Here is a 57671-nt window from a genome sequence, read left to right on the forward strand (position 1 = left end):
TCTTCAAAACCTAATTCTGGATTTTCATGAAAATCTCTTCTTAAAGCTACTAATAAATCTTTTATTTCTTGAGCTTCCTCCATTAAATTTATATTCATTTTTAACACCTACTTTTTGTTTATAAAATATATATATTATATATTTTATTTATTTTATATATTTTTGATTATATATTACTATTTTTTTTTATTCAATTATATTTTATACTCATTTACGAGTATATTATTTAAGACTATCCTATATAATTGCTTATAATACTGAGTTTTTAAACTTAATTAATTTTTTTAAGTGATAAAGTTATAGTTCTATTTCTACATTTTAAATAGAATAATTACATCAATACAAACTTTTTTATTAGGAGGATTTATTAAATGAATACTTTTCTTAAACTTTGGAAGAAATACTCTTTCTTACTTTTAATATTATTTGTTATTTTAGGCCTTTTTGATTTGAGATTCGCTATAGTAGCTGCCATCTGTATGATTGCACCCGTAGTTGTTTCTGTATTTAGAGGTAGATTTTGGTGTGGTAACTTGTGTCCTAGAGGTAACTTTTATGATAATATAATTTTAAAAATTAGTGGTAAAAGAAAACCGCCTAAATTTTTTAAATCATATTTATTTAGATTCTTAACCCTAACTTTAATGATGACTGTATTTATTTCTGGATTATATAAAAATTGGGGAAACCTTTATGGAATTGGAATGGTATTTTATAGACTAATTGTTGTAACAACAGTAATAGGAATTTTACTTTCTTTAATATATAATCATAGAACTTGGTGTAGCTTCTGTCCTATGGGAACTTTAGGCTCACTAGTATCAAATTTTAATAAAAGAAAAAGAGTATTACAAGTATCAAACTCATGTGTTTTATGTAAACTATGTGAAAAAAATGCCCCTTAGGCCTAGTTCCTTATGATTATAAAGGCGATTTATTAAGTCATCCTGATTGTATTCAATGTGGCCAATGTGTTACCGCTTGTCCTAAAAAAGCTATAGGATATGATACTCTTAAAATATAATATATTATTAATTTTTAAAATATTTAATAATTAATATAATATCAAAAATACCAAATAAATATTATTTATATTTCAAACACTATTTCTTAAAATCAATTAAATTATAAGGTGTATCAAGTTCTATTATGAATTTTTGATACACCTTATTTTTATTATGATGTATTTCAAAATAATATTAATTCTTTAACGCTTCTCTGTTTTAAATAAATATATAAAAATAACTTTCAGCAATGGTTTAAACTTCGCAAATTATTTTTTCTACCAAATTATTCTCAATTAATGTTCTTAAAGAAAACTTTTTGCTTCCTCCTTGAACAAATTTTACTTCAACAGTATCATTATCTATTTTAAATATTTCTCCTATTCCAAAATAATTATGTCTTACTACGTCTCCCTCTTTTAATCCATAATCTCTTATACTAGATTCATCCTCTAAATTTATATTACTTAAAAATATAGAAGGGTCCTTAAATTTCCCCCTTACATTCTTTGGTGCATAAATATATAAATTACTTATAGCTCTAGTTATTCCTACATAAAAAAGTCTTCTCTCCTCTTCTAAATTTTCCATGCTGTTTTTATGTGGTATTGTCTCATCAACAACATTAACAATATGAACATTTTTAAATTGCATGCCTTTAACTCCATGCATTGTACTTAATATTACTGAATCTATATTCCCTTTTGAATTTATGTTTTCCAAGTTCTCTTCAACACTTTCTATATGTGCTAAGAAATTTATTATGGATTTAAACTCTGTAGCAGAACTTTTAAATTCATCTACAATATCCAATAATTCCTCTTGATTTTGCTTAAATTTAGAAGAGTATTCCCTAATATACTGACTATATTCTAAATCACTCAATATAAAATCAATAGCACTATTTAAAGAAAGTTTATTTAGATACGCTATATCATTTTTTAATTCTTCAAACTTTCTCATTTGAAAAGGATGTACTCCCTCTCCACTCATTAATATATCAAATACATTTTCTTGTTTTTTAGAATTAAAAACTCCATATATAGCACTTTTAGATACATATCTAAATGGCTTATTTATTATTTTATTAAAATCCTCTTTATTAAATGGATCTATTGCTAATCTTAAATAAGCTATTAAATCTTTACATATAAAATGATTAAAAAAATTATATTCTTTGTCTAAAAGCTTAAAAGGAATCTTTTTTCTAATAAAAGCATCAATAAAACTTCTACTTTCCATGTTTGTTCTATAAAGAATAGCATTATCAGAATATTTATTTCCTAGTCTTTTAGCCTCCTCTATCTTTCCAATAATCATATTAGCCTCTTCAGATTCATTAAAAGGTTTTTTAAGCTCTATATTACCTTCATTTTCATTAAAAGCTATTATTTCTTTTTGGTACCTTTCTTTATTATGCTTTATAATATCCTTAGATACCTCAACAATATTTTTAAGGCTTCTATAATTGTATTTTAAATAAACTTTTTCACTTCCTTCAAAATCCTGTCCAAAATTTATCATACATTTTGGAGTTGCTCCTCTAAAGGAATATATACTTTGATCTTCATCTCCCACACAAAAGACCTCATTATTTATAAGTCTTAAAAATTCTAACTGAACTTCATCACAATCTTGAAACTCATCAACCAATATATATTTTATTAAATTTCTATAATATCCTAATATATGAGGATTATTTTTCAAAAGAGCTACAGCCTTGATTTGCAAATCATCAAAATCTAAGAGTCCCCTTTCATTTTTAAAGGTTTCATATGCTTCATAACATTTATCAAAAATATCCTGCGTCATTGATATTTCTAAATCTTTAGATGAAACTTTTTTTCTAGATATATTATTTAATACCTCTTTTATTTTTTCATCACTTACTTCTTCTATATAAGTTGATAAAACCTTTTTTATAACCTTATAAGCATCCTTTGCTTCTATAATCCTTATATCTTCCTTGTTTCTAAGCAATATCTTGTAAAAAAGTCCATGAAATGTCCCAAAGAAAGGAATAACACCTTCCCTATGCATCTCTTTAAATCTACTTTTCATATTTTCTGCTGCTGCCTTAGTAAAGGTTATTACCACAACATGTATTCCTCTAATTTTCTTTTCCTCTAAAAGATACTTTATTCTATTTAATATTACAGTTGTTTTTCCTGCTCCTGGAGGTGCTATAACAAGAATACTTTTACTATTTGCCTTTACAGCCTCCTTTTGATATTTATCTAAATTTGACATGATAATTCTCCTAAATTTAATAAAATTTATTTTAATTATTGACTAAATTAATATTAGTAAAACATAATATTTAGTAACATATATATTGTAATAATTCTAACTACTGGTTACAATAGTTATTGACAACTTATGAAAAGGAGATAAATTTTATATGGATTATAAGTTTGATGTAAAAAACCCTAGAAATCTTACAATGCTAGTTGATTTCTATGAACTTACTATGGCAAATGGCTATTTTAAAAATGGTATAGAAAATAAAATTGCCTATTTTGATATGTATTTTAGAAGGGTACCAGATGGCGGTGGCTATTGTATAATGGCTGGTGTTGAACAATTAATAGAATACTTATCAAATCTACACTTTTCAGAAGATGATATAGCATACTTAAAATCAAAGGAAATATTTTGTGATAAATTCTTAGAATTTTTAATAAATTTTGAATTTACTTGTGATGTTTGGGCAATTCCAGAGGGTAATCCTGTTTTTCCAAATGAACCTTTAGTCATAGTTAAAGGTCCTGTAATACAGGCACAATTTGTTGAAACTATGATACTTCTTACTATAAATCACCAAACACTTATAGCTACTAAAGCTAATAGAATATGTAGAGCCGCTGGCGATAAAACTGTTATGGAGTTCGGTTCTAGAAGAGCCCAAGGATATGACGGAGCAATCTATGGTGCAAGAGCTGCTGCTATAGGTGGTTGTGACTCTACAGCATGTACAATAGCTGACCAAATGTTTGATATACCAGCTATAGGAACTATGGCTCACAGTTGGATTCAACTTTTTGGAGATGAATATGAAGCATTTAAAGCATGGGCAGTTGCGTACCCAGATAATTGTACTCTTTTAATAGATACATATAATGTTTTAAAATCTGGTGTTCCTAATGCTATTAAAGTTTTTGATGAGGTATTAAAACCTTTAGGAAAAAGACCAAAGGGAATAAGAATAGATAGTGGTGATATCACTTATCTTTCTAAAAAATGTAGAAAAATGCTTGATGATGCTGGATATCCAGATTGTAAAATAATAGTTTCAAACTCTTTAGATGAATTTATAATAAGAGATGTATTAAGCCAAGGAGCTTCAATAGATGCTTTTGGAGTTGGCGAAAGACTTATAACAGCTAGATCAGAGCCTGTTTTTGGCGGTGTTTATAAATTAGTCGCAGTTGAAGATGAGGAAGGAAACATAATTCCTAGAATAAAAATAAGTGAAAATGAAGAAAAAATAACGAACCCAGGGTTTAAGAGATTAATAAGAATATTTGATAATACAACTCACACAGCTTTAGCTGATTTGATATTATTAAATGATGAAAAAATAGATACTGATAAACCATTAGAAATTTTTAATCCTATTCACGTATGGAAAAGAAAAACCTTAACTAACTATTATGTTAAGGACTTACTTGTTAAGATATTTGAAAATGGAGAGGTATGCTATAAAAATCCATCTGTCATGGAAATTAGAGATTATGCTCAAAAAGAATGTGAAAAGCTTTGGCCAGAAATTTTAAGATTTGAAAACCCTCATACTTATTATGTAGATTTATCAAATGGCCTTTGGAATCTAAAGCATAATTTACTTCATAGATATTCTAATATATATAAATAATTAAAGATTTGTAGGGTTCTTTACTTTTCTTTCTTATTATAAAAATAAGAGACGCTTCATACCCAAGAAGCGTCTCTTATTAATTTACCTGAGTTAAAACTAAATCTGATTCCTTATCTTCTTCCCCAAGTAAAAAGTTTTTATCTAAATAAAGAGAAAATACACATTCTTCTCCTGTAATCTTCTCATTCATTGGACATTCTTTATAACAACTAAATTTCTCCCTCTCACTCGACCAAAATGGACAATATGCCATATTATACTCTCAATCCCCTCTTAATTTAATTATAACATAGTCTTTAAGCCTGCATTTTTTATAACAGTAATGTTTGTAAGTTCATTTTGGAATGCTTTAAGTAAAGCTTTTTCTAAAACTTTTTCATGATCAAAATTAGCTACATCATTACATACAGCAAAAACTTTATTAGTTTCACCCATAACATTTCTATAAGTTAATGTAACATTTGGTTTTTCATATAATACATCAACTATTCTTATTCCCCATGATAAAGAAGCATAGTCTCCATCTTTCTTTAAGAAACTTAAATCCTTTAGTTTTTTCTCTTCTTGATTAGGATCTGAAACAATAATTAATTCGTCTCCAACTTTATATTTTGACATAATTAACCTCCTAAGTAATTAATTTATATAGTAAAGTTTACCACTCATTTAACTTTAAGTAAAGTAATTATCTTTCATATACCTATATATTATTTACTAATTTGAATACTATTATTTATTATATTTCAGGATACTTTTTTCAAATTTTACTTTAATACTTTTAACTTAAATTAATAAATAAACTATTAAAAAACGTTACATTTTTATAACATATTAATATATAATTGTAATTACTTTACTTGCAATTATATTTTTATACAAGTAAAATAGTTAATAGCGGTTAAAAATATTTAAATTAAAATTTATTTAACTTTCAAAATAATTTTTTAAAGGTATTTAAAGCTTCAAACTTTAATACCTTTTTTAATTGTTTAAAAATAAAAAAAAAGAACAGTAAAAATAACTGTTCTTAAAGGAAAATGAAATGAACATGGAAAAACTTTGTTAATTAATTAACAACCTTTAAATAAATTTTATCATAAAAAGGCTATTTTTACAAGTTTTTTTTATGAATTTTTGTGAAATAATATTTAACATAGTTTAATGTTATTTAATATTAAAAGATAATCTTTGACATATAATAATTATTATTATATAATATATTTAATTATCATAGATGATAGGGATGGTGGAAATGGACAATATAACTTCTGTTTTTAAAGAAAAAAAATTAAAATTAACTCCTCAAAGGATTGCTGTTTATAAATACTTAAAAGGTACTAAGGAACATCCATCTGCTGAGACAATTTATAAGGCTTTACAGGAAGATTATCCTACAATGTCACTAGCTACAGTTTACAAGGCATTAAAAACTCTTGTAGAAGTTGAATTAGTACAAGAAATTAATGTTGGTGAAGGAAACTTTAGATATGATGGCACTGCTAAAGATCATTGTCATGTTCAATGCCTAGCTTGTGGTAGAGTTGATGATCTTGAAAATTTAGATTATAATCATCTAAATGAAGAAGCCCAAAAACATTCAAGCTATAAAATACTTTCAAACAAGATGTATTTTTATGGAATATGTGAAGAATGTCAAGATAAACACGAATAAAAAAAAGAGTGGATTTTCACCACTCTTTTTTTATTTTATTAATTATGGATTTTTTAACTAACTATGTTCATAAAGTTAAGTTTAATTAAAAAATATATAATTTTATTAATCACTATAATTATTTTGCTAATTCATATAAAGCTTTTGCATATATTTTACTTATTAAAATTAAGTCATCTATTTTAATATATTCATTTGGTTTATGAATAACATCTGGTTCTCCTGGGAATATTGGTCCAAATGCTACTGTATTAGGCATTTCTTTAGCATATGTACCTCCACCAATAGATATTAATTCTCCTTCTTTTCCTGTTTCTTCTTTATATACTTTTTGTAAAGTCTTTATTAAAGAATGGTCTGCTGAGAAATATAATGGTTCTTGGTGTTCAAAGTTTTCTATTTCTATGCCTTTTCCACTTATTCTTTCATTAAATGGTTTCATCATATCTTCTAAAGTCTTAGTAACAGGATATCTTAAGTTTAAAGTAACTCTTCCTTCTTTATCATTTAAATCAATTACTCCAACATTAAAGCTTAATTTTCCTGAAGCTTCATCTTCTAAGAATATACCAAATTTTTCTCCATATACATCTTCACCAATATTATCATTTAAGAATTTAATAAAGTCTTTAATATCTTTTTGTGTTAAATCTAATTCTGATAATATTTTAACTGTTTGCATAATAGCATTTATACCTTTTTCTGGTGTACTACCATGAGCTGAAACTCCAAATACTTTTAATTCAATTTCATCATTGCTATGTGATAATTCAAACTTAATATTATTTTCCTTAGCAACTTTTTCTATTAATTCGCAAACTTTATCTACTTCTTTAGTTTTTAATTTTATTTCACAAAGACTAGCAACTACATTTGATGCTATTCCACCCTTTATACTTTCAACACATACATTACCAGGAACTTTCTCGTCTCCAAAAGCTTTAACAATGTCAAAAATAGTGATACCCTTTTCTCCATTTATTATTGGAAATTCTGCATCTGGAGTAAATCCTGCTACTGGAGCTTTTTCACGTTCTAAATAGTATTCTATATCTTTACTTCCAGTTTCTTCATTAGTACCAAAGATTATTCTTATTCTCTTTGATATAGGTAACCCTGAATCTTTTATAGCCTTTAAACCATATAATGATGCAATTATTGGTCCTTTATCATCAGTTGTTCCTCTTCCATAAATTTTTCCATCATGTATTTCTGCTCCATAAGGTGGATAAATCCAATCACCGCCTTCAGGTACAACATCTAAATGACCTAAAGCAGCTACATATTCTTCTCCATCACCATACTCAGCATATCCTACATGTCCATCTAGATTAACAACTTTAAAACCTAATTTTTTTGAAATATTTAAAGCATGTTCTAAAGACTTTGAAACTCCCTCTCCAAAAGGCATACCTTCTCTTGGTTTTCCTTCAACACTTTTGATTTTAATAATACTTTGCACTGATTCAATTAAATCTTCTTTCATTTCATCAATTTTGCTATTTATTAAATTCATTTTTGACACTTCCTCTCATCAATTTGTGTTAACAAAATATTAATATTTATTATTAATATGATACCACATTCTAAGAAATTTTTCTAATTTATTTTATACAAAAAAATAACAAATCATTTTAATTTTAAAATGACTTGTTATTACTCTTTTTAAGCAGTTACTTCTTCACTATTTTTTACTGATTCAAACTTAGTAATTATTAAATTTAAAACAACTCCTACTAAAGCCGCTAAACTTAATCCTGATATACTTACAGCTTCACTTATGTTTATTCCTATAGGACTTTCCATAAATAAACCTGATAGACCAACGAACATTATTATTGCCATTAGTATAATATTAGTTTTATTTAGCTTGACTTTTTCATTCTTTATTGTTTTAACCCCTACTAAGGCAATCATAGAGAATAACATTAAACTTATTCCTCCCATTACTGATTGAGGAATTGTTCTTATAACTGCTCCAAACTTTGCTATAAAGCTTAGTATTATGGCAAAAACAGCTGTTAATCTTAAAATTGATGGATTATAATTTTTAGTTATTGCTAACACTCCTGTATTTTCTCCATAAGTAGTATTAGCAGGCCCTCCTAATAAAGATGCTACTAAAGTTGCTAGTCCATCTCCTAATATTGTTCTATTTAAGCCTGGATCTTCTATAAAGTTTTTACCAACAACCTGTCCATTAGTAGTTATATCACCTATGTGCTCCATTGATACAGCTAATATTACTGGTAAAGTTATCATTATTGCTCCAAAATCAAATTTTGGAAGTGTAAAGTTTGGTACTGCAACCATAGTACTTTGTTGAATTAAACTTGTATCAACTTGTCCTAATACTAAGCTTAAAGTATATCCAACGGCTACTGCTGTTATTATTGCTAATTGTGAGAAAAATCCCTTTCCAAACTTACTTATTAATAATGCTAATCCTAATGTAGTAATTGCTATTATAACTGAAATCATCGCCCCAGATTCCCCGGCTATTAAAGATTTAACTCCAGCCATCTCTAAAGCGTTAGGTATAAGGTTTAAACCTATAACCATAATCATAGGTCCTACCACTCTTGCAGGTAAAAATCTTCTTATTCTCTCTACACCTATTTTCTTTATCATAAAAGAAATTAATACATATGCTAGCCCTGCAAAGAATATTCCTCCTTGAGCATATCTCAAATCACCATACTTCGCAGCAACTGCTGTGATTACTGGTATAAATGCAAAAGATGATCCTAAAAATACTGGAACTTTTCCTTTAGTACATAAATGGAATATTAAAGTACCTACTCCTGCTGTGAATAAAGCTACTGAAGGGTCAAGCCCTGTTACCATAGGTACTAATATTGTAGCTCCAAACATAGCAACTAAATGCTGTAGTCCTAAAATACCATTTTTTAAATAGGATAAAACTCCTTCTGTCTTAATACTGCTTTTTTCTTTACTCATTACTTGTTGTGCCATAAATTTTAAGCCTCCTTACTCTTATTAAGGAGAAAGCTCTGTTTCTCCTCTTTCCAGCCTCACAGGACTGATTTAAAAAGGTAAAAATAAAACTTCTTGCCAGTTAGAGACAAGAAGTTAATTCTTTAAACTAATAAAATTTATATTTATAATCTAAATAACCAATTCTTCTAAGCCTCTCTGGACTGAATTAAAGAATAATTTTATTTTCTTAGATTATATTTTAATTAATATATATTTTCAATAAACAAAAAGGTTTTTAACATTTTATTGATTAATTATTCATCAATTTAACAATCACTTAATTTTTCCCACATTTCTGGATGCACTTTTTTAAGGTTTATTATTCTAAAAGTGGTACTATCAACAAAAGTTTGAAGTGTTTTCCCTGTAGCAATAAGCTTATTATCTTCTTCTCTTTTAACAGTATATTTTAATCCTACCTTAATGGGTGTTATTTCGTCATATTCTGTTTCTATAACAAGATTATCCCCGTACTTTGCAGCATCTATATATTTACACTGTGTTTCAACTAAAGGCATCATAACCCCCATATCCTCCATATCTTTGTATCTTATTCCAAACTGCTCTATGAAATCCTCTCTTGCTGATTCAAAATATATATAATAGTTGGCATGATGTACAACCTTCATTGCATCTGTTTCTGCATATCTTACCTTAATTCTACTTATACTTTTCATATAAAATTACTCCTTAACAAAATTTATTTTACATATTGTAATTTTATATTATTTTACTTTGATTTACAAACATTTTGATATTTCAAAAATAAAATTAGTTAAAATATAAAAAAAATACTCTGCTTTAAATAAAAATCACTGTTTATCTAAAGCAGAGCCTAAAATTAAAATAAAAAGTTTATCGTCATATTTCCTTTTGAATTTTCTCCTATTTCACATTCAACCCCAAAGACATCCTTTATATTTTTAGGAGTTAAAACCTTTCTTGTTTCTCCTCCACAAACAATTTTCCCCTTATTCATAATATATACTTTATTACAATAAGCTGAAACTAAATTCATATCATGTAATGCGGCTAAAACTGTTATATTTAGTTCTTTGACAATATTCATTATTTCTATTTGATATTTAATATCCAAGTGGTTTGTAGGCTCATCCAATAAAAGAATCTCTGTCTTTTGTGCTAGTGCTCTAGCTAATAAAACCCTTTGTTTTTCACCACCTGATAAACTTAAAAAATCTCTATCTTTATATTCAAGCATATTAACTTTCTCTAGAGAATTTTTTACTATTTCGTAATCTTCCTTATTGTCTAGCTGAAAAGTCTTCTTATAAGGATTTCTTCCCATAATAACAATATCTTTAACCTTAAAGCTAAAATTATATTGATTAAATTGACTTACTACAGCTAACTCTCTTGCCATTGACTTTATACTTATTTTATTTATATCCTTATCATTTATATATATTTCTCCACTTTTTTTATCTAGTAGCTTATAAATAGTTTTTAATAGGGTTGACTTACCACTTCCATTTGGTCCTATAAGTCCAATAAAATCACCTTTTTTAACATTAAATGAAATTCCCTTTATGATTTCATTTTTCCCTATTGAAACCTTTAAATCCTCTAACCTTATCATAATCCTTGCTCCTTTTCTCCATTACCTTTTATCATTAGCCATAATAAAAATGGAGCACCTATTACAGAAGTAATTATTCCTATAGGAAGTTCCATGTTAGAAACTGCACATCTAGCAATAACATCTGCCCATATAAGAAATATAGCACCTAATAAAGCACTAAAAGGCAGTAAGACTTTATGATCTGTACCAAATATAAGCCTTACAATATGAGGAATCATAATACCTACAAAACCTATGGTTCCACATACTGAAACAATTACTCCAGTTACTAAAGAAGATAATATCATATATATCTTTCTATGCTTTTCCACATTTAACCCTAAAGTTATAGATGTTTCATCACCTAATACTATTAAGTTTAAATTTCTATATTGGGTAAAGAAATATATTAAAGGAATTATTGATACCATTATAGGAAGAACTATATTACTCCATTCTGCCCCTGCAAGACTTCCCATCATCCAGAAGTTAACTGTTCTTATTCCCTCATTGTCCTTTGATAAAAATATTATAAGACTTGTTAATGAGGAGCATATAGAACCTATAACCATACCGGCTAATATCATCTTAAAAGGCGTTATACGTCCTCCTATTTTGGCTAAGAAGTAAACAAATATAGATGCCACTAAAGCTCCTAAAAAAGCTCCTAGGCCGACACCAAAGCTTGATAACACTCCTGTAAATCCTATAAGTATTGAAAATGTAGCTCCTAAAGAAGCTCCTGAGGATAATCCTAATATATATGGATCTCCTAAAGGATTTTGTATAGTTGCCTGCATAATTACCCCAACAACTGCTAATGACATTCCTGTAAAAGCTCCTAAAAGCACTCTAGGCATTCTAACTTCCCATATTATATCGAAAACTGTACTATTTAATAATTCTCCTAAATTTCCTATTTTAATTCCTAATACTTTATATAAAAACACTCTATATACATCATAAGGAGGAATATCTACAGCACCAAAGGATATTCCTAATATTATAGATAATATAAAAAGTACAACTAATAAAATAGCAATTATAACTTTTTTATTCATTCTCCCATTTAATTTAAACAACTGCATTTAACACTCCTCTATTGAAGTTTGATAACTTTTTAATTCTATTTTAAATCTATGCCTAATAATTACTAAGCTCTAAGACTCCACTTTCTTAAAGCGAGAATCTTAGAGCTTCTAAAATTTTTAAATCTTAATAAAAATTAACCATTATTTTACTAGGTCTGGATATAACCCTTTTGCTATTCTTTCAATTCCATCTACAGTTCTTACTCCTCCTGCATATGTCTCTGAAAGTGGAGTATATATTATTCTATTTTCTTTTATTGCTGTAACATTTTTTAATGCTTTATTATCTAATAAAGAACTCGCCTCTTGATTATCTTTATTTTGCATTAAGTAATGTATAAGAACAATAGCATCTGGATTCATTTCTATTATGTTTTCAACTCCAATACTACCAGAATCCTTAGCTATATTAACTCCACCAGACTTAGAAACCATATCTGAAACTAAAGTCTTTGGTCCATAAACTCTAAATTTATTTTCTCCTTCACCTTCTAGTATTAAAACCTTCATTGGTTCTTTAACAGATTTTGTTTTCTCAGAAATAACATTTATTCTTGTTTTCATATCATCAACATACTTAGTTGATTTTTCTTCTACATTAAATATTTTACCTATGTCATTTATATCATAGTAAACATCCTCTAAAGTCTGCTCTTTTGAAATACCAGAGTTTCTTTGAATGAAAGTTTTCACACCCTTTTCATTCCATGACTCTACAGTACCTAGATTTTTTTCTGAAAATACACTTTTCCATCCCATTATTAAATCTGGATTTAAAGCTAAAACAGCCTCTTTACTTGGATATGTATCAGAAATTACATTTATATTTTTATACTTTTCCTCTAATCTTGGAAGTATGGGACTATCCATAAATGATGTTCCTACTAAATATTCTTGTAAATCTAAATCAAGCATTATCTCTGTAGTTGTTTGATTTGTACTAATAACTTTTTTAGGTTTGCTTTCAAAAGTCTCATCAAATTCCTTACCATTTTGATTATATGTACTTATTATAACTGGATATCCCTCTTCATTAGTATTTTTTGAAGCTATATTTTCCTTTGAATTTCCAGTACATCCTGCTAAAGCTAAAGAAAATACTAACCCTATAGTAGCTAAACTTAAAATTCTCTTTTTTTTCATTTTATCCCCCTGTTATTTTAAAACCTTTTTAATATGTTCTACCGTTTCATCTATATCAGAAAAATATTTACCATAATCAACCTTAGGCTTCTCAACTATTATTAGTTTAATATTTGAATCTAAAGCTGCCTTAGCCTTTTCTAAAGCTCCACCTCTCTCGCCACTATCTTTAGTTAAAAGAGCTTTAGCTTTATATTCATCTATAAAAGCTTTATTAAGTTCATATCCAATAGGACCTTTTATGGCAATTATATCTTCTATCTTAACTCCTAAATCTATAAGATCATTCATAACCTTTTTTGAAGGTAATACCCTGTGAATAATTCTATTCTTAAGGGATGATTCTAATATTTGCTTTATTCCATTACTTCCTGTAGTATTTAAAATTGGACCATCAATACTAGAATCTAATTCTTTTAACTTGTCCAATCCGCTTATTCTAATAATATTAGGATCATCTAAATCTTTTAATACGCCATTTCTTTCATATCTTATGTATTCTATATTTAAAGTTTTACATACCTTTATTGTGTTTTCACTTACATTTTTTGCATAGGGATGAGAAGCATCTACAATCCCTTTTAAGTTGAACTCTTTAGCAAAATTAATAAGTCCCTCTTCATCTAAGGGTTTAGTATTCATAAAGGCTACTTTAAATTCTTTTAAAAGTTCTCCTCCATATTCAGTTGCTGTAGATATAACTATCTTATCCTCTAGCCCCTTAAGCTTTTGTAAAAACTCTCTTCCTTCAGAAGTACCTAATATAAGTGCAATCACTTTCTCACCCCATTAGCCTTATTTTTTTATTTTATATCCTCTTGGAGTTATAAAATATCCATCTTTAATGTAACTTTTTGAGTTTCCTATGATTACAATTGAAAACATATCAACTACTTCATCATTAAAATCTTTTAAAGTAAATATTTCTTTACTTTCTCCTTCTCTTAAAGCATTTCTAACAACTGCTATAGGTGTTGTTTCTTCTCTAAATTCCTTAATTATATCAACACACTCTTTTAAATAGTGAGGTCTTCCCTTACTCTTTGGATTATAAAGAGAAATTACGAAATCTCCTTCTGCAGCTAAACGTACTCTCTTTTTTATCTCTTCATAAGGAGTCATTAAATCACTTAAACTTATATTGCAATTATCATGCATTAAAGGAGCTCCTAAAACTGATCCTGCAGCACTTGATGCTGTAATACCAGGTATTATTTCAACATTCTCATCTTTTCTCATTTCTAATATAAGTCCAGCCATGCCATAAATTCCTGAATCTCCAGTACTTATTAAAGCGACCTTTTTATCCCTACTAAGCTCTAATGCTTCTCTACATCTTTCCTCTTCTCCACGCATACCAGTTTTGAAGATTTCCTTATCTTTAATTAAATCCTTAACCATTTCTATATATTTAGTGTAACCAACTATTATTTCACATTCTTCAATAGCTTTAACAGCTCTTAAAGTCATTTCATCTAATCCACCTGGCCCAATTCCAATTACATATAATTTTCCCATTCTTATTCCTCCTTATGCTTTAGCTTAAGCTCTCCAATAGTTAATGTCATTCCATTTTTCTTTAGTTTATTTACTATAATATTTCCATTCATTAAAACAACTGCCGGCTCTGATACAGCTCTAACTCCAACAGATTTTTCTACAAAATCACTACCTTCAAATTCATCTTGAACATGTCTAATCTCTTCTCTAGAAAATGTTTCAAAAGGACAATTTAAAAATTCACTTAAATCTAAAATAGCCTTTTCTTCTTTTTTTAAATCTATTGATCCTATTTTTAAAACGGCTCTCTTATCAATATTTAAATTTTTTAGTGAAGAAAGCACAAAATCTATTAACTCTTCAGATGGAACACCTTTTCTACATCCTACTCCAAGTAATATATTTTTTCTTATCAACCTTAAAACTCCCTTAAGATTTTCATCCTCATTTTTTTCTTTGTTAGTTATCCAAAGTGTATTATCTTTTAATGAATATGTACTTTCATAGCCTAAAGGTAATTTAATTAAATCATTATCATCCATAAAATAAACTTTTTTATTATTTACTAATCTAGAAGCAATCTCTTTTGCCTTCTTTAAATCTTCTATAATAAGATTATTACTTTTAGCTACCATATCTGGCGCAACTTTATTTTGATTATCTGTGGCCGTAGTTATAACTGGAATATTATTTAATATTTTACTTATCTCTAAAGTTAATTCATTTGCACCACCAATATGCCCTCCAGCTAAACTTATGGTAAACCTATTATTTACATCAACCATAACAATTCCAGGATCCTTATCCTTTTTTACTATAAAAGGAGTTATAGCTCTCACTGCAATCCCTGTTGAACTTATAAAAATAATATTTTTACAAGTTTCAAACATTTCCTTAGTTGCTTCTTTTAAAGAAAAATCTTCACATTTGCTTTTGCAAACCATTTTGAAATTAATATTATTTTCTTCAAAAAACTTTATAAGCTTATCTCCTATAAAGTCACCTTTTTCAGTAACACTTATTATTCCAATCATATTTAATCAATTCCTTTTCTGAACATATGAGTAAAGTGTTTATCATAAAGAAGACTTTTCTCATAATCACAGTCAATGAAATCTCCAACTAATATTTGAGCACATTTATTTATACCAGCTTCTTTTACTTTTTCTGATATATTATCTAATGTTCCAATAATCACTTCTTGATCATCCCATGTTGCTCTTGAAATTACAGCTATTGGAACATCCTCTCTTCCATATCCTCTTTTTAATTTTTCAACTACCTTGTCAATCATTGATATAGAAAGAAATAATGCCATAGAAGCTCCTATTGAAGCTAATTTTTCTAAATCTTCTTTTTCTGGCACTGGAGTTCTTCCTTCAACCCTAGTTAATATAACAGTTTGAGTTACTGATGGAAGTGTAAATTCCTTTTTTATAGCAGAAGCTGCAGCTGTAAATGAACTTACACCTGGTACAACCTCATATTCTATATTAAACTTGTCTAATTCATCCATTTGTTCCTTAATAGCTCCGTATATTGATGGATCACCAGTGTGAAGTCTTACTATGACCTTATCTTCACCATCATTTTCTTTTATAACCTCAACTACCTCTTCTAAAGTCATTGAAGCTGAGTTATATATTTTAACTCCCTCTTTGCAAACATCTAAATGTTCTTTGCTTACTAAAGATCCTGCATATATTACAACATCTGCTTTTTCTAAAAGATTTCTTCCTCTAACAGTTATTAAGTCAACAGCTCCTGGTCCTGCCCCTATAAAATAAAGCATTCTTATTCCTCCTTTTATTTACTTGCTAATATTAAAGACATATAATCTCTATGATTTACAATTTCTTCTCTAGTTCTTAAGATTTTTTCTCCTTCTCTACCTGCTCTACTAACTAGCACATAGTCAAATCCTTTTTCTTCTAAAACATCTATAACTTCTTCTTCTTTTTTGTAAACTTTCATTATTACAACAAACTTCTCATCTTTTATATCCTTTACTCTAGCTGCTGGAAGAACAAGTAAAGGTTCATTACCTACAACTAATGTTCTGTCAACTATACTAGCTGCAGCACAGAAAGATGTTATTCCCGGAATAGTTTTTACATGGAAACCATTATCCTCTACATAATTTAATAAATGTATATATGTACTATAAACATAAGGATCACCTATAGTTAAGAAACTTACGTTTTTTCCTTCTTTAAGTTTTTCTAAAATAAAGTCATAAGCCTCTTTAACTTTTAAATCTCTATTCTTCTTTCCCATTGGAAAATGTTTAATAGCTATTTCTGTTCCTTCTTTTATATATTCTTCAGCAGCAGTTAATGCTATACTATCTCCACCTTCCTCTGCACTTGGTGCTACTATAACATCACTATTTTCAATTGCCTTTACCGCTTTTACTGTTAATAATTCACTATCTCCAGGTCCTACACCTATTCCATATAATATTGCCATTAAATTTCCTCCTTAAACGCTTTAACAATAAAAATTGGATTATTGCTAATCATCATGTATGTATTTTCTCTATTTTTACTTATGTTTACTAAAGAAATCTCTGTTTTATATTCTAATTTTTTTAAGATTTCTATAGCATTATATGCATTATTTAAAGTTATGAAGTTTAAAACTAAAACTCCCTGTTCTTTAAGAATTTCATTTGATATATTTATAATTTTTTCAAGTCCCCCACCAGAGCCTCCTATAAATATAGAATCAAATTTTGAAATTTTTTCTTTCTTAATTTGGTTTGAAAGTGATTCCATATGTTCTATAGCATCACCCTCTAATAAAGTAACATTATTACAGTTAAACTTTTTTAAATTCTCTTTAGTTACCCTTATAGCCTCTTCATCTCTTTCTATAGAAAATACTTTTCCATTTTCTATAAATTTAGAGGCCTGAATAGTAATACTACCAGTTCCACTTCCTATATCTAAAAAATTAGAATTTGTATTTAACTCTAATTTACTAATAGTAAGGATTCTAATATCCTCTTTTGTCATAGGACATTTTCCTCTTATAAACTCTGAATCTTTTATAAACTTCATATATCCTCCAAAGGAAAATTTATCTTTCAATTATTATTACAGATAAATCTCCATAATCCTTTTCGCAAATTTCTCTTGGATTTCCAATTGTTATATTTTCATTTTCATAAGAAAGATTTTCTCCAACATATATCGTACATTCTATAGAATTTTCTATTAACATTTTACTTAGTTCATTTGGAGTATTCTTTTTATCAGTTAACCATATAGAAAGTTTGTTTTTTTTGACAACTTCTATAAAATTTTCTTCTCTTCCATGCATACTTCCTACAAATGCATTATTCCAAGATTTATTTACTTTGCATGTTAAATACTGAAAAGAACTTATTCCTGGAATAATAGAAATCTCTCCATAATAATTTTTTTCTATGTAATTTGTAATACCATAAAAGGTAGGGTCTCCTGATGCAACAATTGAAATATCATTCTCTTCATTTTCATTTAAAAAAGCTATTAATTCACTTAAAGTTTTGACCTTTTTAAACTTTTCATCTCTTAAATTATTTAAAAACTTTAAGCTTGAAATTGCTCTTTCAAAACCTACTATATAATCACTTTTTTCTAGTTCCTTAATAACCTTAGGAATTATATAGTCTTTATGGCCTGGTCCTAACCCTAGTATCTTAACCAATAGCCTTCATTCCCTTCTAATTTAAGTTTAATCAAACAAGTTTGAATTTTTAGATTCATATAATAATTTCATTTCCTTTGATCCATAATACATAAGAATATTAAAATTTGCCTCACCGTAAGAGTAAATATCTAATCTCTTTAATACTTTTTCTCCAATTCTCTCATATAACATTGGGAAATCATCTCCAAGAAGTCTTACAGCACCTTCACTTGTCTTTTCTTCTAAAACCTTTTTAACTAGTTCTAAGTCATATCCCATTAAAGTTAACTCTAAAGCTATAACTTCTAATCTTACGTCTGAAACTCTACTATGTGTATTAAAACAGCCAAATGCAATTTTACTTAGTTTTCCTATATGACCTATTATGGTTAAATCCTTTATTCCTTGAGCTAAGGCACACTCTATGGAAAATCCTACATAGTTAGATATGATAACTATATTATCCTTTTTATATCCTCTTTCCCTTAGAAACCTTTCTCCCATATTACCAAAGACAAATACAAGTTCATTATTAGACACTGCTTTTTGCCTTATTTCAATTCTAATAGATTCCTTTAAAGCATCTTCAGACATTGGATACACAATTCCTGTTGTGCCTAGTATTGATATTCCATCAACTATACCCAATCTAGGGTTAAAGGTTTTCTTAGCAATCTCCCTTCCTCTTGGAACGAAAATTGTTATTTTTACTCCTTTATTTTCAGGTAATACACTTAATACTTCCTTCTTAATCATTTCCCTAGGTACTGGATTTATAGCTGGCTGTCCTTTTTCTACAAAGAGCCCATCCTTAGTAACTCTTCCAACACCTTCTCCTCCACAAAGCTCAAATCCTTCTGAAATTTCCTCTGCCTTTGCAAATATAGCTATTCCTGAGGTAGCATCTATGTCATCTCCACCATCTTTTATTATGGAACATGAAACGGAGTTTTTTTCTACTTGTATATCTTGTATTTCTAAACTAAGCTTTATGTTTTTAGGAGTATCTATCTCTATAACTCCTATATCCTTTTTATGAAAAAGCATATATGTGGCCGCCTTAGCTGCCGCCGCTGCACAAGATCCTGTGGTATACCCACATCTAAGTTTTTTTCCACCGCTTTCTACATACATTTCAAACATTTAATATACCTTCTTTTATTACATTTCTCTTTTATAATTCATATAAAGCAATGCATTTATTATGGCTGCTGCTACTGTACTACCACCTTTTCTTCCCTTAACTCTTATATAAGGAATACCTAGTTCATCTAAATCCTCTTTACTCTCACTAGCACCTACGAACCCAACTGGAACAGCTACTATAAGTTTTGGTTTTGCCTTTCCTTCCTTAATAAGTTCTCTAAGTTTAAACAAAGCTGTTGGAGCATTTCCAAAAACAAATATATCTACATTTTCCTTTGCCGCAAGTTCAACACCTGCCATTGAACGAGTTATCTGTTTTTCTTTTGCTAATTTAAACACCTCATCTAAACCAACATAGCATTCAACTGATGAATTTAATTCCTTTAAAGCTCTTTTATTCATACCTGATAAGGCCATTGTTGTATCAGTATATATTTTAGCTCCAGATTTTAAAGCAGAAACTCCAGCTTCTATAGCTCCTTCACTTATTTCAATTAAATCCTCATACTCAAAGTCTGCTGTAGTATGTATAACTCTTTTTACTATTTCTAACTCCTCTTCTGAAAAGTTATGATTTTTCATTTCAGAACCTATTATTTCAAAGCTTCTTTTTTCTATGCCCATAGGACTTTTCATATAATCCATTTATCTCTTCACCTTTCTATGTCTTTTTTTAGTTTCTCCTAAACCTTTATATGTACCATCTATAACATCTTTAACACGTTCTATGTAAAGTTTTCTAAACTCTTCTCTTTCCCCTAATCCTTTTAAAATAACATCAGTTTTAATTCCTTCACTTTCAAGTCTACTCTTCCATGAATCCTCATCTTCTGAAGCCATATCATTTTTAGCATGGTCTCCTGCTACAACCATTAAAGGAATAATAGTCACATTATCTAAATTTTTCTTTTTAACTCTTTTTAAAACATCTGAAAAATTAGGATATCCCTCTACAGTTCCAACAAAAATATCTTCATAGTCTCTATCTAAAACTGATTGAAGACATCCATAAACAGCATTGGAAGGATGTGCGCTTCCATGACCAACTAATATACACGGTCTATTCTCTTCTATTACTTCTTTCATACTATCAACAAAGGCAGAATAGTCATTTGGTCCATCACCAAAACCTTCATAATAAAATATTGGTCTACCAGTTTCTATCTTTTTAAAATGATTTTCATAATTCTTCACCATATGCTTTATATAGTCAAATTCTTCACCTGGCATAATATGAAGTGGTTGCACCACAACTTCTTCATATCCTTCTTCCTCTAACTTTTTTAAAGCATCTTCTGGAAACAGTATATTCATATCATATTTTTCTTTAAGCTTTCTTACTATCATATGTGATGTAAAACTTCTAAAAACATCATACTCTTCAAAACTTTCTTTTATTGAATCTTCTATTTTTTTTATAGAATTATTTAAGGCATCTAAATGACTTGTTCCAAAACTTACAACTAATATAGCTTTTTTCATGTTTCACCTCTAAAAAATTAAAATAAAAAGCATCTGTGTTACAAAGAACCAGATGCTTTAATAAAAAGTAATTATTTTCCAATATAAATATAGGAATCAATAAATACTACATCTTCCCTCCGAAGCTTAGTTCATAATTTTTAGGCAGGTATCCTGACTTAAGGCTTATCCTCATTTCTCCCTTCCCAATTTAAAAAAATCAGTGAGCAATTAGAAACTTGTATCCTATTACAGTAGCGGGGGCTGTAGTGGATTTTAACCACTTTCCCTTTTAATTAGTAAAATTAAACCTAAAAATATAAAATATTATTTTTTTCTTAATTATAATATATAATTTTAATTATTTCAACATAAGACAAATTTCTTATTTTTTCAGATTTATAGTATAATTAAATTGTTAATTTTTTCTTAACATATTTAAATGGGATAAAGGTTAAATTTGTGTTACATTTGACTTTTATGTTATAATTCAGTAATACAGGATGAAATACACTTAAGTTGTGGACAGTTTAACTAAAAGGAGTGTACTTTATGCAAAAAAGAATTTTATCAGCATTAATAGCAATAACTATAAGTATTTCAACGACTCAAGTAGTTTTTGCTGATACAATAAGTGATAAGAAATCAAATATACAAGAAAATAAAGTAAAATATGAACAATTAGATAATGAGGTTATGTCTCTTAATTCTCAAGTATCAAAACTTAACAATGAAATTGAAGAATTAAATGCTAAATTAGCAGATAATCAAACTAAGATGAAAGATACTGAGGAAAACTTAAAAGAAACGGAAAGTAAAGTAAGTACTTTAAAAACCGAAATAGATCAAAAGCAATCTGTTTTAGGTAAAAGAATGCGTGCTATGTATAAAAGCAAAGATTCAATGAACCCACTAGTTTTTCTTATTAAATCTGAAAACTTATCAGATTTAATAACAAGAATAGATGCTTTGGCAAGGGTTACAGCCTTAGATAAAAATCTTATAAATGATCTAGATTCTCAAAAAGATTCTCTTGATCAGGATATAAAAAAATTAGAAAGAGATAAGGCTGAATTAAAAGAATTAAAAAGTTCAACTGAGGAATCTCTTAAAACCCTAGATAGTAAAAAAGTTGAAGAACAAAAGAAAATTGATGAATTAAACAATCAAAAAGAAGCTGTTTTAGGAATAATTAAAGAAAATGAAATGTCTTTAATTTCTCATTCTGTTTCTGTTATAAATTCATCTTCATCAGTCAATGAGCTTGAAAATGCAATAAGCACATTGAATCAATTAATCCCACAACTTAACATCGATTCAGTAAGGGATACAGCTAATAATTCTGTACAAGCTGCCAAAAACAAAATTGAATCCATAAAAGCTGAAGAAGCAGCTAAAAGTATTAGTAACAACTCTCCAGCTAATTCAAATAATAATAATAACAACAATAATACTTCTAACCAACCTAGTGATGGTAACTATAAGAAAACACTTTCCGTTGAAGCTACCGCATATACTGGAGGAACATTAACTGCCATGGGACTTAAACCAGTAAGAGATCCAGGTGGAATAAGTACAATAGCAGTAGACCCTAATGTAATTCCATTAGGTTCAAAAGTGTACATCCCTGGATATGGCTATGCCATAGCATCAGATACAGGAGGAGTTATTAAAGGAAACATAATAGACCTTTATATGAACTCTAATGATGAATGTAAATCTTGGGGAAGACGTCAAGTTACATTACACATAGTTGCCTATCCTGGTGAATGGTAAAATAAAAAAGATAAGACATTTTTGCCTTATCTTTTTTTTAATCTTCCACCAAAATCATTAAAAATTTTCAATAATAAAAAAATTGCTGTAAAGGCTACTATAGCCGTAATAATTGCAATAAAAAAGTTTAATATATCCTTAAAACTTAATCCAACCCCTGTTAGAAAATTTTTAAATTTTATACTTATCTTAAAAAATCCCCACAAAATTAAACTTCCTATAATTCCTACTGAAGCTGCAGTCAATCCAATTTTCGATTTTTTAAATAAACATACTACTCCTATTAAAGCAAATGTTATTATTATGAAAATAAACTTCCAATCTAAAATCTCCAAAGTTTTCATTCTCCTAAACATACTTTCCTTATTATTTTACTTAACAGAAGTAGTAATTATTACTTTATCGATTTAAGCGTTTTAATATTTTTCATTAACTTTATTAACTAACCTAAAGGCATAGTCTTTTAAAAAAATATGTTTTTATTTAATACGAATATTATTATCAATAATATAAACCCAATTACAATTATTGTACTTACTCGTCTTCTCAACACATAATTATTCATTTATTTTCTCTCTTACGCTAAAATTAGCTAAAATAAAAGGAGTATAAAAACTCCCTTTATTTACTACGATTAAATTCTAAATAACAATTAAATTTAGACTTCTATTACCTCTAATTTGAAAATACAGGTACATCAAATGTAAAGTTATTATTTAAATATAAATCTTCATAACTATTCATAATATCAGCTATCTCTGATGCATACCATGTAGTTGTTGCATATTGATGCCATATATTAGATATATTTTGATTATATCTCATTTTATAAAGTGTATTTTGTTCATAGGTTGGACTATGAACATAATTTGCAGAAACAAATGCTGCTGCTCCTTTTATAGCACTTTCAATACTTGTCCAACCTCTATTGTAAGCATAGGTTGTTCCTAATATTAATGCTCTATTAGGAAATGCTGAAGAATTATCCTTAGCTCCTATTCCAAATAAATTATAAACTGTAACAGGTTTAGATAATGGTATCATATGATATCCTACTAATTGACCATAGCTATTATATATAGGCTTACTTTCATCTGCAATTTGAGTAATAGTTACTCCTCTTGCAAGTTTACTTGTTCCATTACCTGTTTCATGTAAACATTGAGCAACTAAATATATAGGATCTATATTATACGATCTAGCAGCATCAACAAAAGCTTGTCCTTGACCAGTTAAAACGCCTTTATTGTTTAACCTGCTACTTAATCCATTTACATTAACAGCCCTAAACCTATCAATTCTTAAGAATTGTAATTTATTAGTAGCCTTCGCTGGGTTTATATATCTCTCAAACTCTGAATATGAATAATTTACTGGGTTACTTCTTTGTTGCATTCTAATATATTCGTCAAGAGATACCCCATATGGTGTTTTTATAGCATCTCCTAAATCTAATTCTGGATTAACATTTGAATTTCCATCAAAAATATTTATATAGCTCTTAGATGCATATGCTTCCTGACCTTTATAATTTATTTTGTAGAACCCATTTTCTTCACCTAAAATTTCAACACTTTCACCACTACTTAAAATTCCAAGAATTTGAGATGATGTATTTGCTTCTTTTCTTACATTTAATCCATTAGAAGCTGTTACAATTCCTGTTTTATTAGTTTCTTCTGGTTTACTTGGTTGTTCTGGTGTTGTATTATTACCTTCATCCTTAACATCTTTAATATATTCTTTAGCTACATAGCCATAGGAACCCTTAAATTCTATTTTGTAGAATGAGCCTTCTTCTCCTACTATTGTTACCTTAGAATTTCCACTTAAGCTTCCTATTACCTTACTACTTGTGCTAGCTCCTTCTCTTACATTTAAAGAACTACTTACATTTACTATTCCTGTCTTTTTGGTATTTTCTGGTTTTTCCGGTTCAGTTGGTTTTTCTGGTTCTGTTGTATTTCCTTCATCTTTAATATCCTTAATATATTCCTTAGCTACATAGCCATATGAACCTTTGTATTCTATCTTATAGAATGAACCTTCTTCTCCTACTATTGTTACCTTAGAATTTCCACTTAAACTTCCTATTACCTTACTACTTGTGCTAGCTCCTTCTCTTACATTTAGAGAGCTGCTTACATTTACTATTCCTGTCTTATTAGTAGTTTCCGGTTTTTCTGGTTCAGTTGGTTTTTCTGGCTCTGTTGTATTTCCTTCATTCTTAATATCCTTAATATATTCCTTAGCTACATAGCCATATGAACCTTTGTATTCTATCTTATAGAATGAACCTTCTTCTCCTACTATTGTTACCTTAGAATTTCCACTTAAACTTCCTATTACCTTACTACTTGTACTAGCTCCTTCTCTTACATTTAGAGCACTACTTACATTTACTATTCCTGTCTTTTTAGTATTTTCCGGTTTATTTGGTGTCTCTGGTTCACTTGGTTTTTCTGGCTCTGTTGTATTTCCTTCATCTTTAATATCCTTAATATATTCCTTAGCTACATAGCCATATGAACCTTTGTATTCTATTTTATAGAATGAACCTTCTTCTCCTACTATTGTTACCTTAGAATTTCCACTTAAACTTCCTATTACCTTACTACTTGTACTAGCTCCTTCTCTTACATTTAGAGCACTACTTACATTTACTATTCCTGTCTTTTTAGTATTTTCCGGTTTATTTGGTGTCTCTGGTTCACTTGGTTTTTCTGGCTCTGTTGTATTTCCTTCATCTTTAATATCCTTAATATATTCCTTAGCTACATAGCCATATGAACCTTTGTATTCTATTTTATAGAATGAACCTTCTTCTCCTACTATTGTTACCTTAGAATTTCCACTTAGACTTCCTATTACCTTACTACTTGTGCTAGCTCCTTCTCTTACATTTAGAGCACTACTTACATTTACTATTCCTGTCTTATTAGTAGTTTCCGGTTTTTCTGGTTCAGTTGGTTTTTCTGGCTCTGTTGTATTTCCTTCATCTTTAATATCCTTAATATATTCCTTAGCTACATAGCCATATGAACCTTTATATTCTATTTTATAGAATGAACCTTCTTCTCCTACGATTGTTACCTTAGAATTTCCACTTAGGCTTCCTATTACCTTACTACTTGTGCTAGCTCCATCTCTTACATTTAAAGCGCTGCTTACATTTACTATTCCTGTCTTATTAGTAGCTTCCGGTTTTTCTGGTTCAGTTGGTTTTTCTGGCTCTGTTGTATTTCCTTCATTCTTAATATCCTTAATATATTCCTTAGCTACATAGCCATATGAATCTTTGTATTCTATCTTATAGAATGAACCTTCTTCTCCTACTATTGTAACTTTTGTATTTCCACTTAAGCTTCCAATTACTTTACTACTTGTACTTGCACCGGCCCTTACATTTAAAGAGCTACTTACATTTACTATTCCAGTTTTACTATAAGCTCTAACAGCCATAAGTATTGGTTCAGCCTTAGGCTGAACTTTAACTTCTTCTTTCTTAGGTTCATCAGCCTTTTTTTCTACGACTTCTACAGCTTTATTTTCTTGAACCTTTTTATTTTTTACTTCTGCATCATTCTGTTCTTGAATTTTATTGTCACTTATATCCTTTGATATATATTTAGCATAAACATACCCATATGATCCATTAAATTCTATTTTATAAAATCCATTACTTTCAGTTATTATATTAACCTTTTCTCCACCCTTTAAACTTCCCATTATTCTACTATTGTTTGTAGCAGCTTGTCTAACATTTAAAGATGTATTTATATTAACTTTTCCAGTTCCTTCAACTGATTCTTTTTTGACTTCTTTAGCATCATTTTTTTCATATGAAATTAAACTTACGTATGAACTTGACACATATGCTCTTCTTCCATTGAAATCAATTTTATACCAACCATCAATTTCTTTATCTAAGACATTTACTTTGTCATTCTTATGTAATGTTCCAATCACTTGACCATTTTCATTTGGACTAGTTCTTACATTTAATTGGTTAGCAGAAATTAAACCAACATTTTTTTGATTTAATTCATCACCTAATATTCTTATGTCCTTAGCTTGTACATAACCAACATAGTCTTTATAAGAAACCTTACACCAATCATTTGATATTTTATCTATTATGTTAACTCTAGCACCACTAGGTATTGAAGTTATTATTTCATGAGAAGAATCTGTGCCTTTTCTTAACCCTAATGCTTCTGATGAAATAATTTCTCCAAGAACATTTCCTTTGGATTCATTAATATTTTTCACTTCATTTATTGGTTCCGCATGTACTTTTATATTAGATGCACAAACAAGTGTCCCTGTTCCAATTACAGTTCCTATTATAAGACAACTTAATCTATTTCTATTCATAATTAATCTCCTTTTTAAAAGAATTAATATTTTATAACAATTAGATTTACAAAATAATAATTATACAAATATTTCATTTAAATGAAAAATAATGCAAGTTTTAATAATTATTACATACTACTCATAATCTTTCCAATATTATTATACTTCTAAAAACAAAATTAGCCAATAATTATAAAACAAATCTTTTTTAAATTCTACCTTTTTTATTTACTAAATACATTTATTTAAATATTATTATTAGAGAATAATATTTATTTACATTTTAATCTATTTATATATACTTTTTTATTTTCTTTTAATATACAATAATAAACTTCATTAAACTTAATTTATTTTTATCTATAAATAATATTAATAAACTTTTGTTTAGTAACCCTAAAGTATATAAATAGATACTTTAGGTGCCTATATTATAAACCTTAGATAAAATAACTTTCATAAATTGAAGAACATATTATTTTCATTCTTCAATGCACTTTCTATTATTTTAAAGTTTTAATCTTTTAATTTTTTTCGTAAAAAAAGTAGTGTAGTTACTCTAAAATTAATTAAAGTAATCTACACTACTATATATATTTTTATAAAAAACTAGTTTTTATTGTTCCCTAATAAAAAAGTTCCGAAAGTAAAATCAAGCAAAAATCAGTAGTTATTCACAGGTATTTTGGAGCTAAATCATAATAAAGTTCCGAAAAAATTTCATGCATTAATCAATCAAATTCATCCACTACGCGCGAGCGAAAAACTCTTTTAATTATTGCCTATAAATCCTTTATTCATGCTATTCTTCATACATTAATCTTAATCATTTTAATCAATCTATTATCTCTTCATATTTAATTTCAGGCATAAAAAAAAGACCAACTCAGAAGCACTTACGTGCCTCCAGGCTAGTCCATATTCTGAACTTTATTATTTCGTTCGGAACTTTTTTTAGTGAATGTCGATTATATATATAAATATCTTGGATATGCAATATTACCTATTCCAAACTCAACTATAATATCTTCTATTTCACTTTTTTGTTTTATTATTTCTTCTTCTAATTTCTGAATTTCTAACTTATTAGCTTCATCTTTTTTATTGCTTAAGTCTCTTAATGTATATCCTTGTTTTTTTATGTTCTCATATTTTTTACTAGTAAGATTCTTTAAATATTGAATATCTTGTATATAGGTATTATAAGTAACTATAATTGAATTTAACACCTCTTCTATAGTAAGCTCTTCATTACGTTTTATATGATGGATTAATGTACCTAATATGCAATTTATATAGTATCTTAACATTAAAATTTTATTTTCTATATTCTTGTCCACAATTCCACCATTATGCACCAAATCATTTCTAAGCCTATAAATTGTAGTAATATTATGTCTTATAGCTTCTTCATCAAATATAATTTTATCCAATAACTCTCTAGGATTCTTTAACCAAGTATTCAAATCCACTACACTTTTGTTTATTATTACATTTGATTGTGTACACTCATATAATTTACTACCAGTTTCTTCTTTCATTAAGAATAGAGCAAATTTCTCTTTATCATATTTTTTATCATTTAAAACAGATTTACAGTTTGTTAATTCTGGTATATCAATCTTATTTTTATTTATAAGTGGAAGTATACTATCCCATAAATTATTCATTTCCCTCTTAATCGAGTACATAACTATAAGCTTAGGAATTATTTCTGTTATTTTTCCAATTATTGATTTTGAATCATAAAATCTCAAAATATTCTCTAAAGCACTCCATGCATTTAATAATCTGTTTTCTGATGTATCGTTAGAAAGCTTTTGTACGATATTTATTACTCTCTCTATATCCTTAATAGTTCTATTATTATGATTTTTCTCACGTAAATAAATAAATTCTTGTATATCCTCTTTTTCTCTTTCATTAACATACTTTGAATAATCTTGTGTTCCCTTCAAGTCCAAAATAGTATTTTCTACATAACAGCCTGTAATAGGCATTGCACCTATTGATGTGTCAAACGCTTTATATACTTCTATATAATTTTCAATTGTACTCGTAGCAACTTGTACTGCTTTTATTTCATCACACGCTATTATATCAGCCTTAAGACACACTGACTTAGGTGTTACTTTAAATTTATTATTCGTAGGTATCTCACTTTCTGATAATACACAATACTCAATATTGTCTATTGTTTTTTTATTATTCTCAAGGACATACTTTTTCAACGAATCCGGTAAATTAATGCTTATCTTAACTTCAAATTTCTTTTTATTATTTTCAGATAATTCCTTAAACTTTTCTATATAATTCTGTAATTCCTCTTCATCCTTAGCTTTATTAATATCATCATTATTGAAATTTTGTTTATACCAACTCTTCAAATAAGAAAGAGAATAGCCTTCAAATAACAACTCACTTACATAATAATCTACTAATATCTCAACATCTTTAAATGTCCTATCAAATTTATTATGTATATCAATTAAGCAATTAAGTATATTATAATTCTTCACTTTTTTACGAAATGAGCTTAAGCAAGAATATAAAATTTTATTACTTTTTTCCCTTTCAGATGTCTTTGTTACATCACCTGATTTTTCTAAATTAATTTGTTCTATAGCTGATTCTATAAGCGGTATAATTAATTGAATATCTTTAGAAAATTCTTTATTTTTATTTAACGGTATATTATGCAATGTAAACAATATACACTCCAGCAATGCTTTCTTTCCATTTAATAGTTTTTTCACATCACTACTATTTAGTCTTATATTCATTTCTAAGTCTATATAGTCTTCAAGCAAACTTCTAAGACTTTGTATTTTTTTATTTTCTATTTTACAGTACTTATTAAAAAAATATTCTTGCACTCCATATAAAAAATATTTATGTGCATTCATTTTATATCTATCCATAATTTCTCCAATCCTTATTTGACATTTCTGAAATATTACATTATAATAATAGCATAAACAAAGAAATTATAGTATTTATTTTATATATTTTGAATATAATAATATTGCAAATGTTATAGGTGTTTCATATGTGATAAGTGGGCTACAAGCGTAGATTCCCTGCATTATGAAAACACCTTTTTATATTTTTACATATTATCTTATTTCTCTAATCATCTTTTACTTCTATTTATTCCACAAATATGTTATAGACACTATATGATAAGGGCTAAACTTAGAAGCACCAATAAACTTCCAAGCTAGTCCCACTTTTCTCAATCTCAAGAAAATCTTTATTATTTATTAGATACTTCTATACTTATAATATCCAAGTCTTTATTTTTCTCATAATTATTAAATAAAGCATAATCTATAGAAATATCATCTTTAGTAGACTTATATACAATACCATCAAAACCAACTTGTAAACAAATAGCTGATACAATATTACTTAATATATACTGTTCTTTATATGTAGAACTTTCATCAACTAAGCTCTCATCAATTAATCCTGAATATTCTCCTTTAAATATATAATTGATAGGGAAAAGATTGAATTCCTTATGCGTGATTATTCTCGCAACATTGTAACATTTATTTTCATCTAGAAAAACTTCTTTTTTCAAAACATCTATATTATTCGCACAATAAAGTACACTAGTACCTATATCATTATATCTCCCATGATTTGTAATATTAAATGGAGGTTCCCACATTTCATCTTTTGATAACATTACTCCAATATTTTCTGTTCTAGCTCTAAAAATCATTCTATTAGGAGTAAGTAAATAACCTATTCTATTATCAAATAACTTCTGAATAAATCTCTCAAGTTTAGCAAAAGTTTCGTTCCTAGCAACAAATGTTTTATTTTTAAGATATTCTTCTTTTAAATTTATAAGCTCCTTGATTGAAAATGAGTTAGCTAATCCATGAATATCATTCTTTATTTCCACTAATTCATCACCATAAAACTTATGATTAAATCTATCAATATCAGATTCTCTATAGACTTCAGTATAAATATCAAATTTTCCATAATCAATTTTATCATCATAATTTTCTCCAGAGCCATTAAGACAATTAGGGCAATAAACATAATCAACTATTTGTTCATAATATTGATTCCAAAAATCATCATCATAGCAGAACAAATCATTTAATATATCTTCAATAGGAGTAGAAGTGTCATATTCATCAAAAATTTCTTCTGGGTTATCCTCTTTATCACAATAACACCTCTCAATTGATTCATGTATTTCTTCTATTTGAGCACCTTCTCCACATTCCTTGCAACATTTTATTTCATCTGTGACCAACTTTCCCATAAACTCTAATATTTCATCCATGAAATTTTCCTCATCATCAATATAGCATTCATCTTGTACTATCGTAGCGCCACAATTATCACAAATACATTCTTCATCTGCAATTTCTAATGAATCATCTAAAATTCTAGACACCTTTAATACTTCTTGTGGATTATACAAAACTAAATACTTCTCTATGTTCAACCAAAACTTATATTCACTACATCTATAACAAATCATTTATATCCCCCTCCCATTTATATACAATTCCTCTGCTGAAATTCAGCATTTTCAAACCCTTCATTATTTTTTCCGATGACTGCATTTCCAAAAAAGAATTCATTATTATATAAAAATTGATTCTTATTTAATCCTTCTAAGGCAAATCTATAACATAACTGATAATCTATGTCACAGATACTCTTACTAATCATATCAATTGTCGGCATCATATCATATATATATCTACATTCATCTAGTACAAACATATCTGTGAACATACGTGTTGATTTCGCCTTATATGTCCACCTTTTTGTTTCTTTCACATTTATATGATACGGAACTGTAATTTGACCTATAAGTACTCCTATGATACTTTGGAATGTAAATACATCGCAAAACTGTGGTGCAATTTTGCTATAATTTAAATTATAAATTTTCTTTAGTTTTTTTGAATAATACTTACTTTTCTCCGCAAAAATCAAATAATAAATTAGTTCTATATTATTTATTAATTCATTATTTCCATCAACAACTTGATTAAGAAATGATTTTGCAAATTCTATAAAACTCTCGCTAAATATATTTGTTAAGTCTTTATCGGATAGATTATTTATATTTGAATTATCTTTAATAATTGAAAATGTCCATGGTATAGGGAAAAGTTCTGTAGCTGAACTAAGCCATCCTCCACAATCATAATCATCGTCATTAGACAGCTCCTCCTCACTGTCATTATATTGTTCTAAACTTTGTAAAGCTTTTTTTTTATCCTCTTTACTCATTTGAAAAAACATATCAAAATATCCTTTATTACTTGCTATCTTTGAGTATGGTACTATTACACCACACAAATCCATAATAAATCTTGATATAAACTCTCCATAATAAAATTCCAAATTATTCTTCACTCTATCATACATCTGATTTATATTAATTCCATCTTCACTAATACAAATATTATTTGTTATAAATTCTTTAGGATATAGATACAAAGTTGCTAATTTGGCTAAGTTATCGCGTCCTAATTCATCTTGCTCTTGTGATGGCAAAGCAAAATTAGTTATAAGTACTCCAGGTGAATTAATCACATGCTCTTTTATCAATCTTAAAAGAGAGATTATACTTTTGTTCTTATTTTCTTTAACCATTAACGGTCCGCAAAAATCCAAGTAAACTATGTCAAATTTGATAGGCATGTCACATGCAAAACTTTCTATCTTTCCCTTATAAATTTTTGCTTTTGGAAACTTTTCCATAAGATTACTAACAGCTTGATTATATAATTTTTTATCTGACTCAAATGCCCATATATTTTCTTCTAATATTCCATTATCTATTAACTCTTTTATATCATTTTCAGGATTTGGACCTGCTAAAAAAGCGACCTTCAAATTGCTTACTTCTTTTTTCCCTAATAAAGAAGTATAATATCTTTCCCAAGAGTTAATCGTACTATCAGTTAACTTACTTGCTGTATCTTTTTCTTCTTGATGAAAAGATTTTTTAATAATATGGTTCTTGATTTTTCTTATATTATTAGCATTAGTTATAGTACTTTCTGCTCTTCTATCTACCAAGATTTTAATAGCATTAGTTATAACTTCTTTTCTAATAGTTCTTTTTTCCGGTTCATTATACATTTTTATACCACCTTTTCTGAAAGATACTTAGTTATTTTAAAACAGAAGATATGCATTATTATAAAATGCACACTCTCATAATAATACTATCTATCCATATATTGTTCAACAAATCATAAGTTTCTTCTATGTTCAGTAATATTTCTACTGTTTTATCCCAATCATCCTAAATTGCTCCCATTCGTGCATTTCCGGATATTTTTCTTTAACCCATTTAATCCTTCTTTGCTGAAATTGCTCTACTGATTCTACATTTTCTTCAAGAAATCTCTTGGTACCTTCTAGCTTATCCAAATACTTTGAAAGCAAATACTATTTTTCTATCTTCCTACCTACAAGATACACGTTGAGGCTTATCTTCTGATAATAATATTTCTTCTACAGCTACTTTACATAGCTTTACCATTTCCTCATCTCTTTTAATCCAATCTAATATATATGTAAAAAAATAGAGAATATAGATTTTACTCTATATTCTCTAAAAACCAAATATCTTCCACAGCTCTATTTAATACTTTCGCTATTCTTAAAGCCTCCTCTACCGGTGGCTTACTACGATTCTTTTCCCAATTAGAATAAGTCTTTAAATTTACCCCTATCCTGAATCCATTAGAAACTCTCTCATTCTTATTTCTCTAAGTCGATTTTTTATTCCCATAAGAAATACTTGCTCCTTAAGAAATACTTAATATTATTTCATAATTTCCCTTATTCCTTCTTCATAATTAAAATCTGATATTAGTATTTGTCTTTTTTTGATAACTTCAGATTTTAAAGATCCTTCTAGTTTGCTAATAAGAAATTCTTCTTTAAATTTAATTAGCTCTATAATAGATTCTTGAGCTTCATTTAAGACTGATTTATCAAATGTATCCATACTACTCAATTTGTTAATAAGCTCTTCTATCTTATTAAATTTACTAAACATCCAACAATAATTATTTTGAACAATATCATAATTTATCAATAATAAATTTTCATCTTTCTTTCTCATAAATTATCATCCCTATAATTATTTTACACTATAAGGTAATATTTTATATTTCCAAATTTATTTTATTAATAAATTTATTACAATTCTCTATTAAAATTATTGACTTTTAAGTGCCAAAGGCTTATAAATCCTTATGGGAGCTGAATGAAGGCAGAGTTATTCCCTATGAACAACATAAAAAATAAAATTATGAAGTCATAAGGAATCCTCAACTGTAAATCCTCTTTTTCGCATCGTTTCAGTTGCCCTTATTAGTTAAGTATCATCAACTGTTATAAAGTTTGTCCTATAACATCTAATACAGTTTCCCCACTCTTTAGAGTGCCAAACTACCACCGTGCCTTTTATTTTATGAATATTGGTAGACACACACCTAAGCATATATTATAACCATTGTTCCAGCTATACCAATAAGGGTAATATATAGCTAGTATAATATACTGTTGACTTTATTGCAGCTGCTCAACTAACCTATGGATTTATTTATAGTTATTCCAAAGCTTATAACTAACCTATACTTAATTTAGGGTATAGGAAATAAAGCCTTGCAAATCATCACTTTTTTTGAGATAATACTATTAAGGTGTTGGTATATCCTAGTTATTGAGGATATGCAAAGTTTTATAAAACTGTATTTAGTTTTGATAGTAGGTATTGCAAGTACCTACTATTTTTTTATTCTAAAATAAATTTAAATTTGATGTTTTTTTACTTTTTGGTATCTTTATATTTATTAAACTAGATAATCTAATACCTGTGCTTAATAACATACATACAATACAGTAATTTCTGTATTGTGAAAATGTACATTTCTTTAAATTTGGCTTTTCCAATAACTTTCTTAACTCATCATCCGTATAAGTTTCTATTGCAACTCTATCTACTTTTGGTAAAGTTATTTTAAAACTTTTCATATAATCCATTCTCATAAAGAAATAAAGAATTGTTTTTAAATCTCTTGTGTAGGTGTGTAAAGTTTGTTCTCCTATTTATTTATTTTCTTTGCATTTAATAATAAAATCATCTACTACCTTTTTGTTTATATTCTTAATTAAAATATCCTCATCAAAATATCTAATAATTGATATATAAGCTTTTTCATAATGTTTACTAGTTCCTGATCTTAAATTTCTTACTTTGCAATTGTAAATAAATTCACTAAAGCCTTCTTTGAAAGTTAAATCATTTTCTAAATTAATTTTTATCTTTTTCATATCCTCATCTTCTAATAAAAAGACGTAAAAAAATACACGTCATGCAAATTTTAATTTCACATAACGTGTATTGTTATTATTCGATTAAGTAATCAAACGAACATCTAAAAAATAGACTTAAATCTTCGCAAAGCGTTGATATATCTATTATTTGTTCATTGCTTCTTCTACAGCAACTGCAACAGCAACAGTCATACCAACCATTGGGTTGTTTCCTGCTCCGATTAATCCCATCATCTCAACGTGAGCTGGAACTGATGATGAACCTGCGAATTGTGCATCTGAGTGCATTCTTCCCATAGTATCAGTCATACCGTATGAAGCTGGACCAGCAGCCATGTTATCTGGGTGAAGAGTTCTTCCTGTACCACCACCTGATGCTACTGAGAAGTATTTCTTACCTTGCTCAACACACTCTTTTTTGTATGTTCCAGCAACTGGATGTTGGAATCTTGTTGGGTTAGTTGAGTTACCAGTGATTGATACGTCAACTCCCTCATGATGCATTATAGCAACACCTTCTCTAACGTCGTCTGAACCGTAGCATTTAACTTTAGCTCTTGGACCGTTTGAGTATGGAGTTTCTTTAACGATGTTTAATTTACCAGTTACATAGTCAAATTTAGTTTCAACATATGTAAATCCGTTAATTCTTGAAATGATGAATGCAGCATCTTTTCCAAGACCGTTTAATATAACTCTTAAAGGCTCTTTTCTAACTTTGTTAGCTTTTTCAGCTATTTTGATAGCACCTTCAGCAGCAGCGAATGATTCGTGTCCTGCTAAGAATGCGAAACATTTAGTTTCATCTCTTAAAAGCATAGCTCCTAAGTTTCCGTGTCCTAATCCAACTTTTCTGTCATCAGCAACAGATCCTGGAATACAGAAAGCTTGTAATCCTTCTCCGATAGCTTCAGCAGCATCAGCAGCAGTTTTACATCCTTTCTTTATTGCTATAGCAGCACCTAAGATGTAAGCCCATCCAGCATTTTCGAATGCTATTGGTTGAGTTTCTTTAACGATTGTGTAAGGATCTATTCCTAAATTATCGCAAACTACTTTAGCATCTTCTATTGTTTCCATTCCGTACTTTTCTAATACAGGTTGTATTTGGTTAATTCTTCTTTCATAACTTTCAAATAATGCCATTTTATTATCCTCCTTCAATAATGAATATCTAGATTATTCGTGTCTTGGATCTATAGTTCTAACAGCTTCGTCAAATCTTCCGTATTGACCAGTAGCTTTTTCCATTGCTTCGTTAGCATTCATTCCTTTAGCTACCATTTCCATCATTCTACCTAAGTGAACGAATCTGTATCCTATGATTTGATCATCTGCATCTAAAGCTACTTTTGTTACATATCCTTCAGCCATTTCAAGGTATCTTGGTCCTTTAGCTAAAGTTCCGTACATAGTACCTACTTGTGATCTTAATCCTTTTCCTAAGTCCTCAAGACCTGCTCCTATTGGTAGTCCACCTTCTGAGAAAGCAGTTTGGCTTCTACCATAAACTATTTGAAGGAATAATTCTCTCATTGCAGTATTTATAGCATCACAAACTAAATCTGTGTTTAAAGCCTCTAATATAGTTTTTCCTGGTAATATTTCAGAAGCCATAGCAGCTGAGTGAGTCATACCTGAACATCCTATAGTTTCTATTAAAGCTTCTTCTATGATACCATCTTTAACGTTTAAAGTTAATTTACATGCTCCTTGTTGTGGTGCACACCAGCCAACTCCGTGAGTTAAACCTGAAACATCTTTTATTTCTCTTGATTGAACCCATCTACCTTCTACAGGGATTGGTGCTGGACCGTGGTTTGGACCTTTAGCAATTACACACATTTCTTGAACTTCGCTTGAATACATCATATTCATTTCTCCTCCCTAAAAAATAACTTATAGCAAAAAAATTTGCTATATCTATTCCTCTTAACAACTTGGGACTTTTTTTGTCCCTATGGGATATTTAATTACCCTCACACCTATTTTAACAAAACAATGGCGATGTAACAATATATTTCTAAAAATTTTTCTAAAAAAACTCAATATTTTTTTATTTTATTACAACATTTGAGAATAATTATCATATTTTTTACCAATTTATTGAAGTAACATCTCTATTTTTTACCTATTTAATTCTTTTACAGGAATATTTTAAAAATTTTCTCATGTTAAAAGCATAAAAATAAACTAAACCTCTAAAGATTTAGCTTATTTTTATTATATTATTATCTTGCAGTTCTTAAAGTTATGGACTCCTTGCTTGAAATCTCACCATTTGAATATTTAGCTGCAATTTTAAAATTATAGATTGTGTGTCTATTTAAACCCTTAAATGTATATGAATTTTCATCAGCGGAAATTTCTCCAACCTTCTTACCATCTTTATAAAGAATATATCCTTCTAATCCTTCTGTAGTTTCTGGCTCTATCCAAGTTACAGTTAAATCCTTTTTATTTACTTCTGATTCTTTGAAGTCTCTTACTGGATTTACAATAATCTCTGTGCTAGTTCCTTCTATTATATTAACTGTTTTTTCAGCTCCTCCAATTTCATGAACTATTCCTTCTCCATCTCCTATTGATGAGTTAGTTATGCTTAAAGATGTTCCTTCAGTCTTAGCCTCTGCTTTTAAGACAATCTTCATTAAGGCTTCCTTAGCTGGTAATGGCTCTCCTGTTAATGAACTTGCTAATACTCTAACCTTTCCATCTTCTATTTTCTTAGCACTTACAAATACTCCATCCTTTGAAGTTGTTTCTACATAATCAAAAGCATTTTCATCATAATTTAATATAAAATCATAAGCCCATGCTTCTGAATTTGTTAATTCTTCTATTCCTACTCCAACTTCTATATTTTCACCTACTTTAACCTCTTCTAAAGATTCAATAGATGCACTACCTATTACTTCATTAGCTTCTTCTGCTCTATATAAATTCAATTCAGCGGCTGAAGCAAAGCCTCCAACACTATTTATAACATCAAGCTTAACAAACTTAGCATCTACAGCTTCGAATTCCACAAACTTATCCATAGAGTTGTTTGCAAAGTTTCCTGAAGCTATTTCAGTAAAGTTTTCTCCATCTAAGCTAACAGAAAGTTTATATTCTGTTATATTCCCATTTGATCCACTTTGTCTTGGAACATATCTAAATTTGTTTATTTTAGTAGCTTCATTTAACTCCAAGGTTATATTATGAGGTCCCTGAGCTGCTCCTCCTGAATATTTAGTATGCCACATTGTATCAACATCATCATCTGAGGCATTTTGAGCTGCTCCATTTTCTCCAGAGGTTTCTTCTGATGAAGCAGTAACTCTTATAGAGGTAGGATTTATTATTGATGGGTCAGCTCCCTCAGGTATATAATCAGGAACTTCTCCATCATATTCCTCTACGATAAGATTATCAATTACTAAAGTTCCATTTAATCTTTCAAAACCAATATAATAATCTGAAAAATCTCCTGTAGCAAAAGCTATTTCAAAAATTCCATTCTCTCCTTCATAAGCTGGTAATGATATATCCATTTTTTCTTGCGCTCTTCCACCTTCATCTGTTCTAACAACAAAATCATAAGCGCCATTATTCATAAGTTTGTAATCAAAAGTAACCTTATACTTTGAATTAGGCTCTAGCTTTAATAAGCCTGGGGATGTTCTTAAAACTAATCCACTATTTGTTTGTCTTGTCTTAAGAGAAAACTGACCATCTATTGTATCATCAGTAAAACCTTCATGAGTTTCTGAAAGATGTGTATGGCATTCTCCATTAACAGCACTTGTAAATGGTCCCCATCCTTCATCAACTGTTTCAAAATCTTCATAATAATAGTATTTTTCTTGATTTTCTAATTCTTTTTCACTTTTCTTTTCTTCTGTTACTCTAACATTATCAAATCTAACATAGCTATTTTCCTCTTCTCCTTTTCCAGCTTTTAAGTTTAATGTAATTTCACTTTCTCCTTCTGGTAAGAAGAATTCAACCTCTATTCTTTGGAATCTTGTTCCTCTTTTATCTGTGTTTATTATTCTATTTTGGAAATGAGTTGCATCAACATAATTTGATACTTTTTCTCTATCTGGAAGAACAACTTCTATCTCAGCTCTCTTTTTAGATTTATCTGATACTTCAGCCCATACAGATGCAGAATAATATTTTCCGCCCTCTAGTGTTAATTTTTGAGATGCTTGTCCATCGTTAGTTCCATTAACTTTTAAATAGTTTTGCCCCATAGCTACATCATTATCAACATCAAATATTATATGGTCTGTATTTTCAGCTGAAGAAGATTTTTCCCACCATCCATAAGAGTCAACTTGACCTTCTTTAAAACTAAAGCTATTAAATCCATTATCTCTTACATTACTTGTTTCTGACCATTCAGTAGACTCTGTTGTGTTTTCAACCTTTTCTTTATATAGAACATATGGCTTTTTAGAATCTAAAGTCAATGTTATCTTTCCATCGACAACTGGAATAGTTTTTACAAGTTCTCTTCCAATAGAGCTTGTTTCATAAAGATATACTTCATTAGAACCATCCCAAGAGTTTGGTAAAGTCCATTCTCTATTTTCTGCAAAGTCATTCCATGCATAAATCTTATCAGGATTATTTATATCTTCTCCCCATGGAATGAAAACTCTATTATCTCTTGAGTATAGGGTTCCACTCTTATATGTGAATCCAGAATAAATTAAATTACCATCCTTATAAAGCTCATGATTTCCTTCGTAAGCAACCCCTTCATTGTTCTCTTTAATATTGCTAGCTTTACTTACTAATCCATTTTCAAAAACAACTTCTTCTTTACTTGAATCTAAAATATTAAAGTTTTGCATGTACTTAGTTGGTAATTCCCAAGTGTAGAATTGATTTACTACATTATCTAAACTTTTTTCATTTTGCCATCCAGTAAATCCTGTATGCTTAGTTCCTTTAAGATGCAAATCATGTGGAAATACATCCTTCATTCCGTTCTCTACAAACCTTATAATATTGCTTCTAGTTCCCTTAGTATATTCACTAGAACCTTTTGCTATATCAGCCCAATGAGTCCAAATACTATTTTGTCTAAATGGACCACTATATTCTGTTGTTACTGCAAACTCATTTTCTAACAAAAATTCCTGCACTTTATACTCATTCCATGGATTTGACCAGTAAGTATCTACATACACCCAATCTATTCCCGGTGCATTTTCTTTCATCTCTTTAAGTCTTCCTAAGAGACCAGAATCACTATTATTTAATATATCATTTTTCTTATCTATAAGGTAAGCTTGATCTAACCAAGACCATCCTGGTTGCCATTGTGTACCTACTAATTCATTTGAAAAATATTTTGCTTCTGGATAAGCTTCTGTAGCATTAACATGAACCCCAAGTTTAGTACCATATTTGCTTTCTAAAACTTCTTCCATAGCATTGAAGCCTTCTAATCCACCTGCTCTTTCATTAAAGTTGTTACCATAATCAGGATGTCCACTATCGTGTCCTTCTGACTGATATCCCTTTAATAGTAACATTTGACCAAATCCATCAATATAATTAGAATACTGAGCTACATGATCAACTATTCTTTCAAAAGGATATTGAGCTTGAGATGCAAAGTTCATATTTATATGACTTACTTTATCTTTCACCATATCGTGATATTGTGGTTTTGTCATAATATCCCTATATGCTACCCCAGCATCATGCCAAGTAATTTCTCCATCCTTATTTAAATCATCAGCAATTACTATTTTAGCTGAGAAATCTCCATTTAAAACTGGTGAATCCTGTCCTTTCTCAACATCTCTATATATAATAGGTCCATTCCAAAGTCCAATTTCTTTATTACCGTCAAACTCTCTTACTCCATATTGTACTTGTGAACTATAATCTATATTATTATTTTCTATAGAAACAGCTAAACCCTCATTATTTAGAAATCCCATAGATACTTTAGTAGGGGGTGTTACATTTGCTGTTGAAACATCTAAATATATATCCTGAGAATTATTTATGCTTGTAACTTTAGCAGCTGTAAGTTTTCCAACACTTTCACCTTCATTCACTGTAACTAAATTATGATCTAAAAATTCTAAAGTTCTTAAAGTAAAGTCTTCTCCTTCTATAACATTTACTAATTTCATTTCCACATAATTATCAATAACTTCTAACGATATGTCGAAAGTTAAATCAATATCGTCAAAATCAAAGGAATAAACTGCTTTGTTTTCTGAAATTTTATTATATAAAACAATTGGTTTATACACATCGCCATTTATTTTAACCTTATCTTTTGATACTAAAGTTCCGTTTATACTTCTTTCTCCCTTATTATATCTAACTATATTAGGGAATTTATTATCAATTGTAACTACTAAATCCTCTGCTGAAATTGTATCCTGATTTTCTTCTGTAATAATCCTATCTGCTTCTTGTACTGTATCCGGAAGTTTTTTATATGATAAATTATCAAAGTGTATTTCTTTTTCTTGAGACCAAAGCCTAAATCCTATTTTTCCTTCTCCCATAGGGAAATTTGGCGCTTTGCTTAAATCAGTTTCTAAAGCAAGTTCACCATCTAAATAAACTTCCAATTTATTATCAACATATTTAAGCTTCATTCTATATTTTTTATTTGCTTGAAGAGATGGGCCATCAACACTTATATATCCACTAGCACTTTGAATTACCCATTTTCCGCCATCATAACATATCATTCCATAATTATTATCATTTTCGTATCTTATAACAACTCCAAACTGTCCTCCTGAAATCATTGTGAAATCGAATTCATATTCAGCATTTTGAAAAACTGGTGAATTATCATCAATAACTCTACACTCTGTCCATAGCTTATTAGCTAATTTAAAAACCCCATCTTCAACAACCATTTTCTTAGGTTCTCCACTAAAAATTCGATATCCATCTAAATCTGTAGCTTCCTCGAAATCCTTTGTATAAATATCCTCCTCTAAGCTCGCACTTACATTTAAATTATTATAATAAGTGCTTAATTCTTCTAGTTCTAATGTTCCTACGATATTTTTAGTAGCTTCTTGCTCACTCTCTGGACTAGCCATTACCACCTTAGGTGATATCAAACTTAAACCATAAAAGGAAGTCATTATTGCTGCTGTAAGTTTTAATCCATGCTTTTTCATAAACTTATTCCTTGTCATTTTATCCCCCTTAATCATTTTGTATTATTTTACTTAATTGTAACATCCATACATAAAGTAACACATAGAATTTTTTTACTTCTATAAATTAAAAAGCAAGAGGAAAATTCCTCTTGCTCAAAATATTGATTTACTAAAGTTCTATTTCATAAGTAAATCTATTTAAATTAGTTATAAAAATACATATTCTATCTTGCAGTTCTTAAAGTTATAGATTCCTTACCTGAAATCTCACCATTTGAATATTTAGCTGCAATTTTAAAATTATAGATTGTGTGTCTATTTAACCCCTTAAATGTATAAGAATTTTCATCTTTTCCTATTTCAGCTACTTTCTTACCATCTTTATAAAGAATATATCCTTCTAATCCTTCTGTAGTTTCTGGTTCTACCCAAGTTACAGTTACATCCTTTTTATTTACTTCTGATTCTTTAAAGTCTCTTACTGGATTTACAATAATCTCTGGGCTAGTTCCTTCTATTATATTAACTGTTTTTTCAGCGCCTTCAATTTCATGAACTATTCCTTCTCCATCTCCTATAGATGAGTTAGTTATGCTTAAAGACGTTCCTTCTGTCTTAGTTTCAGCTTTTAATACAACCTTTGTTAAGGCTTCCTTAGCTGGTAATGGTTCTCCTGTTAATGAACTTGCTAAAACTCTAACCTTTCCATCTTCTATTTTCTTAGCACTTACAAATACTCCATCCTTTGAAGTTGTTTCTACATAATCAAAAGCATTTTCGTCATAATTTAATACAAAATCATAAGCCCATGCTTCTGAATTTGTTAATTCTTCTATTCCTACTCCAACTTCTAAATTATCTCCTACTTTAACTTCTTCTAAGGTTTCAAGAGATGCATTACCTGTTACCTCATTATTCTCTTTTAATGAACCATGAACATTTAATTCTGCAGCTGTAGCAAATTTTCCTCTGCTATTTGCTTGATCTGAAACACTATCTGTAACATCTAATCTAACATATTTAGCTTCTACATTATCAAACTCTATAAACTTTATAGATGCATTGTCTGCTAATGCTCCTGATTTAACTTCTGTAAAGTTTTCTCCATCCATACTAACAGAAACTTTATATCCTGTTATTCTTCCATTTTTGCTATCTTGTCTTGGTACATATTTAACCTTGTTTATTTCATAAACATTATCTAATTCCAAAGTTAAATAATGAGGACCTTCATGAGCAGGTGCTGACCATTTACTATGCCAGAAAGTATTCATATCTCCATCTGAAGCGAAAGAAGCTGGTGCATTTTCACCTGTAACTTCTTCTGATGAAGCTGTTACTTTTACTGTGCTTGGATTTATTAATGTTAAGTCAAAGCTTAAAGCTTCTTGTATGAAAGACTGTGCAACCTTCTCAGATATAACTGCAAAGCTACTTAAAGCCTCATTTAATTTAGTCTGTGCAATTTCCTTAGCACTTTCATAAGCTTCCATGTCTCCATTTAATTGAGCTACTATCATATCTAAGCTTGCTTTGTCTCCTTGTGCTAAAGTAATAAGCTCATCAAGTTGTCTTGAACATTCTTCTAAAGCTACCTGTGGTAAATTTTCTTTTAAGTTATTGCATGCTTCTTCCATTCTTGCGAATTCACCATATAACTCCTCTATAATACTTGTAGCATCCTCTTTAGAAGATAGCTTATCCCATAAGGAATCCATCTTTTCTCTAAGCTCTGGAGCATCTTCTCTTCCTGATCTTGCCCAGGATCTATTATCCATTCTTGTTGAATGATTTGCAAAAACCTTCATGTCTTCTGCTAAATCACCATAAAGCATTTCAATTGCTCTATTCCAAGCAGTATCATAATCATAATTATCCATATTCCAGCTATAATCAGCAGCTGTGTGTATTGATATTTTTGAAAGTTCAGCATGTTCCATAGGATTTACTGTAAAGAAATCTACATATTGATCTAATCCCTTATCTAATCCATGCATTGGTCCTAAAGCAAGTTTACCTTTAAAATAGTCTGTTACAGGATAATTCCACCATACAGCCATATCTCTTTTATATATTCCACTTATAAGCTCTGCATCACTTAAAGGAATTTCATTTGTAACAACTCCAGGGCCAGTCCACATAACCTCTATATCATCTTGAATTGTTTCTGAAAAAATTCTAGTATAATTTCTAGGCTGTCCATTACTAACCATAGCTCCTGTATCATATTCTGTAGGAACTGTTATTAATGGTTTTACATCTCCCTTAACTTTTACAAATTCATCATTAAATCTATTTAAGACCTGAGCATGTTTAGCCGCACTCTTATCTGCAATGTCATCCCAATAAATAGCAAAACTTCTTACTCCCATCTCATATAAAGATTCTGCTTTGTTTAGCAAATGTTGAAAATCTTCTTCTCCTGCTTCTCCATCAAATCTTATATCTATTCCTGGAGAAATACCAAAGACAAAGTCAACTTTATTTTCATAAGCAGTATCTATAAGTTCTTGCATTCTTGCCATTTCACTTTCTGGATATGGGTCTCTCCATTTTTCTCTGTGATATGGATCATCCTTTGGAGCATAAATATATGTGTTTAACTTATTTTCTCCATAGAATTTAATTTGATCTAATCTATCCGCTTGTGTCCATGGAGTTCCATAAAATCCTTCTACAATTCCCCTTGCACTCACTGTAGGATAGTCAGTTATATTTACTTCTGGTATATTAGAATCTTTAACTAACTGTTTAAATGTTTGAACCCCATAAAAAGTTCCATCTCCATCTTTTCCTTCAATGGCTATAGTGCCATCATTTGCAACTAAAGCATACCCCTCGTCTTTTAGCTCCTCTGTTGAAGTTACATTTAAAGCCTGATCTAATTCTGGAATGTCGTCATCAACCTCTCCAATTATAAGTGTTGTTGAATTTGAATCATGTTCTGAATTTACCTCTATACCATTTGCATCTAAAAATTCTCTTAATGACTTTACTGCATCATCATCTGCAAGATTTTCTCCAACTAAATTTATAGAAGAAGTTATTTGAAATCCATCTCCAACCACTTCTAAATTTTCTGGTGTTGGATTTAAGTTCGGAACTAAAACCTGTGTTTCCTCCCCAGTTTTAGGCCCAACAGCTCTTACAGTAGTTGTTATTAATCCATTGGCTATAAAAATACAAGCAAAAGCTGAAGTTAAAAGTCTTTTAAGCATTTTTCTTTTCATAGTCCCCTCCTATTGTAAATTATTTACAATATAATTATAATATCGTTTACAATTTATGTAAATGTATAAAAAAATCGGAAGGATAAAAATTCCCTTCCGATTTGTTTGTTTTATCTACTTGTTCTTAAAGTTAAAGATTCTTTGCTTGAAATTTCTCCATTTGAATATTTAGCCGCAATCTTAAAATTGTAAATTGTATGTCTATTTAATCCTTTAAAAATATAAGAATTTTCATGCGCTTGAATTTCAGAAACTTTCTTTCCATCTTTATATAGTATATATCCTTCTAGACCATTAGTGATTTCAGGCTCATCCCAAGTTACCTCAACTTTGTTTCTTTCAACACTTGTAGCTTCAAAATTTCTAACTGGATTTACTACTATCTCAGTACTTTCATGTTCATCTATAGTAAAATTATCAAGTACTAATATGGAATCACTTAACTTATCAAAAGCTAAATAATGATCATTATATTTTCCAGTTTCAAAAGTATATTCAAAGGTTCCATATTCTCCTTCATACTCCGGAAGAGTAACTCTGAAACCTTCTTCATTTCCTCCCTTATCAGTTTTAAGAACTAAATCATATTTTCCATAAACATCTGGTGAATCAAATTCATTAACAGGGAATTTATAATCAAATTTAACTGTATATTTTCTATTTGGTTTAAAGTTTAATATTCCTGGAGTTGTTCTTAAAACTAATCCTCTTATATGCTCCTGTGATTTTAAACTCCAATTTCCTGAAATAGTATCATTTGTGTATCCTTCATGTAATTCTGAAAGATGCGTTCTAGTTGGTCCATCAAGAGGTTGTACAAATGGTCCCCATCCTTCATCTACGCTTTCAAAATCTTCATAATAATAATGCTCATTTTGCTTTTCTATTTCCTCTGCATTTCTTTTATGATCCACAATCCTAACATTATCAAAATAAACTTTTGCTTCACTATCACCCTTTGCTACTTTTAAATTTATTGTTACTTCACTTAATTCTTCAGGCAAAGTGAAATCCACTTTTATATTTTGGAAATTAGTGTACATTTTATCACTATTTTTAGTGTAGTTCACACCATTAGCTGCATCTATTGTTTTTTCAAACTTCTCCCCAGTTCCAAGTTCTACTTCTAAAGTTACATCTCTTTCTTTTCCAGGTGTTATTTCAGCCAAAACAGAAGCAGTATAATCCTTGCCACCTTCTAATTTTATCTCCTGAGAAATTTTAGCATCTTCTTTTCCATCTACCATTGCATAAGTTTGTCCTGCTGATCTTTCATTTTCTTGGAAGAATCCTATATGGTCTATATTATCTGCTGTTGAAGACACATTCCAATATCCTGATTCATCTCCCTCTCCTTCAATAAAATCTTTACTATCAAATCCAGGATCTCCAATATTACTTGTACTTCCCCACTGAGTATCTCCTAAGGTTTCTTCAACTTTTTCATCATATAAAACATAAGGAGTTTCTGCCTTTAAGTTTAAAACAACTTGTCCATCTACAACTTCTATCTCCTTAACAAATTTTCTTCCTTGATCTGTTGTTTCATAAAGATATACTTTTTCTACATTATTATCTTTCCAAGCTTTAGGTAAATGCCACGTTCTTTCTTCTTCAAAATCATTCCATGCATAAACCTTATCAGGATTTTCTATATCAGTTTCACTATAAGGTATAAATACTCTATCATTTTTAGAAAGTAATTTATCTCCTTTATCCTCTTCTCTATCATCATTTCTATAAGTTGTCCCTGAATAAATTAGGTTTCCATCCTTATACATTTCTGTATCTCCACCTAGAACTTTACCATATTCATTTACATTTAAGGTTCCATCTACAACTTTTACTTCTAAGTCTCCTTCAAATTTAACATTTTCATTGTTGTTCCACTCCACAATAGGGAAATGTTGCATATATTTTGTAGGTAAAGTCCAATTATAGAAGGTTTCAACTGAATAATCTATATTATTTTCTATTGGACAATCTCCTGACCATCCCATAAAGCCTTTATTTTTATTACCCTTTAATAGAATATCATTAGGGAATACATCCTTCATTTCATTTTCTACAAATCTAACTATTTGGCTTCTAGTTCCTCTATATTGCTCTCCTAAATCTACTCCATTTTCTATTTTTCCTTCATTATAAGTTAAATCTGCCCAGTGAGTCCAAATTGCATTTCTTCTCATTGGCCCACTCCATTCAGTAGCTATATACCAATCATTTTCCATCAAAAATTCTTGAAGCTTATATTCATGCCATTGTTTTTTCTCTCTATAAACATCAACATAAACCCAATCTAGTTCGCTTGAAGCCTCTTTAAGTTCTTTAAGTCTTGCTCTTAATCCACTTGGTCCTTTATCTAAGATATCTTTTCTTTTATCTACATACCAAGACTGATCTAGCCAATTCCAACCTGTTCTATAAGGCTGTTCTAAAACATCAAAATTAAAATGCTTAGCTTCAGGATAAATTTCAGTAGTATTTATATGAACTCCAACTAGAGTATTATAGTCCTCTCCAACTTTTTTAGCCATTTCGTTAAATTCTTCTACTCCACCGGCTCTCTCATTAAAGTTATTACCATAATCAGGATGTCCACTATCATGTCCTTCTGATTGATATCCCTTAATTAATAACATTTGTCCAAAACCATCTAAATAATTTGAGTACTTTGCAACTTGGTCTGTTAATCTATCAAAAGTATATTGAGCTTGAGAAGCAAAATTCATGGCAATATGAGATACATTATCTTTAACCACATCATAACCATGAGGTTTGTTCATACGTTCTCTATGAGCAATGGCTGCATCCTGCCAATCAACATCTCCACTATTATTAGCATCATCAGTTATAACTATTCTTGACCATGGAAGTTCCACAATCTCATTTTCAACTTCTCTATAAGTCCAATTAGCATTCCACATTCCTGCTTTTTTTATATCCCCATCCATAACTGTTTGATAATAAAGTTGTCTTTCATAATCTAAAACGTTATTTTCCATGCTAGCTGCTAACTGACCATTTTCCATCATTATCATGGTTTGATTAACTGGTTTTTCATCTAAAGGCTTGTCCTTTAAACTATAAAAATAATCATCAGAACTTAAGACATAAAAAACTCTTGCTGCAGCTATATCTGGACTTTCTTCTTTTTCATTAATAGTAACTAAATTATGATTTGGTATTGAAATATCAAAGACCTTAAAATCACCTTTTTCTAATATATTTTCAAAATTTAAAGTTATAGTATTATTCATTAAAGAAATAGATATTTTCATTTCAACATTTATTTCATCAAAAACTAAAGTGTATAAGTAACCTTCAAACTTATCTCTAATTTCCTTTTTTTCTTTTAATCTAGGTTTATATATTTCTCCATTAATTAAAAATAAATCTTTAGATTTATCTGTTCCTTTAATTACTTTATCTCCCTTTCTATATTCAACTACATTAGGGAATTTAGTATCTAACACTACAGTTAAATCATCCGATTTAATCTCTATGGTATCCTCAATTATTCTTTCCTCACTATTTTCTATAACTTCTTGAATTTCATCAGAATAATAAGTTTGAGAAGCCCCTTCTAACTCCTCATTTAAAATCTCAGTAACATCCCTTACTTCCTGACTTTCAGATATCACACTCTCCTCTTTTTTCTCATTTGCATTTACCATGCTTGGAGAAACCAAAGATATGGCATACATTGATGTAGCTATTGCAGCTACATACTTTAAAGCGTTCTTTTTCATAAAATTATAACGTGTCATTTTAAAGTTACCCCTCCTAAATTACATCTCCATAATAATATATGCTTTACCACTTATTATTATGTTAACTTTTTTTATAGGCTATGTTTTAAACTAGTGTTACTTTTTAGATAGAACTGTAAGACCATCTTTAATGAGCAGTTAGTATTGCATCATATATGTTTAAGAAGCTTTTTCTGTTTGAGCACATCGAGTTTAAAAGCTTTAGCTATTATTCTGGAGTATATGATAGCAATACTTTGCGAATTTAAGTTAGGTCTGAAGAGCTGGCTAAAAATTAACATTTACCTAAAATATAGTCTTTTTATAATAAATTCCTTATTATAATAAAAGAGCATGAAACCTTTGGCTCCATGCTCTTTTTTATATTATTAATTCATTATCTAGCAGTTCTTAATGTTATGCTCTCTTTACTTGAAATCTCTCCATTTGAATACTTAGCAGCAATCTTAAAGTTATAGATTGTGTGTCTATTTAATTTCTTAAAGATATATGAAGTTTCTTCTTTACTTATTTCATCAACCTTTTTGCCATCTTTGTAAAGAATATATCCTTCTAATCCTTCTGTAGTTTCTGGTTCTACCCAAGTTACAGTTACATCTTTTTTATTAACTTCAAATTCCTTAAATTCTCTTACTGGATTAACAATTATTTCTGGTTCAACTGGTACTTCTTTTTGCTTAACATTAATCTCTGCTGCTGATGCATATCCACCAACACCTTCTAAAGCAATAAGTTTTACGTGAGTAGCTTCTACAGCATCAAACTTAACTACCTTAAGCTCCTCATCATTTGCCCACTTTCCAGTGCTAACAGTTGTGAAGTTTTCTCCATCATTACTTACCTGAAGTTCATATTGAGTTATTCTACCATTTCCACCACTTTGTCTTGGAAGATAAGTAAATGTATCTATAACATAACTCTTATCCCCTTCCTTATCTAGATCTAAAGTTACATGATATGGTTTATCTCCTGAACCATCCCAAGGAGTATGCCATATTGTTCCTTCATTTCCATCTAGAGCATATCTAGCTGGTCCTTCTCCACCTGCATCTGACTGCTCTGCATTAGCAACAATGCTCATCTTTTCTTGAGGAATAGCTAATGGATCTACTGGTGGTTTTGGTGGCTCTGGGAATGGATTATCAACTTCTCCATCATACTCATTTATTGTTAAATCATCTAAAACTAAGATTCCATTTCCAACCTTTTCAATAGCTATATAGTAGTCATCTTGACTTCCAGTTTCAAAGGTATATTCAAAAGTTCCTGAGCCTTGTCCTGTTTCTTCATTAATCTCATATCTGTCTAATCTTGCTCTCATAACAGTTTCTTCTTCGCTACCCTTAGCTTTATCAGATTTAACTGCTATATCATAATTACCATATTTATCTCCCTTATAGAAATCACTGTCTGGGAATTTATAATCAAGTTTTATTGAGTATTTCTTATTAGGTTCTAATTTTAATAAACCTGGAACTGTTCTAGCTACTAAACCTGATCCTCCCTCTTGAGTTTTAAATGACCAATCACCATTTATTGTATCGTTAGTATAGCCATTTATATTTCTTTCTGAAAGGTGAGTTTGACATGAACCATTATATCCATAAACAAATGGTCCCCATCCTTCATCTACACTTTCAAAATCTTCATAATAATAGTTCTCATTTTGAGAAGTTTTCTCCTCTTCACTCATCTTATGCTCAACAACCCTTACATTATCAAATCTAACATAAGAATCACTTTCTCCCTCTCCAGCATTTAATGATACTTGAATCTCATTTACTCCCTCTGGTACAGTAAAATCTACCTTAATTCTTTGGAAGTATGTGTTGTGTTTATCACTGTTTACTGTAAAGTTTCTAAAATTAGTTGAAGTTATGCTTTGTTTAAATACCTCATCTCCAACTTTAACTTCTATTTCTGCTTCTCTTTCTTTACCTGGAGTTATTTCAGCCCAAACTGATGCTGAGTAATCTTTTCCTCCTTTAAGAGTTATATTTTGAGTTACTCCACCAGCCTCTTCTCCATCTATTCTTAAATAGGTTTGTCCAGTATTATTAGTAAAGCTTCCATTAGCTTCTGAAACTCCTGTTTCTCTTTCAAAGCTTACATTGCTTCCATCACCTTCACTAGTCTTACTCCACCAACCATAAGAATCATCTTCTCCATCTTTGAAATCATAGCTATCAAATCCCATATCTCCTACAGAACTTGTTTCACTCCACTCAGTTGTTCCTATAGTTTCTTCAACTTTTTCATTATAAATAATATATGGAGTACTTGGATTTAGATTTAAAGTAATTTGTCCATCTACTACTGGAATTTCCTCAACTAATCTTCTTCCTTCTCCTGATGTTTCATAAAGATAAACTTTAGAAGTTCCTTCTTCTTTCCAACTCTTTGGTAAATGCCATGTTCTTTCCTCATCAAAGTCATTCCATGCGTAAACTTTATCAGGATTTTCTATATCAGTTTCACTATAAGGTATGAATACTCTATTATCTTTTGATAATAATTTATCTCCAGCATCCTCAGCTCTGTTGCCTTCTGAACTTCCATTTCTATAAGTTGTTCCAGAGTATATTAAATTACCATCTTTCTCAAGTTTGGTATCTCCCCCTATAACTTTTCCATACTGGTCTTTATTTAGATTCTCAATTGAACTAACTAAATTATTTTCAAATGTAGCCTCAGTATCAGTCCATTTTATAATTGGGAAGTGCTGCATATACTTTGTAGGTAAAGTCCAATTATAGAAAGTCTCTACAGAGTATTCTATATTCTTCTCTCTTGGAGCATCTCCTTCCCATCCCATAAATCCTTTATTCTTATTACCTTTTAATAAAATATCATTAGGGAATACATCTTTCATTTCATTTTCAACAAATCTAACTACTTTACTTCTTGTTCCTCTATACTGTTCTCCCCAGTTAACTCCATTTGATATATTTCCACCATCATAAGTCAAATCAGCCCAGTGAGTCCAAATAGCATTTTTTCTCATAGGACCACTCCACTCTGTAGCAACATACCAGTCATTATCCATTAAGAAGTTTTGAAGCATATACTCGTTCCAAGGATTTGTTCTATAAACGTCCACATAAACCCAATCCAATTCTGATGTAGCCTCTTTCAATTCATCAAGTCTAGCCTTTAATCCAGTTTCTGTTTCATTTAAAACATCTGCTCTTTTATCTACATAATATGATTGATCAAGCCACTTCCATCCTTTTCTATAAGGCTGCTCCAAAAGTTCATCTAAGAAATACTTAGCCTCTGGATATAATTCTGTTGTATTTATATGAACACCAACTAAAGTGTTATATTTTTCTTCTACAACCTTAGCCATTTCATTAAACTCTTCTACTCCACCAGCTCTCTGATTAAAATTGTTTCCATAGTCTGGGTGAGCACTATCATGTCCTTCTGATTGGTATCCCTTAACAAGCATCATTTGACCAAAACCATCTAAATAATTAGAGTACTTAGCAACTTGGTCTGTTAATCTATCAAATGGATATTGAGCTTGTGATGCAAAATTCATGGCAACATGAGAAACATGGTCTTTAACAACATCATCTCCATAAGGTTTAACCATATGCTCTCTATATGCAATAGCACCATCTTGCCAATCTACAACTTCATCATTGTTTTGGTCAGATGAAATTACAACTCTTGACCATGGTAATTCTGTAACACCACTAAATTTTATATTCGTTTCATCTGAATTGCTTAATTGTTCTCTATATATCCATGAACCATTCCAAAGTCCAGCTTCTTTTACACCTTCATTTAAAACAGTTTGGTAATAAACTTGCTTTTCATAATCAATAACATTGTTTTCTAAAGATGCAACTAAGTCTCCATTATTTAAAAATGCCATGGTTTGATTAACTGGACTTTTATCAACTTCTTTTTCTTTTAAATCATAAAAATAGTCATCTGAACTCAATATTCCATGAACTTTAGCTGCTGTAATATCTGAATTTTCTTCCTCTTCATTTATTGTAACCAAATTATGATTAGGAATTTGCATTGTTCCAACTCTAAAGTCACCATTTTCATTTATTTCTTCGAATTGAAGTTTCACTGTATTTTCTACTATTGTAAGTGAAATAATCATTTCAACATTTATATCTTCAAAGTTTAGTCTATATAAATAAGACTCTCCATTTGAATCCTCAGAAACCTTTTCTGATTGAACTGTTGGTTTGAATATCTTTCCATTTATTAAAAACTCATCTCTTGATTTATTAGCTCCCTTAATAACCTTATCTCCCATTCTATATTCAACTATATTAGGAAATTCAGTATCAACAGTTACAGTTAATTCTTCTGAACTTAAAGTATCTGTATTAGTTATTTTTCTAAGTTCTCCTTCTGCTGCTGGAATAATTTCGGGATTTGCAACATCCTTAGCATTAACCTCTAATTCTCTTGTAAGCTGATCAGTTACATCTACTATTTCTCCTTCTACTGTCTTTTCTTCAATAACTGCTTTACCCTCATCAACATCAGCTTTTACAACTTGAGGTGATACTAATGTTAATCCATAAATTGAAGTTAACAAGGCGGCTGTATATTTAGCTGCATTTTTTTTCATAAATTTATATCTAGTCATAATTCTCCCCCTTTTTGACTTTACTTTCTACATAATATGTATACTAAAACTATTTTACAAATATTACCATTTAATAATAAAAAAAGAAGCTTAATTTTAAAATTAAGCCTCTTTTTTTATTATTTATTATATATTATTGTAATATTCTCCACACTGCTTCCAGTTTATAATATCAAAGAAATTATTTACATACTCTGGACGTCTATTTTGATATTTTAAATAATAAGCATGCTCCCATACATCCATTGTTAATATAGGAATTAATCCTAAAGAAATAGGTGAGTCTTGATTCTTAGTTGGCATTATTTTTAATTTGCCATCTTTATCACTAACTAACCATGCATATCCGGAACCAAAAACAGAAATTGCACATTGTGTGAACTCTTCTTTAAACTTTTCGAATGAACCAAAATCTCTATCTATAGCATCAGCAATTTCAGCTACCGGTCTATTACAACCTTTACCTAAGACACTCCAATAGAATTCGTGGTTATATACTCCTCCACCTTGATTTGTTAAATCTGTCAGTATATCTTTAGGCATAGCATCTAGATTACCTAAAATTTCACATAAATCTTTACCATAAAGTTCAGGATGTTTTTCTAATGCTTTGTTTAATTTATCTACATAAGCTTGTTGATGCTTATCATGATGTATTCTTACTGTTTCTTCGTCTATTGATGGCTCTAAAGCATCATATGGATAACCTAACGGTTTTAATTTAAATCCTACTCCTGGAGTTGAAGCTGAGCCACAATAAGCCGGATACATTAATGGATTTTTTCTGTGTTTTAAAAGATTATTATTCATTTTCATTCCTCCTCAATATTCAAACATTTATATTAGTTTTTCTAAATAATAATTTATATATACTAATGTTTAAAATTAATACCCTTTAATACAAATATTTTAAACATATAATATCCAGTATAAAATATAATTGATACTATTGTTAAGGTTAATATAAAATTTAATATAGTCTTACTTTTAATAATATACAAACTATTTATTGTTCCATTAATTACATTACTATTCATAAAAAACAAAGCTAAAATCATATCAATCCATTTTGTTTTATCAAAGCCTAAATTTTCTAAAAATAATACAGAAATTAAATTAATAATTACTATTATAAAAATAGTGGTAATTAGTGTACTTTTAAAAATTCCTTCTTTTAAGATAAAAATTCTATTTTTAGTAAAAATCCAAAATATTTCATTAATTATAAAACCTATAACTAGACTTTCTATTAAGAAAAATATATTTTTTATATATTTTATATATATTAATTTTTTATTTTTACTAAAATAACTCAATCCATCTTTATAGTCTAGTATAATCATAATACAAGACAATATTCCTACTAGATATCTAAAAAAACTCCATTGAAGTGTCCCTGCCATGAATAAAGACAAAACTATGGATGTAAATAACAATTTGTGCTCTATAAATTTTTTTTTAAAAGAAAAGATTAGTTTTCTCATATCTCTCCTCCTTTAAATGACACTTCTTTATCTATCTTTATTCTACCACTTTTCCTTTACAATTAGTACACATTTATCTACCTTTTCCCAAATGAAATAATATTTTCATAAATATATTTATTAAATAAAGTTAAAATTAAATAAATCATAGTATCATTTAAAATTTAACATTTTGTAAATAATAATAAACGTTTTCACAGTAAAAATATAGCTTATTTCGATTTTGACAATAAAATTTTGTCGTTTTATAATTGTATAGTTCATATTTAACAAAAATTTAATAAAGGAGATGATTAGGTGATTAATGCTAATGAAACTTCTAAAAATTCAACCGATCTGGTCTATAAAAACAGATGGTTTATATTAGCAGTATTAGTAATGCAACCATTCATGGCATGTTTAGACAGTAGTATAGTCAATGTAGCTCTTCCAATTCTTCAAAGAGATTTAGGCGCAACTATGGCTGGAACTGAGTGGATTGTAAGTTCATATTTGATAATAATTTCTGCATCTATTTTAATCTTTGGTAGATTAGGAGATATGCATTCAAAAAGTTCAATATTTATAAAAGGAATATTAGTATTTGTTTTAGGATCTTTGCTTTGTGGAATATCTCCATCACTTCCTATTTTAGTAATATCTAGAATTGTGCAAGCTATCGGTGCCGCTATGTTAATGTCATCAAACCAAGGTATTATAACAGACGTTTTCCCTCCTAATGAAAGAGGAAAAGCTTTAGGTATTTCAGGCTCATTTGTTGCTTTAGGATCTATATTAGGACCAGCTTTAGGTGGATTTATAGTAACCTACTTCACTTGGCACTACATTTTCTTAATAAATGTTCCTATTGGTATAATATGTTATATATTTGCTAAAAAATACCTACCAATAAGAGCTTCTAAAGAATCTGAATCAATGGATAAACCAGGAGCAGTAATGTTCTTTATTGCTACAATTCTTATCTTTACTTCAATACTACTTGGTCAATCTTTAGGTTTTAATAGTATGTATGTAATTTTAGGTTTTATAATAGGATGTATTGTTCTTGCATTCTTCTTAATGTTCGAAAACAAAACAAAAAATCCTATGCTTCATTTAAACTTATTCAAAAAATCCATATTTTCTGTAAGCTTAATATGTGCATTTATTTCTTTCACAGCAATAAATACAATAAATGTTATTCAACCATTTTATTTAAATGATATTTTAAGCTATAGTCCTGGAAAGATTTCAGTAATAATGACTGCTTACCCAATTGTATTATTTATTGTAGCACCTCTTAGTGGAACATTATCTGATAAAATAGGTAGTAAAATACTTACTTTAATAGGTTTATTTTTAACTGGTGTTTCTATGATTTTATTATCATCATTAAATAGTAATTCAAAGGAAGCAACAATATTTCTTATGTTAGCTCTATTAGGTTTTTCAAATGGATTATTCCAATCACCAAATACAAGCCTAATAATGTCATCTGTTCCCAAGGATAAACTTGGAATAGCTGGTAGTACTAACGCTTTAATAAGAAATTTAGGACTTGCTTTTGGTGTATCAGCTTCAACTTCTATTTTATACGCTAAAATGAGTCATTTAGCTGGATTTAGAGTTCTAGGTGCAATACCTGGTAAACCAGAAATTTTTATTTCAGGAATGAAGTTCGTATACATATTAGTAGCAATCCTATGTTTTATAGGATTTATAATTTCCTTAATAGAATATATAAAATCTAAATCTAAATAAAACAAACCTGACATGAATATTCATGTCAGGTTTGTTTTGCTATAAATTCTTT

General features: G+C 29.1%; 41 protein-coding genes, 1 pseudogene and 1 riboswitch (2 of these 43 only partly in view). Of the genes and pseudogenes, 5 read left to right on the forward strand and 37 right to left on the reverse strand.

Annotation, left to right across the window (positions count from 1 at the left end; translation table 11 throughout):
* Positions 1–98, reverse strand: partial view of a M20 metallopeptidase family protein gene (locus tag AC2A4K_RS08970; RefSeq protein ID WP_322503281.1) — the beginning only. 1099 nt of this gene lie to the left of the window's left edge; 98 of the gene's 1197 nt are visible here — the first part of the coding sequence; its start codon is at positions 96–98; its stop codon lies beyond the left edge, outside the window.
* Positions 99–371: 273 nt separating this feature from the next.
* Here AC2A4K_RS08970 and AC2A4K_RS08975 point away from each other — a divergent pair.
* Positions 372–1024: pseudogene (locus AC2A4K_RS08975) on the forward strand (4Fe-4S binding protein).
* A 235-nt stretch (positions 1025–1259) separates the two neighbouring features.
* On the opposite strand, the gene AC2A4K_RS08980 reads toward AC2A4K_RS08975, so the two are convergent.
* Positions 1260–3254 (reverse strand): ATP-dependent helicase, encoded by a 1995-nt coding sequence (locus tag AC2A4K_RS08980; RefSeq protein ID WP_322503280.1) that lies wholly within the window; start codon positions 3252–3254, stop codon positions 1260–1262.
* A 151-nt stretch (positions 3255–3405) separates the two neighbouring features.
* On the opposite strand from AC2A4K_RS08980, the gene AC2A4K_RS08985 reads away from it, so the two are divergent.
* Positions 3406–4878 (forward strand): nicotinate phosphoribosyltransferase, encoded by a 1473-nt coding sequence (locus AC2A4K_RS08985; protein WP_322503279.1) that lies wholly within the window; start codon positions 3406–3408, stop codon positions 4876–4878.
* 285 nt (positions 4879–5163) lie between these two features.
* Here the strand turns inward: AC2A4K_RS08985 and AC2A4K_RS08990 are convergent, their stop codons facing one another.
* Complete coding sequence (locus AC2A4K_RS08990) at positions 5164–5499, reverse strand: hypothetical protein (RefSeq protein WP_322503277.1); 336 nt, start codon at positions 5497–5499, stop codon at positions 5164–5166.
* Between the two features lie 634 nt (positions 5500–6133).
* Between AC2A4K_RS08990 and perR the strand changes: the two genes are divergently transcribed.
* On the forward strand, positions 6134–6553 hold the full coding sequence (gene perR / locus AC2A4K_RS08995; protein WP_322503276.1) for a transcriptional regulator PerR: 420 nt from the start codon (positions 6134–6136) through the stop codon (positions 6551–6553).
* 118 nt (positions 6554–6671) lie between these two features.
* On the opposite strand, the gene pepV is transcribed toward perR, so the two are convergent.
* The 16 genes from pepV to AC2A4K_RS09075 all read right to left on the reverse strand — a co-directional run bounded on the left by pepV (position 6672) and on the right by AC2A4K_RS09075 (position 21169).
* The gene (gene pepV / locus AC2A4K_RS09000; protein WP_322503275.1) at positions 6672–8069 is read right to left on the reverse strand and encodes a dipeptidase PepV; all 1398 of its coding nucleotides are present in this window, start codon (positions 8067–8069) and stop codon (positions 6672–6674) included.
* Between the two features lie 149 nt (positions 8070–8218).
* The gene (locus AC2A4K_RS09005; protein ID WP_322503274.1) at positions 8219–9529 is read right to left on the reverse strand and encodes a uracil-xanthine permease family protein; all 1311 of its coding nucleotides are present in this window, start codon (positions 9527–9529) and stop codon (positions 8219–8221) included.
* A 290-nt stretch (positions 9530–9819) separates the two neighbouring features.
* Positions 9820–10230 carry an acyl-CoA thioesterase gene (locus AC2A4K_RS09010; protein WP_322503273.1) on the reverse strand — a complete coding sequence of 137 codons (411 nt, stop codon included), beginning with the start codon at positions 10228–10230 and terminating at the stop codon, positions 9820–9822.
* Between the two features lie 164 nt (positions 10231–10394).
* Positions 10395–11150 carry an ABC transporter ATP-binding protein gene (locus tag AC2A4K_RS09015; RefSeq protein ID WP_322503272.1) on the reverse strand — a complete coding sequence of 252 codons (756 nt, stop codon included), beginning with the start codon at positions 11148–11150 and terminating at the stop codon, positions 10395–10397.
* Entirely contained in the window at positions 11147–12220 is a 1074-nt protein-coding gene (locus AC2A4K_RS09020) for a FecCD family ABC transporter permease (RefSeq protein WP_416173352.1), read from the reverse strand. The genes AC2A4K_RS09015 and AC2A4K_RS09020 overlap by 4 nt, the downstream gene beginning before the upstream one ends.
* Before the next feature lie 144 nt (positions 12221–12364).
* Positions 12365–13366, reverse strand: coding sequence for an ABC transporter substrate-binding protein (locus AC2A4K_RS09025; RefSeq protein WP_322503271.1), 1002 nt, complete (start codon positions 13364–13366; stop codon positions 12365–12367).
* Positions 13367–13378: 12 nt separating this feature from the next.
* Positions 13379–14143, reverse strand: a complete 765-nt coding sequence (locus AC2A4K_RS09030; RefSeq protein ID WP_322503270.1) for a cobalt-precorrin-6A reductase — start codon at positions 14141–14143, stop codon at positions 13379–13381.
* Positions 14144–14161: 18 nt separating this feature from the next.
* Entirely contained in the window at positions 14162–14884 is a 723-nt protein-coding gene (cobJ, locus tag AC2A4K_RS09035; protein ID WP_322503269.1) for a precorrin-3B C(17)-methyltransferase, read from the reverse strand.
* Between the two features lie 2 nt (positions 14885–14886).
* Complete coding sequence (gene cbiG / locus AC2A4K_RS09040; protein WP_322503268.1) at positions 14887–15900, reverse strand: cobalt-precorrin 5A hydrolase; 1014 nt, start codon at positions 15898–15900, stop codon at positions 14887–14889.
* Between the two features lie 2 nt (positions 15901–15902).
* Positions 15903–16658 carry a precorrin-4 C(11)-methyltransferase gene (gene cobM, locus AC2A4K_RS09045; RefSeq protein ID WP_322503267.1) on the reverse strand — a complete coding sequence of 252 codons (756 nt, stop codon included), beginning with the start codon at positions 16656–16658 and terminating at the stop codon, positions 15903–15905.
* Positions 16659–16672: 14 nt separating this feature from the next.
* Complete coding sequence (locus tag AC2A4K_RS09050) at positions 16673–17335, reverse strand: cobalt-factor II C(20)-methyltransferase (protein ID WP_322503266.1); 663 nt, start codon at positions 17333–17335, stop codon at positions 16673–16675.
* Positions 17335–17928 (reverse strand): precorrin-6Y C5,15-methyltransferase (decarboxylating) subunit CbiT, encoded by a 594-nt coding sequence (gene cbiT, locus AC2A4K_RS09055; RefSeq protein ID WP_322503265.1) that lies wholly within the window; start codon positions 17926–17928, stop codon positions 17335–17337. Before cbiT ends, AC2A4K_RS09050 begins: the two co-directional genes overlap by 1 nt.
* 19 nt (positions 17929–17947) lie before the next feature.
* Entirely contained in the window at positions 17948–18559 is a 612-nt protein-coding gene (gene cbiE / locus AC2A4K_RS09060) for a precorrin-6y C5,15-methyltransferase (decarboxylating) subunit CbiE (protein WP_322503264.1), read from the reverse strand.
* A 27-nt stretch (positions 18560–18586) separates the two neighbouring features.
* On the reverse strand, positions 18587–19684 hold the full coding sequence (cbiD, locus tag AC2A4K_RS09065; protein WP_322503263.1) for a cobalt-precorrin-5B (C(1))-methyltransferase CbiD: 1098 nt from the start codon (positions 19682–19684) through the stop codon (positions 18587–18589).
* An 18-nt stretch (positions 19685–19702) separates the two neighbouring features.
* Positions 19703–20332 (reverse strand): precorrin-8X methylmutase, encoded by a 630-nt coding sequence (locus AC2A4K_RS09070; RefSeq protein WP_322503262.1) that lies wholly within the window; start codon positions 20330–20332, stop codon positions 19703–19705.
* Positions 20333–21169, reverse strand: a complete 837-nt coding sequence (locus AC2A4K_RS09075) for a sirohydrochlorin cobaltochelatase (RefSeq protein WP_322503261.1) — start codon at positions 21167–21169, stop codon at positions 20333–20335.
* A gap of 126 nt (positions 21170–21295) precedes the next feature.
* A riboswitch (cobalamin riboswitch) is annotated at positions 21296–21478 on the reverse strand.
* A 222-nt stretch (positions 21479–21700) separates the two neighbouring features.
* On the opposite strand from AC2A4K_RS09075, the gene AC2A4K_RS09080 reads away from it, so the two are divergent.
* On the forward strand, positions 21701–22924 hold the full coding sequence (locus tag AC2A4K_RS09080; protein WP_322503260.1) for a 3D domain-containing protein: 1224 nt from the start codon (positions 21701–21703) through the stop codon (positions 22922–22924).
* A 26-nt stretch (positions 22925–22950) separates the two neighbouring features.
* Here AC2A4K_RS09080 and AC2A4K_RS09085 read toward each other — a convergent pair whose 3' ends face one another.
* From AC2A4K_RS09085 to AC2A4K_RS09165, 17 genes are all read right to left on the reverse strand, one after another.
* Positions 22951–23259, reverse strand: coding sequence for a hypothetical protein (locus AC2A4K_RS09085; protein WP_488458825.1), 309 nt, complete (start codon positions 23257–23259; stop codon positions 22951–22953).
* A gap of 340 nt (positions 23260–23599) precedes the next feature.
* A complete protein-coding gene (locus AC2A4K_RS09090; RefSeq protein ID WP_488458826.1) occupies positions 23600–27301 on the reverse strand; it encodes an SH3 domain-containing protein in 3702 nt (1233 codons plus the stop codon).
* A gap of 950 nt (positions 27302–28251) precedes the next feature.
* Complete coding sequence (locus AC2A4K_RS09095) at positions 28252–30204, reverse strand: hypothetical protein (RefSeq protein ID WP_322502171.1); 1953 nt, start codon at positions 30202–30204, stop codon at positions 28252–28254.
* A gap of 335 nt (positions 30205–30539) precedes the next feature.
* On the reverse strand, positions 30540–31793 hold the full coding sequence (locus tag AC2A4K_RS09100; protein ID WP_322502172.1) for an RES domain-containing protein: 1254 nt from the start codon (positions 31791–31793) through the stop codon (positions 30540–30542).
* Between the two features lie 17 nt (positions 31794–31810).
* Positions 31811–33415: a hypothetical protein gene (locus AC2A4K_RS09105; protein ID WP_322502173.1), complete on the reverse strand. Its 1605-nt coding sequence runs from the start codon at positions 33413–33415 to the stop codon at positions 31811–31813.
* Between the two features lie 464 nt (positions 33416–33879).
* Positions 33880–34014, reverse strand: coding sequence for a helix-turn-helix transcriptional regulator (locus AC2A4K_RS09110; protein ID WP_322503243.1), 135 nt, complete (start codon positions 34012–34014; stop codon positions 33880–33882).
* A gap of 92 nt (positions 34015–34106) precedes the next feature.
* A complete protein-coding gene (locus AC2A4K_RS09115) occupies positions 34107–34409 on the reverse strand; it encodes a hypothetical protein (RefSeq protein ID WP_322502174.1) in 303 nt (100 codons plus the stop codon).
* Between the two features lie 680 nt (positions 34410–35089).
* Positions 35090–35323, reverse strand: a complete 234-nt coding sequence (locus tag AC2A4K_RS09120; RefSeq protein ID WP_322502175.1) for a hypothetical protein — start codon at positions 35321–35323, stop codon at positions 35090–35092.
* 75 nt (positions 35324–35398) lie between these two features.
* Entirely contained in the window at positions 35399–35623 is a 225-nt protein-coding gene (locus AC2A4K_RS09125) for a hypothetical protein (RefSeq protein ID WP_322502176.1), read from the reverse strand.
* A 147-nt stretch (positions 35624–35770) separates the two neighbouring features.
* Complete coding sequence (locus AC2A4K_RS09130) at positions 35771–36772, reverse strand: GGGtGRT protein (RefSeq protein ID WP_322502177.1); 1002 nt, start codon at positions 36770–36772, stop codon at positions 35771–35773.
* Between the two features lie 33 nt (positions 36773–36805).
* A complete protein-coding gene (locus AC2A4K_RS09135; RefSeq protein WP_011592237.1) occupies positions 36806–37498 on the reverse strand; it encodes an iron-sulfur cluster assembly scaffold protein in 693 nt (230 codons plus the stop codon).
* 359 nt (positions 37499–37857) lie between these two features.
* Positions 37858–42807, reverse strand: a complete 4950-nt coding sequence (locus tag AC2A4K_RS09140) for an endo-alpha-N-acetylgalactosaminidase family protein (protein WP_322502178.1) — start codon at positions 42805–42807, stop codon at positions 37858–37860.
* A 188-nt stretch (positions 42808–42995) separates the two neighbouring features.
* Positions 42996–46001, reverse strand: a complete 3006-nt coding sequence (locus AC2A4K_RS09145; RefSeq protein WP_488458827.1) for a beta-N-acetylglucosaminidase domain-containing protein — start codon at positions 45999–46001, stop codon at positions 42996–42998.
* 110 nt (positions 46002–46111) lie between these two features.
* Entirely contained in the window at positions 46112–49771 is a 3660-nt protein-coding gene (locus tag AC2A4K_RS09150) for an endo-alpha-N-acetylgalactosaminidase family protein (protein WP_322502180.1), read from the reverse strand.
* Positions 49772–50150: 379 nt separating this feature from the next.
* Positions 50151–54395, reverse strand: coding sequence for an endo-alpha-N-acetylgalactosaminidase family protein (locus tag AC2A4K_RS09155; protein ID WP_322502181.1), 4245 nt, complete (start codon positions 54393–54395; stop codon positions 50151–50153).
* A gap of 126 nt (positions 54396–54521) precedes the next feature.
* Entirely contained in the window at positions 54522–55205 is a 684-nt protein-coding gene (locus AC2A4K_RS09160) for a superoxide dismutase (protein WP_322502182.1), read from the reverse strand.
* A 62-nt stretch (positions 55206–55267) separates the two neighbouring features.
* On the reverse strand, positions 55268–55879 hold the full coding sequence (locus tag AC2A4K_RS09165; protein ID WP_322502183.1) for a hypothetical protein: 612 nt from the start codon (positions 55877–55879) through the stop codon (positions 55268–55270).
* A 297-nt stretch (positions 55880–56176) separates the two neighbouring features.
* Between AC2A4K_RS09165 and AC2A4K_RS09170 the strand changes: the two genes are divergently transcribed.
* Positions 56177–57619 carry an MFS transporter gene (locus tag AC2A4K_RS09170; RefSeq protein ID WP_322502184.1) on the forward strand — a complete coding sequence of 481 codons (1443 nt, stop codon included), beginning with the start codon at positions 56177–56179 and terminating at the stop codon, positions 57617–57619.
* A gap of 39 nt (positions 57620–57658) precedes the next feature.
* On the opposite strand, the gene AC2A4K_RS09175 is transcribed toward AC2A4K_RS09170, so the two are convergent.
* Positions 57659–57671: the final stretch of an SHOCT domain-containing protein gene (locus tag AC2A4K_RS09175; protein WP_322502185.1), read on the reverse strand. It continues 209 nt past the right edge of the window; only the last 13 of its 222 coding nucleotides appear in the window; its start codon lies beyond the right edge, outside the window; its stop codon occupies positions 57659–57661.

Source organism: Clostridium sp. LIBA-8841 (assembly GCF_057782475.1).

What these genes read in the sequence shown, in the direction of transcription:
- AC2A4K_RS08980 (WP_322503280.1), bottom strand. Translation starts at nt 3,254, where the DNA reads ATGTCAAATTTAGATAAATATCAAAAGGAGGCTGTAAAGGCAAATAGT.
- AC2A4K_RS08985 (WP_322503279.1), top strand. Translation starts at nt 3,406, where the DNA reads ATGGATTATAAGTTTGATGTAAAAAACCCTAGAAATCTTACAATGCTA.
- AC2A4K_RS08990 (WP_322503277.1), bottom strand. Translation starts at nt 5,499, where the DNA reads ATGTCAAAATATAAAGTTGGAGACGAATTAATTATTGTTTCAGATCCT.
- perR (WP_322503276.1), top strand. Translation starts at nt 6,134, where the DNA reads ATGGACAATATAACTTCTGTTTTTAAAGAAAAAAAATTAAAATTAACT.
- pepV (WP_322503275.1), bottom strand. Translation starts at nt 8,069, where the DNA reads ATGAATTTAATAAATAGCAAAATTGATGAAATGAAAGAAGATTTAATT.
- AC2A4K_RS09005 (WP_322503274.1), bottom strand. Translation starts at nt 9,529, where the DNA reads ATGGCACAACAAGTAATGAGTAAAGAAAAAAGCAGTATTAAGACAGAA.
- AC2A4K_RS09010 (WP_322503273.1), bottom strand. Translation starts at nt 10,230, where the DNA reads ATGAAAAGTATAAGTAGAATTAAGGTAAGATATGCAGAAACAGATGCA.
- AC2A4K_RS09015 (WP_322503272.1), bottom strand. Translation starts at nt 11,150, where the DNA reads ATGATAAGGTTAGAGGATTTAAAGGTTTCAATAGGGAAAAATGAAATC.
- AC2A4K_RS09020 (WP_416173352.1), bottom strand. Translation starts at nt 12,220, where the DNA reads ATGCAGTTGTTTAAATTAAATGGGAGAATGAATAAAAAAGTTATAATT.
- AC2A4K_RS09025 (WP_322503271.1), bottom strand. Translation starts at nt 13,366, where the DNA reads ATGAAAAAAAAGAGAATTTTAAGTTTAGCTACTATAGGGTTAGTATTT.
- cobJ (WP_322503269.1), bottom strand. Translation starts at nt 14,884, where the DNA reads ATGGGAAAATTATATGTAATTGGAATTGGGCCAGGTGGATTAGATGAA.
- cbiG (WP_322503268.1), bottom strand. Translation starts at nt 15,900, where the DNA reads ATGATTGGAATAATAAGTGTTACTGAAAAAGGTGACTTTATAGGAGAT.
- cobM (WP_322503267.1), bottom strand. Translation starts at nt 16,658, where the DNA reads ATGCTTTATTTTATAGGGGCAGGACCAGGAGCTGTTGACTTAATAACT.
- AC2A4K_RS09050 (WP_322503266.1), bottom strand. Translation starts at nt 17,335, where the DNA reads ATGGCAATATTATATGGAATAGGTGTAGGACCTGGAGATAGTGAATTA.
- cbiT (WP_322503265.1), bottom strand. Translation starts at nt 17,928, where the DNA reads ATGAAGTTTATAAAAGATTCAGAGTTTATAAGAGGAAAATGTCCTATG.
- cbiD (WP_322503263.1), bottom strand. Translation starts at nt 19,684, where the DNA reads ATGTTTGAAATGTATGTAGAAAGCGGTGGAAAAAAACTTAGATGTGGG.
- AC2A4K_RS09070 (WP_322503262.1), bottom strand. Translation starts at nt 20,332, where the DNA reads ATGGATTATATGAAAAGTCCTATGGGCATAGAAAAAAGAAGCTTTGAA.
- AC2A4K_RS09075 (WP_322503261.1), bottom strand. Translation starts at nt 21,169, where the DNA reads ATGAAAAAAGCTATATTAGTTGTAAGTTTTGGAACAAGTCATTTAGAT.
- AC2A4K_RS09080 (WP_322503260.1), top strand. Translation starts at nt 21,701, where the DNA reads ATGCAAAAAAGAATTTTATCAGCATTAATAGCAATAACTATAAGTATT.
- AC2A4K_RS09090 (WP_488458826.1), bottom strand. Translation starts at nt 27,301, where the DNA reads ATGAATAGAAATAGATTAAGTTGTCTTATAATAGGAACTGTAATTGGA.
- AC2A4K_RS09095 (WP_322502171.1), bottom strand. Translation starts at nt 30,204, where the DNA reads ATGGATAGATATAAAATGAATGCACATAAATATTTTTTATATGGAGTG.
- AC2A4K_RS09100 (WP_322502172.1), bottom strand. Translation starts at nt 31,793, where the DNA reads ATGATTTGTTATAGATGTAGTGAATATAAGTTTTGGTTGAACATAGAG.
- AC2A4K_RS09105 (WP_322502173.1), bottom strand. Translation starts at nt 33,415, where the DNA reads ATGTATAATGAACCGGAAAAAAGAACTATTAGAAAAGAAGTTATAACT.
- AC2A4K_RS09115 (WP_322502174.1), bottom strand. Translation starts at nt 34,409, where the DNA reads ATGAGAAAGAAAGATGAAAATTTATTATTGATAAATTATGATATTGTT.
- AC2A4K_RS09120 (WP_322502175.1), bottom strand. Translation starts at nt 35,323, where the DNA reads ATGAAAAGTTTTAAAATAACTTTACCAAAAGTAGATAGAGTTGCAATA.
- AC2A4K_RS09125 (WP_322502176.1), bottom strand. Translation starts at nt 35,623, where the DNA reads ATGAAAAAGATAAAAATTAATTTAGAAAATGATTTAACTTTCAAAGAA.
- AC2A4K_RS09130 (WP_322502177.1), bottom strand. Translation starts at nt 36,772, where the DNA reads ATGGCATTATTTGAAAGTTATGAAAGAAGAATTAACCAAATACAACCT.
- AC2A4K_RS09135 (WP_011592237.1), bottom strand. Translation starts at nt 37,498, where the DNA reads ATGATGTATTCAAGCGAAGTTCAAGAAATGTGTGTAATTGCTAAAGGT.
- AC2A4K_RS09140 (WP_322502178.1), bottom strand. Translation starts at nt 42,807, where the DNA reads ATGACAAGGAATAAGTTTATGAAAAAGCATGGATTAAAACTTACAGCA.
- AC2A4K_RS09145 (WP_488458827.1), bottom strand. Translation starts at nt 46,001, where the DNA reads ATGAAAAGAAAAATGCTTAAAAGACTTTTAACTTCAGCTTTTGCTTGT.
- AC2A4K_RS09150 (WP_322502180.1), bottom strand. Translation starts at nt 49,771, where the DNA reads ATGACACGTTATAATTTTATGAAAAAGAACGCTTTAAAGTATGTAGCT.
- AC2A4K_RS09155 (WP_322502181.1), bottom strand. Translation starts at nt 54,395, where the DNA reads ATGACTAGATATAAATTTATGAAAAAAAATGCAGCTAAATATACAGCC.
- AC2A4K_RS09160 (WP_322502182.1), bottom strand. Translation starts at nt 55,205, where the DNA reads ATGAATAATAATCTTTTAAAACACAGAAAAAATCCATTAATGTATCCG.
- AC2A4K_RS09165 (WP_322502183.1), bottom strand. Translation starts at nt 55,879, where the DNA reads ATGAGAAAACTAATCTTTTCTTTTAAAAAAAAATTTATAGAGCACAAA.